The following is a 54,474-nucleotide window of genomic DNA, read 5'->3' on the forward strand; positions in this document are numbered from 1 at the left end:
GCCGAATCCATCCCCCGCTCCTCCGCGAGGACCGCCAACTCCACCAACTCCCGCGGCCCGAACTGCTCCGCCGACGCCTTGTACCCGAGCTTGAGTGCCACCGTTCCTCCTGGGATCTGGGGTGCTGCCGCCCGACGCGGCGCCTCTCGCGACGCTAAACGAATCGCCGGACCGATGCGGCAGTGGGGCCGACCGGTCGCTCAGGACCCGAGCACGGTGACGACGGCGGCGAAGGCCGCGACCCCGGCGATCGCGACGGCGAACACCCACAGGTCGCGTTCCTCCGGCATCGGCGCACCCGCCTCGAGCGCGCGCCGCACCTGCAGCCACCGGTGTAGCCCGGCGATCGGCGCCGCGACCGCGAGGAGGATCAGGACGAGTCCGAGCAGGGTGCGCACCCAACCGGTGCCGAACTCGGGGACCAGGTGCACCATCGCGATGCCGCCGGCGAGCAGGCCGAGCGAGGTGCGGATCCAGGCCAGGAAGGTGCGCTCGCTGGCGAGGGTGAACCGCTCGTCGGGGCGGTTCGGCGGTGGGTTCGGGGCGTCGGCCACCGGCTCATCGTGTCACGGCGGGAGGTCACGCGCCGGGCCACGCGCGGGCGGCGCTCGGCAGGACGGAGGTGACGATTCGGGCGACAATGGTCGTGATCTGTAACACACCGCCACCCGATCGTGATCCACCTAGTGACCGCTGTCCGTGTCCGACCGAGGAGGACGTGCCCGTGAACTCATCGCATCGACGAACAAGTCACCTGAGGCGTGCAGGGGCCGCGGCTGCCCTGACGCTCTGCGCGGTCACCCTGCCCGCGGCGCCTGCCCTCGCCGTCGGCAGCGCCGGCAGTTCGGGCAGTTCCTCGGGGTCGGTCAGTGCGGGCAGCTCGGCGATTCCGCTGCCGATCTCCTCGCCAGCCGGATTGACCGCCCTCGCCGCCGCGACCACCCAAACCGGGAAGCCGTACCTGTGGGGCGGCGTCGGACCGAACGCCTGGGACTGCTCCGGCCTGGTCCAGTGGGCGTTCCGGCAGGCGGGCGTGCAGTTGCCCCGGGTCAGTCAGGACCAGGCGTGGGCGGGCACCCCGATTCCGTTCGCGGCGCTGGCACCCGGCGACATCATCACCTTCCGGGCCGCGAACGATCACGTCGGCATCTACGCCGGGTTCGGTCAGGTGTTCAACGCGTACGGCGCCGGGGTGCCGGTCGGGTTGATGCCGCTGTCGCAGATGCCGCCGATCAACCAGATCCGCCGGTTCTGACCGGACCCGATGAGTTCGGGCCGCGGTTCCGGTCAGTCCATGTGAGGACACCGACGTCCACGCGACATCGCACCGAGAGGACCGACCGTCATGCAGAAGTTCACGCCCTGCTTGTGGTTCGACTCGCAGGCCGAGGAGGCAGCGGCCTTCTACACCGGAATCTTCGCGAACTCGTCGATCGGCGAGATCAGCCGGTACGGGGAGGGCATGCCCAAACCGGCGGGCACCGCGATGACCGTCGCGTTCACCCTGAACGGTCAGGACTTCACCGCGCTCAACGGCGGGCCGGAGTTCTCGTTCACCGAGGCGATCTCGTTCCAGGTGGACTGCGCCGACCAGGCCGAGGTCGACCGCTACTGGGAGGCGCTCACCGCCGACGGCGGCGAGGAGTCGCAATGCGGCTGGCTCAAGGACAGGTTCGGGTTGTCCTGGCAGATCGTGCCGTCGGCGTTGCCCGCCATCCTCGGCGGCCCCGACGCCGCGGGCGCCCAGCGGGCCGTCGCGGCGATGATGCAGATGCGCAAGCTCGACATCGGCGCGTTGCAGAGGGCGTATGACGGCGAATAGGCGACGTCCCCACGCGCGCGGCGGTGGGCTGGCGCGCACACTGGACGGGTGACCACCGACGTGCAGGCCCCCGGCTGGACGTATCTGATGGACATGGACGGGGTCCTGGTCCACGAGGAGCACCTGGTTCCCGGCGCCGACGCGTTCCTGACCGAACTGCAGGAGTCCGGAACCCCGTTCGTCGTGCTCACCAACAACTCCATCCGCACGCCCCGCGACCTGCATGCCCGACTGCTGCAGTCCGGCCTCGACATCCCGGAGAAGTCGCTCTGGACGTCCGCGCTCGCGACCGCGACCTTCCTGCACAATCAGCGCCCGAACGGCACCGCCTACGTCGTCGGCGAGTCCGGCCTGACCACCGCCCTGCACGACATCGGGTACGTGCTCACCGACAACGACCCCGACTACGTGGTCCTCGGCGAGACCCGCACCTACTCGTTCGAGGCGATCACGACCGCGATCCGGTTGGTCGAGCGCGGGGCGCGGTTCATCGCGACCAACCCGGACGCCACCGGCCCGTCCCGCGACGGGTCCCTGCCCGCCACCGGTTCGGTCGCCGCCCTGATCACCCGGGCCACCGGCCGCGACCCGTACTACGTCGGCAAGCCGAACCCGCTGATGATGCGGTCGGCGCTGCGGGCGATCGGGGCGCACTCCGAGCACACGCTGATGATCGGCGACCGGATGGACACCGACATCGTTTCGGGACTGGAGGCGGGCCTGCAGACGATCCTGGTGCTCACCGGCATCTCCGGAAGGAGCACGGTCGAGGCGTTTCCCTACCGCCCGACGCTGGTGCTCGACTCGGTCGCCGACCTCGTCGGCCGCACCGCCAACCCGTTCCCCTGAGGTTCCGTAATGTCACATTGGCTCACTCAGAGTTACCCAATGTGACATTACGGAACCCGCGGCCGGGGTCAGCGGAGGGGAACCGAACGGCCGGCGACGACCAGGACCACCGACTCCGACGCGGCGGCGACCGCTGCGTTGAGCCTGCCGAGCTCGTCCCGGAAGCGGCGACCGGACGCGGTCGGGGGGACGACGCCGCTGCCGACCTCGTTGCTCACCGCGACGACGGGAACCCGCGCCGCACGCCACGCCGCCAGCAGCGCGTCGACGTCGGCGTGCACTGCGCCCCAGGCCGTCTCGTCCATCCATGCCCCGGCCGCGTCGATGCGCCGGGTCAGCCAGGTGCCGAGGCAGTCGACGAGCACCGGCCCGGTCGCCGCCCGCAGCACCCCGACCACGTCGTCGGTCTCGACGGTCCGCCACGGCGCCGGGCGCGACGCCCGATGCGCGGCGATCCGGGACGCCCACTCGGCGTCGTCGCCCGCTGGTCCGCCGGTCGCCACGAACAGCACGTCGTCGCGGTCGGCGAGCAGCCGCTCGGCGTGCGTGGACTTGCCCGCGCGGGCGCCGCCGAGCACCAGGGTCCGGCGCGCAGGCGCCCCGTCCGGCACCCGATCTCCCACGGTCACCACCGTTCCGTCGTCGACGACGCGAGCCCCCCACGGCCGCAACCTGTCCGGCAGGTCGACCGGATTGTGGTGGCTCAGGTGCACGGCGATCACCTCGGTGCCGTCGACGACGGCTCCGGCCTCGCGAAGCGCGGCGAGCGCGCGCGGGAACGTCCGCAGGTCGAGGTGGTCGGGCGCGTGCTCGGCAAGGTCCCCGAAGGTCTCCTCGAGGAACACCGCGTCGTACCGGGCGCCGCGCACCGCATCGAGTGTCGCCTCGGGCAACGGACCGGTGTCGGTGGCCCACAACAGTTTCCGACCGTCGACGGCCTCGACCTCGTACAGCACCGCGTCGCCGTCCCGGATCACCCGGTGGGCGGCGGGCAGCACCCGCACCCGGTGCTCACCGACCCGCAGCGACGCCCCCGGCGCGACGGGTACCCACCGCACCGGCCCGTCCGGGCCGACCCAGTCCCGGCACAGGTCCAGCGCCTCCGGCGGGCCGATCACCTCCAGCAGTTCCGCGCTCACCCAGGACCGCATCAGCAGCGCCAACGGCCCGGTGTGGTCGGGGTGGGCGTGGGTGAGCAGCAAGTGCCGCACCCGGGCCAGCGAGCGGCCCGCGTGCGCGGCGGCCCGGGGAACCTCCGGTCCGCAGTCGAGCAGCAGCACGTCGTCGACGAGGGCAGCGGTCTGGGCGCGGATCTCGCCGCGCCGCAGCAGGGTCAGGCAGGATGCGCAGCCACAGAACGGGTTGGGCCACCCGTCGGCGGCACCGGTCCCGAGCAGCACGACCTCCATCAGGTTCCCGGCCCGATCGGCAGCACGACGGGGCCGTCCGGCCGGTGCAGGACCTCCACCCGCGCGTCGTACACCGCCCGGATCCGCTCCGCGGTCAGCACCTCGGCGGGGGTGCCGTCCGCGACGACACCGCCGTCGGCGAGCATCACGATCCGACGCCCGTACTGGCCAGCGAGGGTGAGGTCGTGCATGGCCGCGACGACGGTCAGCCCGTCCGCGGCCCGCAGCGTGTGCACCAGGTCGAGCACCTGCTGCTGGTGTCCGATGTCGAGGGCGCTGGTCGGTTCGTCGAGGAGCAGTACCCGCGGCTGCTGTGCGAGCGCGCGGGCCAGCACCACCCGCTGCAACTCCCCGCCCGACAGGTCGGTCGCGGACCGCGCTGCGAGGGCATGCAATTCGAGCCGTTCGAGGAGGTCGTCGACGACGGCGTGGTCGGTCGCGGTCTCGGTGCCGAACCGGGACAGGTGCGGGGTGCGGCCGAGCAGAATCAGCTCGCGCACGCTCACCCCGTCCGGGACGACGGGCCGCTGCGGCATCAGCGCCACGGTCCGGGACATGGTGCGGCGCGGCGCCACCGCCGGGTCGTGCCCGCCGACGCGCACCTCCCCCGTCGCGGGGACCAGCCCAGCCACCGCGTGCAGCAGGGTGGTCTTGCCCGCGCCGTTCGGCCCGACCACGGCGACCCACTCGCCCTGGTCCACCGCCAGGTCGACCCCGTCGAGCACGGTCGCCCTGCCGAGGCGGACCCGCAGCCCGCGGCAGGCGATCACGTCGCCCGCCCCCGCCGCAGCACCAGCAGGAAGAACGGGGCCCCGATCGCGGCGGTGACCACCCCGATCGGCAGTTCCGCTGGCGACATGACCGTCCGGGCCAGCACGTCCGCGAGGACGAGGAACGCGGCACCGAGCAGCAGCGACAGCGGCAGCAGCAGCCGGTGACCGGGCCCGACGACGAGCCGGATCGCGTGCGGCACCACGATTCCCACGAAACCGATCAGGCCGCTGACCGACACGACCGCCGCGGTGCCGAGGGTCGCGGCGGCGACCAGGGTCAGCCGGACCCGCGCCGGATGCACCCCCAGCGAGGCGGCCTCGGTGTCCCCGACCGCCATCACATCCAGGACGCGCCGGTGCAGGCCGATCACGACCACCGCGACCAGAACGTACGGCAGCACCATCACGACCTGCGTCCACCCGTCGGTGCTCAGCCTGCCGAGCAGCCAGTTGTACACCTGACGCAGGGTGTCGTCGTGCTGCTGCTGCAGGAACGTCTGCGCCGCATTGGCGAACGCGGCGACCGCGACCCCGGCGAGGATGATGACGACCTCGCTGCGCGCTCCCCCCATCCCGCGGCCGAGCAGGTAGGTTGCGGCAACCGCGACGACCCCACCGAGAAAGGCGGCGGCCGGAATCCCGAAGGAGCCCATCGCGATTCCGGACACGATCGCCACGGTCGCACCGAGCCCGGCGCCACTGGAGACGCCGAGCAGAAACGGGTCGGCGAGCGGATTGCGGAACACCCCCTGGTAGGCGGCGCCCGCGAGCGCGAGGGTCGCGCCGACCACCGCGCCCAACACCACCCGCGGCAACCGGATCTGCCACAGGATCGCGTGCTGCTGCGCGGTGAGACCGGAGTCGACGTCCACCCCGGGGAGCGCGTCGAGCAGGCCGAGCAGCACCGCGCGCACGGTCAACCCGGCCGGACCGACCGTGACCCCGACGGCCAGCGCGGCGAGCAGCAGCACCACCGCGACGGCGAGGATCGGGCCCCGCCCGGTCCTGGTCACTCCGACGAGGGCCACCGCGGGGTCACCGCGCCGCGACCGGTTGCGCGGACACCACCGCGCCGATCGCGCGGACCAGGTCCACCACCCGGGGCCCCCATCGGCTGGCGAGGTCCTCGTCGAGGACGTGCACCTGCCCGGTGGTGACGGCCCGCATCCCCGCCCAGCCCGGTCGCGCCGCGACCGTCGTCGGGGTGACGCCGCAGCACTGGCCGTCGGCGAGGAAGACCAGGTCGGGGTCCGCGGCGACCACGAACTCGGTAGATAGCTGCGGGTACTGGTCGCCGGCCGTGCCGTCGGCGATGGACTCGAGCCCGAACCGGCCGTAGACCTGACCGAGGAAGGTGTCGCCGGTGACGGTGTAGAGGGTGTCGTCGAGTTCATGGAAGTACCGCAGCGGCGCGTCCCGCCGCGGGGTCGCGGCGACGACCGCGTCGATCTGCTCCCGCATCGACGCGGCCAGGTCCCGCCCCTCATCGGCATGGCCGGTGGCGACACCGACGCGTTCCACCTGCTCGTACGCGTCGTCGAGGGTCCGCGCGGCGGGCAGCAGCAGCGTCGGCACCCCCGCCGCGGCAAGGCCGGACACCAGGCCGCCGAGGTCGTCCGACGCGATCACCAGGTCCGGGTTGCGGCCGAGGATGGCCTCCACGTTCGGCGAGAACCCGGACAGGTCGGTGGTGGGAACCCCGGCGGGGTGGTCGGACCGGTCGTCGACGGCCACCACCTGCTCCCCCGCCCCGACCGCCCACAGGGTCTCGGTCGCGGACGGGCTGAGCGAGATGATCGCGTCGGGCCGCTCGGCGAGGGTCACGTCGCCGTCCCCCGACCGCACCGTCACCGGGAACGCGCCGCCCGAGGTCGGCGCCGGGTCGCCTGCGCCGTCACCGGTGCTGGCGCAGCCGGACACCACCGCGACGACGGCGGCCAGCGCGACCACCGACCGCCGGGGCCACGACACCCGCTGCACCACCGCCGACGTCCGCACGGTCAGCGCAACGCCTGCGCGAGGTCCTCGAGCAGGTCCTCGGGGTCCTCCAGGCCGACCGAGAGCCGGACGACACCGTCGGACAGGCCGATCGCGGCCCGGCCCTCCGGCCCCATCGCGCGGTGCGTCGTCGTCGCCGGGTGGGTGATCAGCGACTTGGAGTCGCCGAGATTGTTCGAGATGTCCACGATGCGCAGCTTGTTCAGCAGCTCGAACGCCTTCTTCTTGCCCTCCCCCTCGCCCGCGGCCAGCTCGAACGTGACGACGGTGCCGCCGCCGCTCATCTGCGATCGGGCAAGGTCGTACTGCGGGTGCGACTCGAGGTACGGGTACTTCACCCAGCTGATCGCGTCGTCCGCCTCGAGGAACCGGGCGATCCGCAGCGCGGTGTCGGTGGAGTGCTGCACCCGCAACGGCATCGTCTCGAGCCCCTTGAGCAGGGTGTGCGCGTTGAACGGGCTCAGCGACGGGCCGGTGTGCCGGATCAGGTTCTTGACCGGGCCGTCGATGTAGTCCGTTGGGCCGAGGATCGCACCGCCGAGGACGCGGCCCTGACCGTCGATGTGCTTGGTGCCCGAGTACACGACGACGTCGGCGCCGAGGTCGAGGCTGCGCTGCAGCAGCGGCGTCGCGAACACGTTGTCGAGGACGACGGTCGCGCCCGCGGCGTGCGCCATCTCCGACACCCGGCGGACGTCGACGAGGGTCTGCATCGGGTTCGACGGCGTCTCGAAGAAGACCGCGGTGGTCGGCACCGACAGCGCCTGTTCCCACTGGTCGAGGTCCTCGCCGTCGACGAACACCGTCTCGACCCCCCACCGGGGCAGGATCTCGTTGCAGACCACAAAGCACGACCCGAACAGGCTGCGGGCCGCGACGAGGCGGTCCCCCTTGCCGAGCAGCGCCGCCAGCGCGGTGAACACCGCGGACATGCCGGACGCGGTCGCGAAGGCGCCCTCGGCCCCGTCGAGCAGGCGCAGCCGCTCCTCGAACATGGTGACGGTCGGGTTGCCGTACCGGGAGTAGACGAAGTGGTCGACCTCGCCGGTGAAGGCCTGCTCGGCGGCCTCCGCCGACTCGTACACGAACCCGGAATTCAGGTAGATGGCCTCGGAGGTCTCCTCGAAGCCGGAGCGGAGCACACCGGCGCGGACGCCGAGCGTCGCCGGACGGACGGTGTCCGGCAACGCCCTCGAAAACGCGCCACCACGGGGGATTCCACTCACGACTGCCTCCACGAGAGTCCGACGGCACGCCACCCGGCACCGCCACGATGACCGTGCTCGTCGAGACCGCCTTCGAACCCGTCGAGCACGTTGTAGGACGGGCCGATCCCGGCGGCGGTCGCGGCCTCCGCGGCTCCGATGGACCGCTGCCCCGACCGGCACAGGAAGATCACCTCGGCGTCCTCGCCGCCGGCGATTCCGGCGCCCCTGAGCTGGCCGACGAAGTCGTCGTTGCGCGCTCCGGCGACCGACACCCACTCGATCAGGATCGGCGGGCGGCCGAGTTCGGCGGTGTCGGGAAGACCGACGAACCGCCACTCCGCATCGGTGCGGACGTCGACCAGGACCGCCTTGGGATGCTCGCGCAGCAGGTCCCATGCCTGCTGCGGAGTCAGGTCGCCTGCATAGCTCATGGCCTCAGTTTTTCACAGCCCCGGAAACCGGTTCACGCCACGACCCCCGCGGCGGTCGGGACCGCGGAATCTGCGGGGACCGGACCCGCCACAAACCCGGGTTGTGGCCCCTCAAGACGCGCTGCCCTAGCGAAGGGGGCCGCGGCGGCGGAGTATCGACAGTTGAGGGGTCGACCCAGGCCGCCCACACAAGTTAGGTACGGCTCAGTAAGCTGGGGACCGCGGCGGTACGCCCGAGGCACGGCCCCTGCGATCCGGTCCGCACACCGAACCGTCCGTCCGCTAGTCGCAAAGGTAGTTCGTTCGAGATGACTGACCAGAATCGTCCGCTCCGAGTGGCCATCGTCGGCGCCGGCCCCGCAGGCATCTACGCCGCCGACGCCCTCATGAAGTCCGACACCGCCGCCGACCGCGGCATCAGCATCGACCTCTTCGAACGCATGCCCGCCCCCTTCGGACTGATCCGCTACGGCGTCGCCCCCGACCACCCCCGCATCAAGGGCATCATCACCGCCCTGCACAAGGTGCTCGACAAGCCCCAGGTCCGCCTGCTCGGCAACCTCGACTACGGCACCGACATCACCCTCGACGACCTGCGCACCTTCTACGACGCGGTGATCTTCTCCACCGGCGCCAACGCGGACCGCGCCCTGAACATCCCCGGCATCGACCTCGACGGCAGCTACGGCGCCGCCGACTTCGTGTCCTGGTACGACGGCCACCCCGACGTGCCGCGCGAGTGGCCGCTCGAGGCCGAGAAGGTCGCCGTCCTCGGTGTCGGCAACGTCGCCCTCGACATCGCCCGGGTGCTCGCCAAGACCGGCGACGAACTGCTGCCCACCGAGATCCCCGCGAACGTCTACGAGGGACTCAAGGGCAACAAGGCCGTCGAGGTGCACGTCTTCGGCCGCCGCGGACCGGCCCAGGCCAAGTTCACGCCGCTCGAGCTGCGCGAACTCGACCACTCCCCGACCATCGAGGTGATCGTCGACCCCGAGGACATCGACTACGACGAGGGCTCCGAGCAGGCGCGCCGCAACTCGAAGCAGGTCGACATGGTCGCCAACACCCTGCAGGACTGGGCGATCCGCGACGCGGGCGACCGCCCGCACAAGCTGTTCCTGCACTTCTTCGAGTCGCCCACCGAGGTGCTCGGCGAGGACGGTAAGGTCGTCGGCCTGCGCACCGAGCGCACCGAACTCGACGGCACCGGCAACGTCCGCGGCACCGGCAGGTTCAACGACTGGGACGTGACGGCCGTGTACCGCGCCGTCGGCTACCTGTCGCAGAACATCGCGAAGCTGCCGTTCGACGATCAGGCGGGGACCGTCCCCAATGAGGCGGGCCGCGTCATCGGCGAGGACGGCACGCACATCGCCGGCACCTACGTCACCGGCTGGATCAAGCGCGGCCCCGTCGGCCTGATCGGGCACACCAAGGGCGACGCCAACGAGACCGTCGCGAACCTGCTCGCGGACGCCCCGACCTTCGCGGGCGCCGCCTCCCCCGACGAGAACGCGATCATCGAATTCCTGGAGGCGAAGAACCTGCCGTACACCACCTGGGACGGCTGGTACCGGCTCGACGCCCACGAGCGCAGCCTCGGCGAGCCGCACGGCCGCGAACGCATCAAGGTCGTCGAACGCGAGGACATGCTGCGCGCGTCGCAGCAGTAGACAACCATGCGCGAGCGTGGCCTCCCGGAGGCCACGCTCGCGTCATCGACAGGGCATGCTTCATCTGTGTTTGACGCGCACGTTCACATCATCGATCCGCGATTTCCGCTGGTCGAGAATCACGGCTACCTGCCGGAGCCGTTCACCATCGCCGACTACCGGGCCCGGGCGGCCGACCTCGGGGTGAGCGTCGACGGCGGCGCCGTCGTGACCGCGTCGTATCAGGGCACCGACCAGGACTATCTGGTCGCGGCGCTCGCCGAGCTCGGGGCGGGCTGGGTGGGGGTCGCCCAGCTCGACCCGGACGCCACCGACGAGGACATTCTCGCCCTCGACGGTGCGGGGGTCCGGGCCGTCCGCTTCAACCTCAGGCGCAGCGCCACCGACCTGAAACTGCTGACCACGCAGGCGCTGCGCGCCTGGGACCTGGCCGGCTGGCACGCCGAGTTCTATGTGGACGCGACGCTGCTGCTCTCGCTCGAGCCGGTGTTCAAGAAGTTGCCCGCCGTCAGCATCGACCACCTCGGGATGTCCACCCGCGGCCTGCCCTACCTGCTCGACCTCGTCGACCGCGGCGCGAAGGTCAAGGCGACCGGTTTCGGGCGGGCCACGATGGACAACGTCGGCGACGCCCTGCGCCGCATCCACACCGTCAACCCCACCGCGCTGATGTTCGGCACCGACCTGCCCGGCACCCGCGCGCGCCGCGCCTACCAGCAGCGCGACCTCGAGACCGTCGCGGACGCGGTCGGTGCCGACCTCGACGCCGTGCTCGGCGGCAACGCCCGCGCCTTCTACCGCATCTGACCACCCACCCGGCCCGCCAGACCACCCCACCCCCTGACCGTGTCGCCCGGCCCGCCAGACCGCCCACCCGCCTGACCGAATGTGGGATTCGGTCACTTCATGTGACCGAATCCCACATTCGGTCAGGCCGGGGTGACGCGGTCAGGTCAGTGCGACGCGGTCAGGCCGGGGTGACGCGGTCAGACCAGTGCGACGGCGGCCAGCCAGACGCCGGACGCCAGCAGCGCGCCGAGCAACTCCACCAGGATCGACAGGCCCACCGCTTTGGTCGCGTGCACGGTCGACCGCCACGCGTCGGCGTGGGTGCGGTGCCGCTGCGCCTCCGACAGGTAGGTGCCGAGCAGGAACCCGAGCAGCAGGCCGATCACCGGGATCACGAAGAACCCAACGATGCCGAGCAGGGCCCCGATCACCAGCGACCGGTTCGGGACCCCGGCGTCCCGCATCCGCCTGCCCGGCCAGGTGTACTTGACGACCCCCGAGATCACCAGCAGCGCGGCGGCGACACCGAACACCGCCCAGGCCGTTGCGGTTCCCTCCACGACCGCCCACACCCCGATCGCCCCGAGGATCAGGAGCGCACCGGGCAGGATCGGCAGCACGACGCCGACCAATCCGACCAGGATCGCCAGCCCGACCAGTACCTCCGCACCCGCACTCACGGGCGTCACTGTGCCAGAGGGCAGGATGGTCGGCCATGGAACTGGGCATCGACACCACCATGACACTGCTGGCGGCCGGGTTGATCTTCCTGTTGGCGCTCGGCCTCGGCGTCTGGAAGTACCGGCAGATGGCGACCTCGGAGAACCACCTGGCGCACCCGTACGTCGACATCGCGCACCGCGCCGCGCTGATGTACGCGTTCGCGACCGCGTTGATCGCGGTGTTCGTCGAGCTCAGCGCCTGGCCGACGGGCGTGAACCTGACCGCCGCCGCGGTGGTGGTGTTCTTCTTCGTCGCCGCGATCGGCAGCTACATCCTGCACGGCGCCCGCCGCGACACCGACAATCAGTTCGCGCACGCAGGCGTCCCGCTGCACCTGTCGATGGCGGCGCTGATCGTCGGCGAAATCGGCGGTTTCGCGGTACTCTTCGCCGGATTCGTCGCGGGCCTGCTGTAGCGGCGGCCGGTCGTGATAGGTTGCCCCGCAATGTTGCCCGGATTCCCGGGCGGCAGTCACGAGGGGGCACCGTGAGAGTTCGGGGACGATTCGGTTTGGGCGCGCTCACGACGGCACTGGTCGTCGCGGCGGGGATCGCGGTCGGTGCGGGGACCGCGTCGGCGGATCCGGTGAAGTTCGGGCCGTTGCCCGTTCCGTTCGATCTGGGGGCGGCGTTTGGGGTCGGCATGCTGCCGGAGGCGTCACCGCCCGGCGCGAACGACCCGAACTGCACGCCGTCGGAGGAACATCCCAACCCGGTCATTCTGGTGAATCCGACCGGCACCAACCAGTCGCTGGCCTGGCAGGCCGGCGCCCCACTGTTGAAGAACAACGGCTACTGCGTGTTCTCGTTCAACTACGGAAACCCGGTGTGGCTGTCGGAGATTCCGTTCCAGGGCCTCGACGACATCCGGTCCGGATCCCGGAAACTGGCCGCCAAGGTCGACGAGGTGCGGGCCCTCACCGGCGCCGCGAAGGTCGACCTCGTCGGGCATTCTCAGGGCGGCGGGATCATGCCGCTGTACTACCTCAACGTGCTCGGCGGCGACCGGTACGTGGACAAGATGGTCGGCATCTCGCCGTCCAATCATGGCACCTCGCTCAACGGGATCGTGTTCATGCGCACCATGTTCCCGCCGCTGGGGCCCGCGGTGTACCGCGGCCTGGAGGCGATCACCCCCGCCCTCATCCAGCAGGCGCTGGACAGTCCGGTGCAGCGGGAGGTCTACGGCAACGGCGACACCCGCCCCGGGGTCACCTACACGACGATCGTGACCGAGTACGACGAGGTGGTCACCCCGTACACGAACCAGTACCTGGACGGGCCGAACGTCACCAACATTCTGCTCCAGGACGGCTGCCCGCAGGACCGCAGCGACCACGTCTCGACGCTGTACAACGAGCGGTCGTGGCGTTTCGTGCTTGGCGCCCTCGACCCGGACAACGCGGCCCCCGTTCCGTGCATGCCGCAGGGGTTCCTCTTCCCCGGGAACTGGTGAGCGGTCCGATCGTGACCCACGGCACACCGGCGCCCCGTCTCGGGTTACGGTCAGTCGATCGGGCCGCACCGCGCCCCAGAAACGAGGAGAGTCGTGACCGCTGAAGCTGTGTCAGGGAAGGGCCCGCTCGCGGGCATCCGCGTCGTCGAACTGGCCGGGATCGGCCCCGGCCCGCACGCCGCGGTGCTGCTCGCCGACCTCGGCGCCGACGTCGTGCGGGTGCAGCGGGCCGGGCAGATTCCGGGCCCCGACGCCCGCCACGACCAGACCCAGCGTGGCCGCCGGGTCGTCGAGGCGAACCTCAAGGATCCCGCCGACATCGAGAAGGTGCTCGGCCTCCTCGAGCGTGCCGACGTGCTGATCGAGGGCTTTCGCCCCGGCGTCACCGAGCGGATGGGCCTGGGCCCCGATGTCGCACTTGAGCGCAACCCGCGGCTGGTGTACGGCAGGATGACCGGCTGGGGCCAGGAGGGACCGCTCGCGCAGTCCGCGGGTCATGACATCAACTACATCTCGCTGACCGGTGTGCTGCACGCGATCGGCCGTGAAGGGGAGCGCCCCGTCCCGCCGCTGAACATGGTCGGCGACTTCGGTGGCGGCTCGATGTTCCTGGTGTTCGGCATCCTCGCCGCCCTCGTCGAGCGGCAGACCTCCGGCAAGGGCCAGGTCATTGACGCGGCGATGGTCGACGGCACTCTTGCCCTCTCGCACATGATCTGGAGCTTCCGCGGCACCGGCCTGTGGTCCGACGAGCGCGGCGTGAACATGCTCGACACCGGCGCCCCCTACTACGACACCTACGAGACCGCCGACGGCAAGTACATGGCGGTCGGGGCGATCGAGCCGCAGTTCTACGCCGAGCTGCTGCGCCTGCTTGAGCTGGATCCGGCGGCGCTGCCCGGCCAGAACGACCGGAACGGCTGGCCGGATCTGCGCAAGATCCTCACCGAGACGTTCCTGTCGAAGACCCGCGACGAGTGGGCGGTGATCTTCGACGGCACCGACGCCTGCACCACCCCGGTGCTGACCTTCGCCGAGGCCCCGGACAACGCGCACATCGCGGCCCGCGGCTCGCTCGTCGAGCTCGACCGGGTCGTCCAGCACCGGCCAGCGCCGCGGTTCTCCCGCACCCAGCCGGACCTGCCGACCCCGCCGGCGACCGAGGCCACCGACATCGACGGCCTCTGGCGCTGACCGGAATCACCCGCGATGGTCGTGCCGGGTCCCGCGGCACGACCATCGCCGGTGTCATCGGGCACTTCCGACGGTCGCGGTGGCGCCCCCGCGTGTGAAGGAGACACCTCCGATGGTCAGCGCACTCGTTCACACCCCGAAGGCGCGTGAGTACTTGTCCGCCGCAGCCGAATCGGTGCGCGGAAGCCTGCGACCCCGGCGACCAGACCGGCGACTGCTTGAGTCCATCGTCGATGTTGGTTTGCCGACCGGGATCCGCACAGTCAGAGTCCGACCGCTGCCCCAAATTCCCCGGCTCGTACCGGAAATCGGCATCGTCGAAGGCCGGCGCACCGTGCACAGAGTCGCCAATTCCCTCACGGCCTTCGTCGTCGAGCACCCCGACGCGACGTTCATCGTCGACCCCGGGTTGTGCCGCAACCCCGAGACACGAGCCCTCCATGAGCTTCCTGGTGGCCCCCTACGCATGGCCATGAGACCGACAAGCAGGGCAATCGCCACCGCCGACGCGCTGCGCATGGAGCCATACCCCCTCGATTTCGCGTTGCCGACGCACGCCCACTGGGATCACGTGTCGGGCTTGCTGGACATGCCAGGCCTCCCTGTCCACCTGCGGGAGAGCGAACGGGCTTGGATCATGGACGGCGCCATAGCACCCCACGGCGGAGTCCGGGACTCGTTGTCTGCGCCCCGCACGATCGTGACCTACGACCTCGACGGGCCACCCATCTCGACCTTCACGGCAAGCCACGACGTCTTTGGCGACGGTTCCGTCGTCCTGGTCGAGCTGGCTGGGCACACCCCCGGAAGCGTCGGTGTCCTTGCCCGCACGACACGAGGGTGGGTCCTGCTTGCTGGAGACGCCGCGTGGCACTACGAGCAAGTCGATCGCCTGCGCCAAAAGACCGGCTTTCCAGGACGGTTCGCCGACAACGACCGCGACGCCGCCTTCTCGACACTGCATCGCCTCCATGTGGCGCGGCACCGCGTGCGTGTCATACCCACTCACGATCACCACGCTGCACAGCAGCTCATCGAGTGACAGAGGACAACGCAGACCCAGCTCGTCACAGTACGGTCGCCAGCCGACTTCGCCATCGAGGTCGAGATCCGTGGCCCACGCGGATAGTCAAGCCTGCAAGCCGCGCCCGCCATCGCCCAAAACCGCCCGGTGGGCGGGAAGCACGGTGCTCACGCGAGCTGCCCAGTCATAGCGTGAGCATATCGCCGTGAACCGCGGAGGCCGGAAGATGCCGGTCCGATTCACGCAGATTCGTTCTTGTGGAGGGACATTCAGTGAACGACCAGGATTCCGCACCCACCCTCACCGGCCGCGTCGACGTCGTCATACTCGGTGCAGGCATCGCCGGGATGTACGCCGTGCACCGCTTCCGTCAGCAGGGCCTGACCGTCCAGGCGTTCGAGGCCGCATCCGGGGTCGGCGGTGTCTGGTATTGGAACCGCTACCCGGGCGCCCGCTGCGATGTCGAGTCCGTCGACTACTCCTACTCGTTCTCCCCTGAACTTGAGCAGGAGTGGAACTGGAGCGAGAAGTACGCGACGCAGCCGGAGATCCTGGCCTACCTCAATCACGTCGCAGACCGCTTCGACCTGCGCCGCGACATCCGATTCGACACCCGCATCACCTCCGCGACCCTCGACGAGGAAACCCTGCGTTGGACGGTGCGAACAGATCGCGGCGATGTCGTCTCGGCTCGCTTCTTCGTGGTGGCCGCCGGACCGCTCTCGCATGCGAACACCCCCGCCTTCGACGGCCTGGACTCCTTCGCCGGGGACGTGCACCACACGGCGCACTGGCCGCACGCGGGCGTCGACTTCACCGGCAAACGCGTCGGAGTGATCGGCACCGGTTCGTCCGGCATCCAGTCGATCCCACACATGGCCGAGCAGGCCGACCGCCTGTTCGTCTTCCAACGATCGGCGAACTACAGCGTGCCCGCGGGCAATACCGCGCTCGACGACGCGACCCGCGCGGAGCAGAAGGCTGGCTACGCCGAGCGGCGCCAGCTGTCGCGGGAGAGCGGCGGCGGATCGCCGCACCGCGCGCACCCGAAGAATGCCCTCGACGCGTCCGCGGAGGAACGCCGCGTCGCCTACGAGGAGCGCTGGAAGCTCGGTGGTGTGCTGTTCTCCAAGACCTTCCCGGACCAGCTAACCGACCGGGCCGCGAACGACACCGCCCGCGAGTTCTGGGAGGACAAGGTCCGGTCCGTCATCGACGATCCCGCGATCGCCGACCTGCTCGTGCCGTCCGATCACGCGATCGGCGCCAAGCGCATCGTCACCGACAGCGGCTACTACGAGGCCTTCAACCGCAACAACGTCGAACTGGTGAACCTCAAGGCGGCACCGATCGTCGGCATGACCGAAACCGGAATCGACACCACCGCAGCGCACTACGACCTCGACGTGATCGTGCTCGCCACCGGCTTCGACGCGATGACCGGGTCGCTCGACAAGTTCGAGATCGTCGGACGCGGCGGCCGCAGCCTGAAGCAGGCGTGGGCCGCGGGACCGCGCACCTACCTCGGTCTCGGTGTCGCCGGGTTCCCCAACTTCTTCAACCTCACCGGCCCGGGAAGCCCCTCGGTGCTGGCGAACATGGTCCTGCACTCCGAGCTGCACGTCGACTGGGTCGCCGACGCCATCGCCCACCTCGACGCGCGCGGCGCCCTCGGCATCGAGGGGACCGAGGACGCGGTCGGCGAGTGGGTCGACGAATGCCGCACCCGCGCCGAGGCATCGCTGCTGAACACCGCGAACTCCTGGTACCTCGGCGCGAACATTCCCGGCCGGCCGCGGGTGTTCATGCCGTTCCTCGGCGGCTTCTCGGCGTATCGGGAGATCATCACCGAGGTCGCCGAATCCGGGTACAAGGGCTTCGCGATCCTCGCGGGGTGACCGGGCCCGATCGGTGTCCCGCAACCGATCCGACGACGATCGCCCCCTCCGTCTCGTTCGACGGAAGGGGCGATTGCTGTCCGGTGCCTACTTCGCGGCGGCGTGACGTGCGCCGATGTAGCCGAACACCATGGCCGGTCCGATGGTCGCGCCGGCTCCCGCATAGTCGTTGCCCATCACTGCGGCGGAGGCGTTGCCGACCGCGTACAGCCCGTCGATGACCGTCCCGTCGCCGCGGAGCACCTGGGCGTGTTCGTTGTAGACGAGCCCGCCCTTGGTCCCGAGGTCACCGGCCCGCATGCGCAACGCGTAGTAGGGCGCGTGGTTCAGCTCGTCGAGCACCGGCCGCGGCAGGGTCGGGTCGCCGTAGTAGTTGTCGTACGCGCTCACCCCGCGGTGGAAGTCCTCGTCGCGACCGTGCCGGGCGAACTCGTTGAACCGGTCCACGGTCCCGGTGAGGGCCGCCGCCGGAACCCCGATCTTCCCGGCGAGCTCCGCGATGGTGGGGGCGGTGACGATCAGCCCGGAGTCCAGCCAGGCCTGCGGGAACTTCATGCCCGGCATGATCCCGCCCACCGGGTACCGCTTCTTGGCTCGCTCGTCGAACAGGAACCAGGCCGGACCGTGTCCACCTGCCAACTGATCGTGCACGAACGTCACGTACGGCGCGGCCTCGTTGGTGAACCGCTTACCGTGCTGGTCGACGATGATCGCCTGCGGGATCGACCGCTCGGCCACCATCACCGTGACCTGCCCGTTCGGCAGCTGGAAGGACGGCATCCACCAGGCGTCGTCCATGAGATCGACTGCCGCGCCAATGGCCTCACCGGCAATGATGCCGTCGCCGGTGTTGTCCTTGGATCCGGCGCTGAAGTTGTCCCGGCCGCCCTCGGGCAGGTACCGCTTGCGCATGTCCTCGTTCCACTCGAATCCGCCGGTGGCCAGCAGCACTCCCCTGCGGGCCCCGATCCGGGTGGTCCGGCCGTTGCGTTCGGCGACCACCCCGCGCACGGCCCCGGACTCGTCGACGACGAGGGAGGTCATCGGGGTGCTCAGCCACAGCGGCACCCCCGCGTCCCTGAGCGCGAGCCGCAACCGGGCGATCAGCGCGCGGCCGAGGGTGTCCATGCGCCGCCGCAGCAGCAGTGCCCTCACGGCATTGAGCCCGGTCCGCAGCGCGACCCGACGCGCCTTCCAGGTCCGCATGACCATGTTGAGCGAAACGAAGTCCTTCGAGGTGATGTACAACCCCGGCGGGGTCGCGAGCGCCGCCGGGCGGAGCAGGTGTTCGTCCGCACCGAGGCTGCGCAGGTCGACCGGCAACGGCTCGATCGAACGCCCGTCGGGCCGACCGCCCGGCGCCTCGGGATGGTAGTCCGAGTAGCCGGTGCACCACTGGAAACGCATGTGCGGGCTCGAGTTCTCGAGGAACTCGACCATCCTCGGGCCCTCGTCGATGAACGCGTCGAGGTTCTTCGTCGGCACCCGGTCCCCGACGACCGCGTCGAGGTAGGCCCGCACGTCGTCTCGGGTGTCCCCGAGTCCCTCGCGCAGCAGCGTGGGGTTGTTGGGCACCCAGATCCCGCCGCCGGAGAGCGCGGTGGATCCCCCGTAGACGGCGGACTTCTCGATGATCAGGGTCTCGAGGCCGCCTGCCGCGGCGGCGAGTGCGGCGCTGAAGCCACCGGCCCCGCTGCCGACCACGAGGAAGTCGACCTCGTGATCCCAGTCCCGGTTGAGTTCGGTCATGGCTGACTCCTCTGTGCTCACTTGTGGATGGCGCCCGCGTCGATGGGCAGGGCGGCGGCGGTGATGTAGCGGGCCTCGTCGGACGCCAGGAACAGGGTGGCGTTGGCGACGTCGACAGGGTCGACCCACGGAATCGGCAGCAGGTTCATGGTCCTTGCCGCCTCGGCGAACTCCTCCCGGGTGGGATCGTCGAGGTCCGGCCGAAACGCCCGCCGCACCCGGTCGTGCTGGATCATCGGTGTGTCGACATTGGTCGGATGCAGGGTGTTCACCCGGATGCCGCTGTCCGCCAGTTCCTTTGCCAGTGTCCGCATCAGACCGACGACGCCGTGCTTGGCCGCAACGTAGTGCCCGACGTTGCGCAGACCACGCAGCCCCGCAATCGAACTGGTGAGCACGATCGAACCGCGGCCGGTGCGCAGCAGGTGCGGGACGGCCGCCGTGCAGGTGTGCCAGACGCCGGTGAGGTTGACGTCGAGCATGCTCTGCCAGACCTCCTCCCCCATCTCCAGTACCGGAGCCGATCCGCCGATACCCGCCGTGGCACACACGGTGTCGAGCCGGCCGAGGGTGTCGACACCGCGCTGCACGGCGGCCTCGAGCCCGGGCAGGTCACGGACATCGGCGACCTCCGCGACGATCCTGCGGCCGAGTCGGGTGACCTGCCGCGCCGTCTCGTCGAGATCCTGTGCGGTGGCGTGCGGACCATCGTGGGTCGGCACCGGACCGCACAGGTCGATCGCGATAATGTCGGCGCCCTCCTCCGCCAGGCGCACCGCCTGGGCCCGCCCGACACCGCGTGCGGCACCGGTGACCAGTGCGACGGTGCCCTCGACCCGCCCTGAGTTCTCGCGTCGCTCACTCATCAGGACACCTTCTGGGTCAGGCCCGCGTCGACCACGATTTCCGTTCCGGTGACGTACCTCGCCTCGTCCGAGGCCAGGTACAACACCGCGTTGCTGATGTCCACCGGGTCCACCCACGGCACCGGCAGCAGGTGGTTGGCCCGGAACCGGTCGGCCAGGTCCTCGTCCGTTGGGTTCTCCACGTCGGGGCACATCCGCGCAAAGGTCTCCTCGTTCATGATCATCGACGTCGACACCGACCCGGGAAGCACGGTGTTCACCCGGATCGACCGGGGGCCGAGTTCGTTGGCCAGGTTGCGCGCGAGGCCGATGACCGCGTGCTTGCTCGCGCTGTAGTGACCGGCACCGGGTACCGCCCGGATCGCAGCGGTCGAGGCGATAACGACGATCGCGCCGCCGTCGCGCATGTGCGGCGCCGCGGCCTTGACGCTGTGCCACACGCCGGTGACGTTGACGTCCAGCATCGTCCGCCACGCGGTGGGGTCGAGAGTCCAGGTCGGTCCGGTGTTGGCGTAGATCCCGGCGTTGGCGACCAGCACGTCCAGCCTGCCGAGTTCCTCCACGCCCCGCTCGACGACCGCACAAAGCGCGTCGGGATCGGTCACGTCGGCGGTCGACTCGACCGCGCGGCGCCCCAGCGAGCGGACCGTCTCCGCCGTCTCGGCAAGGTCGGCGTTCGTCTCGCCGGCACGGCCGGGCAGGTCGAGGCAGAGGAGGTCGGCGCCCTCCTGCGCCAGGCGGATCGCGTGACTGCGGCCCATCCCGCGCGCGGCGCCGGTGATCAGCGCGACCCGGCCCGCCATGCGGGTGCCGGTGACCTGCGGGAGCGCGGCCATGTCAGCCGACCACCATGTCGGCCTGCGACCAGAAGGCGCGCATGCTGGTGATCTTCAGCTCGGCGTCGAAGGTCATGACGTCGATCGGCTCGACGACGACGGTCCGGTCACCGACCGTCGTCGTCACCCGGAAGTGGAAGGCGACGCTGGCCCCGGCCACCCGGATCGTCAGCAGTTCGGTACTGCGTTCGGTCTGCTCGATCGCCGCATAGAACGCCGCGATCGCCTCGACCCCGCGGTGCGGGTCGCTGCCCACCGGGTCCTCGACGGTCGCCTCGGCCGCGTACAGCGCCGCGATGCTGCTCCCGGTGCCCGAGGCCACCTCCGCGAGGTAGCGCCGCACTGCAGTGGTGACGTCGTCGGAAGTGGTCATCGCAATCTCCTGTGGGTCGGCGCGGGTGCGCGGCGGCCGCCCGGTGCGGGTCGGCTCGCCTGGTACCCCCGAAGCTAGGAAGCGCGTCGACGATCCGAAATCGTTTCTCCCGGCGAGCGGGAGAACGGGGTTCCTTCCGCGCCCACGCTTACCTAGCGTCCGAGTCCGTTCGCCTCACCCCCTCCGGAAGGATCGACCGTGACCCGACATCGCTCCAGGATTGCCGCCGCCGCACTGTCCGGAAGCCTGCTGTGGACGGGCCTCGGGACCGCCACGGCCGGAGCCACACCCACCCCGGACACGGAACACCCTTCCGCTGCCACACTTTTCGGAACCGGTTCGCTCGACTTCGGCAGCCTGGGCACCGGGGCACCCGACGCCCCCCGGCTGCCGAGTGTGGCGAACTTCCGCGACGTGGCGGGCACCGGCGCGGGCTATGTCGGCGCCGGAGGCGCCCACCTGAACGAGGGCCTGTTCTACCGCTCCGACGCGGTCGTGCCGAACGACGCGGACCTGGCCGTGCTCGAGGAGTTGGGACTGTCGACGATCTACGACCTTCGCAGCGACGAGGAGGCCGCGGACAAGCCGAACCGGCTGCCCGCCGACGTCGCGTACGTCCGGATCCCGATCCTGTCCGGCAACGTGAGCGAGATGGTCGATCAGATCCGCACCCCGGACGACGCGCGCATCATGATGCGCGAGATGAACCGTGACTTCGTCACCGGCTCGGCCGAGCGTGCCGGGTTCGCGACCCTGCTCACCGACATGGCGACCACCGAGGGCGGTCAGGTCTTCCACTGCACGGCGGGCAAGGATCGCACCGGATGGACCGCGATGCTGCTGCAGCACATCGCCGGTGTCGACGACGCCACGATCATGCGGGACTACCTGCTCACCAACGAGTACAACGAGGAGTGGGTGACCGAGACCCGCGCCTACCTCGTGGCCACCCAGGGCGAGGCGGCCGCCGCGCTGCTCGAGCCGCTGTTCGGCGTCGAGGAGAGCTACCTGCAGGCCGGGCTCGACGAACTGGCCGCCACCTACGGCTCGGTCGACGCCTACCTCACAGAGGGGCTCGGGCTGAGCACGAGCACGATCGACACGCTCCGCGGCAAGCTGCTCGGCTGACCGTCCCACCCCACTCCCCACGAAGGCAGGGTCATGTCCCGTACCTATCTCGTCACCGGCAGCGCCTCCGGAATCGGCGCCGCCACCACCTCCTACCTGAGCACCAGGGGCGCACGCGTGATCGGCGCCGACCTGCGCGATGCCGACATCACCGCCGATCTCGCGACCGCGGCAGGACGGGCCGCCCTCGTCGAACAGGCCAGGGACCTGTCCGGCGGCAGCCTCGACGGCGTGATCGCGTGCGCCGGGGTGGCACTGTTCGACCCACTCACCGTCAGGGTCAACTACTTCGGGGCGGTCGCCACCCTGGAGGGGCTGCGCCCACTGCTGGCGGCGGCGGAACGGCCTCGCGCCGTGGTGATCTCATCGGTGGCCTCGCTGCACCCGAGCGACCCGGCAATCGTCGACACCGCCCTCGCCGGCGAGGAGGATGCGGCCGCCGACGCGGCACGGGCAGCGGTCGAACGGGGTGACGGCGCACTGGTGTACGGGTCCTCGAAGGCGGCGATCGCCCGCTGGGTGCGACGGACCGCGATCACCGCCGAGTGGGCGGGTGCAGGTATCCCGCTCAACGCGATCGCTCCCGGCACCATCGTCACCCCGATGATCCAGGCGATGCTCGACACCGAGGAGGGCCGGGCGGCCATCGACGGCGCCGTCCCGATGCCGCTGGCCGGTCACGCCCACCCCGATCAGGTGGCCCCACTGCTGTCCTGGCTGGTGTCCGAGGAGAACTCGCATGTCACCGGGCAGGTCGTCTTCGTCGACGGCGGTGCCGACGCGGTACTGCGCGGCGACGGCACCTGGTAGCGGCTCACGACGCTCGGCCCGATGCGGCATCACCGCATCGGGTCGAGAGGTCAGAGGTGAAAACTACTGTCCCATCACGTACTTGACAGTCGGTCCCGCGGTCCAGCCGCCGTCGACAGCGATCTCCGCTCCGGTGACGTAGGACGCGGTGTCCGAGAGCAGGAAGGTCACCGCACCGGCGATCTCGTCGGCCTCGCCGACCCGCCCCATCGGGGTGTTGGGGTAGTTGCCCTCACCCTGCGCGATGCCGACCTCGGCCGTCATCGGCGTGTACGTCATGCCCGGGTGCACGGAGTTGACCCGGATCCGGTCGGTCCCGAGTTCGACCGCCGCGATCTTGCTCAGTCCGCGCACGCCCCACTTCGAGGCACCGTAGCCTGCGGTGAGCGCCAGACCCATCAGGCCCGCCGCGGACGAGATGTTGACGATCGAGCCACCTCCGGCGGCCCTGATCGGCGCGATCACCGCCTGAATTCCGTTGAAGACACCGACCAGGTTGATGTCGAGGACCCGACGGAAGTGCTCGAGCGGCTCGTGTTCGAGGTACTGGCCGGTCGAGACGCCCGCGTTGTTCACCAGGCCCGTCACCGTGCCGAACTCGGCGACGGTGAACTCGACGGCGGCGCGCCAGGCATCGGCGTCGGTGACGTCGAGATGGGTATATCGCGCGCCGTCACCCAACTCCGCTGCGGTGGCACGCCCCTCCTCGTCGAGGACGTCGGCGATCACCACCCGCCCGCCGTCGGCGACGATCTGGCGGGCGAACTCCGCGCCCAGGCCCCGGGCCCCACCTGTCACGACGACCACCTTGCCGGACAGCAGCTCCGATTGCTCACTCATGGGAAAGCCCCTCCATGTCGGCGAAACAAGCTCATACAGTTTAACTTTCACAGCGATTCTCGGCCTCCGCCCACAGGCTTCGTGCCGACCGTTCCATCCAGCGGGAAAACCGCTTACCGACCGACACGCCGCCGAGTTCCATGATGCGCATCACAGGACAGCCCCCTGATGGCACGGAGGAACACATGTCACTCGCCAATACGTCCCCGCCCGACTCCGCCGAAAGCGAGGTCCGCGAGATCGTGGCCGCGGCCGCGCCAACGCGATTCGCCCGCGGATGGCACTGCCTCGGCCTACTGCGCGACCTCCGGGACGGGAAGCCGCACTCGATCGAGGCATTCGGCACCAAGCTCGTCGCGTTCGCCGATAGCAACGGCAAGGTCAATGTCCTCGACGGGTACTGCCGTCACATGGGCGGCGACCTGAGCCAGGGCGAGATCAAGGGCGACTCGATCGCCTGCCCGTTCCACGACTGGCGCTGGGGCGGCAACGGCAAGTGCACCGACATTCCCTACGCCCGGCGGGTGCCGCCGCTCGCCAGGACCCGTTCCTGGACGACGCTCGAGCGCAACGGTCAGCTGTACGTGTGGCACGACCCGCAGGGCAACCCCCCGCCTGCCGAGGTGACGATCCCGGAGATCGAGGGCTACGGCTCCGACGAGTGGACGGACTGGAGCTGGAAGACGCTGCGCATCAAGGGATCACACTGTCGTGAGATCGTCGACAACGTCGTGGACATGGCACACTTCTTCTACATCCACTACGCGTTCCCCCGCTACTTCAAGAACGTCTTCGAGGGCCACACCGCGTCGCAGTACATGAAGTCGACCGGACGTGAGGACGTCATCTCCGGCACCAACTACGACGATCCGAATGCCGAGATGCGCTCGGAAGCAACCTACTTCGGTCCGTCCTACATGGTCGACTGGCTCGAGTCGGATGCGAACGGCGTCACCATCGAAACCGTCCTGATCAACTGCCACTACCCGGTCAGCAACGACGAGTTCGTGCTGCAGTACGGCGCGATCGTCAAGAAGCTGCCCGGCCTGTCGGACGAGAATGCGGCGGGTATGGCCGCCCAGTTCGCGGAGGGCGTCGAGACCGGATTCGAGCAGGACATCGAGATCTGGAAGAACAAGGCCCCCATCGACAATCCGCTGCTGTCCGAGGAGGACGGCCCGGTCTACCAGCTGCGTCGCTGGTACCAGCAGTTCTATGTCGACATCGAGGACATCACCGACGACATGACCAAGCGTTTCGAGTTCGAGATCGACACCACGCGCGCGGTTACCAGCTGGAAGCAGGAAGTCGCCGACAACCTGGCCCGTCGGGCCGCCGCAGAGTAAGGAAGACACACCCATGAGCTACGAAGTTCTGGCCGCGGTCGAGGCCGCGGCAGACGAGTTCTTCATCGAGGGCGAGGAGGCCGAGCGGATCGGCAAGGTCGCCGACGCCTCCGTCAAGAAGATGAAGGAGTTCGGTTCCATCCGGATGCTGCAGCCCACCGAGCACGGCGGCATGGAGGCACACCCCCGCGAGTTCGCCGAGACCGTCATGCGGACCGCGTCGATCAACCCGTCGGCGGGCTGGATCCACGGCATCGTCGGCGTCCACCCGTGGCAGCTTGCGTTCGCCGACGACCGTGCACAGCAGGAGATCTGGCGCGACGATCCGAACACGTGGATGGCGTCGCCGTATATGCCCGCCGGCCGGTGCGTGCCGGTTGACGGCGGCTACCGGTTCTCCGGTCGGTGGCAGTTCTCGTCCGGCACCGACCACTGCGAGTGGGCGTTCCTCGGTGCGATGGCCTGCAACCCGGACGGCAGCATGGAGATGCCGCCGCGGATGCTGCACGTGATCATCCCGCGCAGCGACTACGAGATCGTCGACGACTCGTGGAATGTCGTTGGGCTGCGCGGCACCGGATCCAAGGACGTCGTGGTCACGGACGCGTTTGTGCCGTCGTATCGGGTCATGGTCGGCGACGAGGTGATCGACGGCACCGCGGTGCGCGACTACGGGCGCGACGAAACGCTGTACCGGATGCCGTGGTCGACCGTCTTCCCGCTCGGCATCACCTCCGCCACCATCGGCATCTGCGAGGGCCTGCTGCACCACGCCAGCGAGTACCAGCGTGAGCGGATCAACCCGCAGGGCACCGCCGTCAAGGACGACCCCTACTCCATGTTCGCGATCGGCGAGGCGAGCGCGAAGCTGCGGTCCGCGCGGGATTCGTTGCTGGCCAACGTCGACCGCATGTGGGATCTGGTCGACGCAGGCACGACGCCGACGTTCGAGCAGCGCGCCCTCGGCCGTGAAACTCAGGTCAACGCGGCCTGGCAGGCCGTCACGGCAATCGACCAGGTGTACGCCCGCTGCGGCGGCAACGCGCTGCGCATGGACAAGCCCATGCAGCGGTTCTGGCGGGACGCGCACGCCGGTCTGCACCACGCCATCCACGTCCCCGGCACCGTGTATCACGCCGCGACGCTGAGCACCCTGGGCGTGAACCCGCAGGGCCCGCTCCGCGCGATGATCTGACCTGACCGCACACTCAACGGAGACAGCACATGACCAACCCCGACCTCGGCGGATTCGGCACCGATATCCGCGGCCTCGGCTACGTGAAGATCCAGACCAACGAGATGGACCGGTGGCGCACCTTCGCGTTCGACGTCCTCGGCTTCGCCCGCGGCACCGGGCCCGACGAGAGCGCCCTCTACCTGCGGATGGACGAGCGGGCCGCCCGCATCATCGTCGTCCCCGGCGACACCGACGAGGTCGTCACCATCGGCTGGGAGGTCCGCGACCACCACGCGCTGGTCCGGGTCACCGAGGCGGTCGAGCGCGCGGGTATCGCCGTCACGCCGCTCTCGGTCGAGGAGGCCGACGCCCGCCGGGTCGAGGAGGTTGTGACCTTCGTCGATCCGTGCGGTGCCACGCTCGAGATCTTCCACGGCGCGGTCCTCGACCACAGCCCCGTCGTCACCCCGTTTGGCGCCCGATTCGTCACGGGCGCACAGGGTCTCGGCCACGTCGTGCTGCCGACGATGGACCCGAACGGCACCTTCGACTTCTACACCGATGTCCTCGGCTTCCTGCCGCGCGGCGCCTTCCGGATCCCGGCGCCGCCGGAGTTCGGCCCGATGCGGGTGCGGTTCCTGGGCGTCAACGAGCGCCACCACAGCCTCGCGCTGTGCCCGGCGCCGCACGGCGGCGCCCCCGGCCTGGTGCACATCATGGTCGAGGTCGACACCCTCGACGCCGTCGGCCAGGCACTCGACCGCGTTGTCGCGGACGGGTTCTCGGTATCGTCGACGCTGGGTCGGCACACCAACGACAAGATGGTGTCCTTCTACGTCCGCGCACCCGGCGGCTGGGACATCGAGTTCGGCACCGAGGGCATGAAGGTCGAGGAGAAGCACTACTCGGCGGAGGAGATCACCGCCGACAGCTACTGGGGCCACGACTGGTCCGGCAGCGAACCGCTCGCCGCGATGTAGCGAGCCCTACCCCCGATTCCTGGATGCCGCATGCAGTCGGCCCTTGCCGAATGAAAGCGGCATTCAGGACGAAGGTGGGACACCCGGCGCCCTCCGTCGCATCCATCTCGAGCATCGAAGGAAAGTTTCGGTGACCTGCTTCACAAAGCAGGAGATCTGTGTGACTATTCCTAATAGAAAGACCCATGTCAGATGGGTCTCGCTCGATGATCGACTGATGCGAGGAGACTTCGATGACCACACCGACGGCCACCGACTCGACCCCGACCGCGGTTCTCGACCGGGTGTCACTCGTCCTGGACGCGTTCGACGGCCCGGGGCGGCTCACCCTCTCCCAGGTCGTGCAGCGAACGGGCCTACCGCGCTCGTCGGCGCACCGGATGCTCGAACGTTTCGTCGCGATGCGCTGGCTCCGACGCGACGGCCGCGTCTACGAGCTGGGCAACCGCCTGGTGGAGCTCGGCTCCATCGCCGTGCATCAGAACCGGCTGCATGCCGCCGCCGCACCGATCCTGCAGGAACTGCACCGGGTCACCGGCTACGTCGTGCACCTCGGCGTCCTCGACGATCCCGACGTGCTCTACCTGGACAAGGTCGGCGGCCGGCTGGCCGCCGACCTGCCGACCCGTGTCGGAAGCCGCTACCCGGCCCGCGGTTCTGCGATCGGCAAGGCACTGCTCGCGTACACCCCGAACGGCAGCGACGAGCTGACCGGATTCACCCCCGAACTGCGCAGGGTCCGGGAACTGGGCGTGGCCTACGAGGTCAGCCAGATCTCGGGCGGGATCGGCATCATCGCCGTTCCGATCGGGCCGGTCGGCGGAGTTCACGCCGCGGTGTCGATCTGCGGGCCCAGCGAGCACATCAAGTTCGACCACCGGCACGCCTCGCCGGTCCGGATGGCTGCGAACGCGATCTTCCATTCCCTCACCGGGCACGACAGCGGCGCCGCCCCCATCGCTCACCGGAACCGCCTCGAGAGCCTGCCCTCCTCGACGGCTCGGCGCCACCTCCAGTACGCCTGACCGCGATCACCGACGAAAGCGACAAGCATGCCGATCGACCCCGAGATCGAGTCGATGCTCGAACTGCTCGACGCCGGATTCCCGCGCGTCGAGCAGATGAGCGGACCGCAGGCGCGGGCCGCGATTCGGGCGCGCCTCCAACCGAGCCGCGGTCCCGAGCCGATCGGCTCGGTCCGCGACGTCGCCATCGACGGGCTGGACGGGCCGGTCCCGGTCCGGATCTACCAACCCGACACGTCGGCCGGGCCCCGGCCGGTGGTGGTATTTGCGCACGGCGGCGGCTTCGTCTTCTGCGACCTCGACACCCACGACGGGTTCTGTCGCGCACTGTCGAACGGGGTCGGCGCGACGGTGGTGTCCGTCGACTACCGGCTCGCACCCGAGCACCCCGCGCCTGCCGCCGCCCTGGACGTGTACGCGGCGCTCGTCTGGTCACACGCGAATTGCGCCGAGCTGAAAGGGGATCCGGACCGACTGGTCGTCGCCGGGGACAGCGCCGGCGGCAACCTCGCCGCGGCGGTGGCGATGGCCGCCCGGGACCGCGGCGGGCCCCCGGTCGCCGGGCAGGCGCTGCTGTACCCGGTCATCGACGACGACTTCGACACCGACTCCTACCGGACCTACGCCAAGGGCCATTTCAACACCCGCGCCGCGATGCAGTGGTACTGGCGGCAGTACGCGCCGGGCGGCGCCGACAGCCCGCTGATCTCCCCCGCCCGCGCCGAGACCCTCGCCGGCCTGCCCCCGGCCGTCGTCGTCACCGCAGGCCGCGACCCGCTGTGTTCGGAGGGGGACGGCTACGCCGCACGACTCGCAGCGGACGGTGTGCCCGTCACGCACCGTCGCTACGCCGACCTGTTTCACGGCTTCCTGACGATCGCCGCGCTGTCTGCGACGCAGTCGGCGCGAAAGCAGCTGTGGGAGGACCTCAGGACCATCCTCGACATCGAAAAACGCTGACCGGAAGCCCTTTTCGGTCAGCTCGGCTCGGCGCTCTCGCCGCCCCCAGCGAAGTCCTCCAGGTCACGCCAGGTGTCGGTGACCTCGGGGATCGGGTTGCCCAGTGCATTGCGGGTCCGCACGTGGGTGAACTGCTCGGCGGCGGCGTCGATGTCGTCAAGCACCTGCCGGGCCAGGTCCACCTCGGCCTGGAAGTAGCGCTCGGCCCAGACCAGGCTCATCGCGGCGAAGGCCCAGGCCGGATCGCGGGACGCATGATGGCGGTGCAGCGTCGCGCGCTCCCGCCGAGATTCCATGTTCTCGATGTGCGACCGGACCAGGGCCTTCAGCTGGTCCGGCTCGTTGAGGTGCCCCATCCACAGCCGCAGCATCAAACCGTGTTTGAGGACTGGTTGCTCCACCTGCGCATCCCGAGACCAGGTTCGCACCGCGTGCGTCCCCGATTCGGTGATCCGGTAGACCCGCCGTCCACGCTCGCCTGGCGCCGACACCAGTTCCGACTCGACCAGACCCAGCTTCTCGAGCTTCTTGAGTTCGGCGTAGACCTGACTGACCGACGGGCTCCAGTAGAAGTAGCCGATGCTCAGATCGGCCCACTTCTTGAGGTCGTAGCCGGTGAGCTCGGACCCCAGGGTCAACATGCCGAGCACGGCCCAGCTGGTCGCGGGCAGCGACGGGTAGCCGTCGCCGACAGCCGAGGCGGCAGAATCGGACTCGGGCATGGTCGAAGACTAACAGCCCTGGTGGGGACGCCAGAACCTCGCCAGGACACCGCGAAACGGGCCTCCCGCTCCGCGGGAACCAGGGCATCCGGCACTCCCGAATTGTGACTACCGTCGCGAAGCAACCAAGGGAGGTCCGACATGGAAAGTGTCCACTGCACCAGCTGCGACAACCGAGTGCTCGTCGAGAAGTACAGCGACGCGCACACCAGCATCCAATGGCTCGACGACGCCGACAGCGCATGCCCCGAGTTCGCCCGCACCCGAACCCCCGACGGCCGCGCCGCGGTACTCACCTGCGGCAAGCTGCAGGAGACCATCGACGACCTGATCGTGTCCGGACAGATCGGTCTGTCCCTGCGCAGCTATCCGATCCCCGGCCACCTCGAGTAGCCCCCGACACGCGGGCGCTGGCGCCACGACCGTCAGATCACCAGCGCGGGACGACGCGGAACCGCACCACCCGACAGCGTCCGGTCGGCCTCGGCCAGCCCGCGCACCGCGGCCCGCAGCGACTGCTCGTCGAGCGCGTACGGCAGCCGCAGGTACCGCTCGAATGCGCCCTCCACCCCGAATCGGGGGCCAGCGGACAGCTGCACCCCGTGCGCGGGTGCGGTCGCGGCGAGCGCCGTCGACAGCGGCTGCGGCAGCTGCACCCACAGCGCCATCCCGCCGGGGCCGGGATCGCAGCGCCACTGCGGCAGGTCGGCGGCCAGCGCGTCGAGCAGCGCCCCGCGCCGGTCCCGGAGCTGCTGCCGCCGGGCCGCGAGCAGCCGGTCGGGGTCGGCGAGCAGCCGGGCCGCGGCGAGCTGCTCGAGCACGGCGGTGCCCATGTCGAGCGCCGACCGCACCGCGAGCAGCGCGTTGATCGTCGCGGTGTCCGCGCGGATCCACCCGACCCGCAGCCCCGACCAGAAGGCCTTCGACATCGAGCCGAGGGTGACGATGTCGGCCCGCGTTCCCCGTGCGAACGCGGCGACCGGGGTCGGGGTCGGGGCGTCGAGCCCGAGGTCGGTCATGGTCTCGTCGATCACCAGGGTCATCCGGGTGTCGGCGGCGATCCGGACCAGTTCGGCGCGGCCCGCGTCGTCGAGGCAGTAGCCGGTCGGGTTGTGGAAGTCGGGCACCAGGTAGGCCAGCTTCGCCGCGGACTGCCGCGCCGCGACGCGCAGACCCTCAAGGTCCCAGCCCCGCGCCTCCAGCCGCAGCGGCACCGGAACGGTGAGCGCCCCGCGCCGCCGGATCGCCTCGATCCCGTTCGTGTAGGTGGGGTGGTCGATCAGGACCCGCTCCCCCGGCGCGGCGAGCAACCCGAGCACCAGCACGAGCGCCTGCTGGGCGCCGGTGGTGATCATGATCTGGTCAGGGTCGGTGGGGACGCCGCGGTCGCGGTACCGCCGCGCAACGGCCTCCCGCAGTTCGGGGGTGCCGAGCGGCGCGAGCCCGTGGCCGCCGAGGTGGGCGGGCAGCGCGTCCAGGGCCGCGGCGTAGACCTCGCGGAGCGCGTCGGCGGGCGCGGGCATGGACGCGCAGGTCAGGTCGAGCAGGCGCCCGGGGATTGGGTCACTCGCCGGGGGCATCCGGCGGGCGGGGACCGCGACGGTGCTGCGCGACCCCTGCCTGCTGACCAGGTATCCGTCCTCCCGCAGCGCGGCGTAGGCGGCGGTGATGGTGGTGCGGCTGAGGCCGAGCGCGGCGGCGAGCTCGCGTTCGCTGGGCAGGGCCACCCCGAGCGGGATCCGGCCGTCGGCGATGAGCAACCGGACCGCGTCGGCGAGGGCCCGGTAGGCGGGGAACCGGCCGTCGCGGCTGCGGACCCCGTCCGGCTGCCACCGGCCGAGGTCGCGGGCAAGGGTGGACGCGCCGATCACCCGCATCGCGGCGTCTCCTGACGATTCATGCAGACCAGTATTGCCAAAGTGGCTATTTCTTTCAATGCCAGTTTCCCTCGACGATGAGGCCATGGCCCCGTTCCTCACCTTCGCCCTCGCCCTCGCCGCGCTGACCGCGGTCGCCCTTGTCGGCCGCCGCCGCGGCACCCCCCTCTTCCGCCTCGACCAGTTTCGACCGGCGGCACCGCTGGCGGGACACCTCCCCGACCAGCGCGACGCCGATCGCACCCTCGCGGACCTGCAGGCGGCCGCCGACCGCAGCGCCCCCGGCATCGCCGCCGGACGCGAACTCACCGCAAAGCAGTCCAGTTGACCACAACTGGACTGTTCCGCCGGGAGGGTTGTCGGCGACTCCGGCCATACTGGAACCCGTGACGACGCGGTACTGGTCCTTCTTCGACACCGCCCTCGGGCGGTGCGGCCTGGTCTGGTCCGAGCGGGGCATCGCTGGCCTGCAGCTGCCGGAGCCGTCGGACGCCGCGACCCTCCTCCGCCTGCGCGCCTGCTTCCCCGACGCCGCGGAGCGTCCCCTCGGCCCCGGTCAGCGTGCCGCCGTCGACCGGATCACGTCGCTGCTCGCAGGCGGGTCCGACGACCTGACCGACCTCGACCTCGACCTGACCGGCATCGGGGACTTCGACCGCCGCGTCTACGCGGTTGCCCGCGCGATCGGCCCCGGCCGGACCCGGACCTACGGGGACGTCGCGGCCGCGCTCGGCAGCCCCGGCGCGGCGCAGGCCGTCGGGCAGGCGTTGGGGCGCAACCCGATCCCGGTCGTCGTCCCCTGCCATCGCGTGCTCGCCGCCAACGGCGCGGTCGGCGGGTTCTCCGCGTCCGGCGGCACCGTCACCAAGCGGGCCCTGCTCGCGGCCGAACACACCCCCGGCTTCGACGACCCGGCGCTGTTCTGACGACCGGGTCAGCCGGTGACGATCGGCAGTCCCGTGGATTCGGCCGCCGCGTCAAGGCCGCCCGCATCGGTGAGACGCGTGAAACCCGCGGCCTCCATCCGGGCGACGGCCTGCGCGGATCGACTGCCCGACCGGCAGTAGACGAGGTAGGCAGCGTCCGGGTCGAGCGCCGCGATCGAGGAGTCGAACGCCGCCGACTGCAGGTCGATGTTGCGGGCACCATCGAGGTGCCCGGCCGCGAACTCGGCCGGGGTTCGCACGTCGATCAGCACGACGGGAGTCGCGGTCCCGGATGCGTCCGCCGCGGACAGGCCGGTGGCGCCGTCGCCCGCGCATCCGGTGACGAGCGCAGCGAGGGTGAGCAGCGCGGCACCAACAAGGAGCAGCAGCCGGAATCGACGGAACACCTGCGGACACTCCCTCGGATCGAAAACCTAGTCCGCCCGACGCTACCGGCCGGGGTGTCACGACGGCGAGGTGGATGACCGGGAAGCGGCGAGCCCGCCCGGTGCGACACCGGGCGGGCTCGTCGGGGCGAACGGATCAGGCGAGCACGTCGTGCCGGACGATCGTCTCGTCGCGGCCAGGGCCGACACCGATGCAGGAGATCCGGGCGCCGGACAGTTCCTCGAGTCGCAGCACGTAGTTCTTGGCGTTGACCGGCAGTTCCTCGAACGTGCGGCAGTGCGAAATGTCCTCCCACCAGCCGGGCATCTCCTCGTAGACCGGCTTGGCGTGGTGGATCTCGGTCTGCGACATCGGCATTTCGTCGTGCCGGACCCCGTCGACGTCGTAGGCAACGCAGATCGGCACCGTGTCGAGGCCGGACAGCACGTCGAGCTTGGTGAGGAAGTAGTCGGTGATGCCGTTAACCCGGGTCGCGTAGCGGGCGATCACCGCGTCGAACCAGCCGGTGCGGCGGGCGCGACCGGTGGTGACGCCGACCTCGCCGCCCTGCTTGGCCAGGTACTCGCCGTGGTTGTCGAACAGTTCGGTCGGGAACGGGCCGGAGCCGACGCGGGTCGTGTACGCCTTGAGGATGCCGAGCACGGTGGTGATCCGGGTCGGTCCGATGCCGGAGCCGACGGCCGCACCGCCCGACGTCGGGTTCGACGACGTCACGTACGGGTAGGTGCCGTGGTCGACGTCGAGCAGCGTGCCCTGCGACCCCTCCAGCAGCACCGTCTCCCCGCGTTCGAGGGCCCGGTTCAGCTCGAGCCGGGTGTCGGTGATGCGGTGCTTGAAGCCCTCCGCCTGACCGAGCACCTCGTCGACGACCTGCTGCGGGTCGAGGGCCTTGCGGTTGTAGATCTTCGCCAGCACCTGGTTCTTGAATTCCAGTGCGGCCTCGACCTTCTGGGTGAGGATCTTCTCGTCCAGCACATCGGCGGCCCGGACGCCGACGCGGGCGATCTTGTCCTGATAGCAGGGGCCGATGCCGCGACCGGTGGTGCCGATCTTCCTGGCCCCCAGGTAGCGCTCGGTGACCTTATCGATGGCCACGTGGTACGGCATGATCAGGTGCGCGTCGGCGGAGAGCAGCAGGTTGGAGGTGTCCACCCCGCGCTCCTCCAGGCCGGCCAGCTCGTCGAGCAGCACACCGGGGTCGACGACGACACCGTTGCCGATCACGTTCTTCACACCCGGGGTGAGGATGCCGGACGGGATCAGGTGCAGCGCAAACTTGTCGCCGTTCGGCAGGACCACGGTGTGGCCTGCATTGTTGCCGCCCTGGTAGCGGACCACCCACTGCAGGCTGCCGCCCAGTAGATCGGTAGCTTTGCCCTTACCCTCGTCGCCCCACTGGGCCCCGATGAGGACGATTGCCGGCATGACGTCTCCTAGAGTCGACAGACATCTGCGCATCTCAGCGCAGAGGCCAGCCGTCCGTGGACAGTGGCCGGGACGACAGTTTAGCCCAGTGCACCCGGGCACCCCGCGGGCACATCACCCCCGGGCCCGCCCGGGACCCCGGTGACCGTCACGCCGCCGGGTGGTCGTGCAGCCACGGAGCCGGGCTGACCTGCACGGCCAGGCCGCCATCGTCGGCGGCCGACCGCACGATGCAGATCGGCGGAGCCCACACCGCCCCGTCGGGTTGCAGGTAGATCGGGCGGTCCGGGTCGCCGCCGAGCAGATAGCTGACACCGGAACTCATCCGGAACCGTCCCGTCCCGTGCGCGGCGATCCGGGGCGGGGCGCCGGGCACACCGCCGGTCCGCCCGGACTCCTCCGGGTCGAGCACCAGTTCCTCGTTCGTCGTGTTGACCATCGTGACACTCACGGTTGGCATCGGAATCCACCTCGGTCGGATCGTCCGGTCAGGTCACACACTGTCGTCGACATCGGGGGATCGGTCATTCGGCGACGAGCGCGAATCCGGGACGCCCGTCGCGCCCGAGCACGATGCCAGCCACCACCACCCCCGGGCCCGCCCGGACCGTCTCGTCCACCCGGTACGTGTCGTCCGGCGCGGGCCGCGTCTCCACGGTCACCATCCCACCGACCAGGGTGAGCATGTTGAACCACACCACCCGCACCGGTCCCGGGGGCGCGTCGGCGGGCAGGTCAGCGGTCACGTGCACCACCTCCGGTTCCATCGTGCTCCGTTCGACGTCGGCGTGCACGACGTGGGCGCCGACCACCGGTTGCACCTGGAACGGGTGGCTGAGAGCGGCGGTGGGCGTGGACATCTGCCCGATGCCGAGGTCGAGTAGGTCCACCGCGGCCCGCAGGTCCACCGAGGTCTCGGCCGCACCCTCCCTCCGCATCTCGCTCACCACGGAGGTGAGTCCGGATCGGCAGAACCGGGTCACCCGGGCCTGACGTCGTCGGGGAGGCTCGTCGGTGGTCAGCATCGGATGCTCCGATTGTCGGCTGAGGTGGCCGGCCGGCCGCCGAGGCGAGGCGCCGACCGCACCTCCAGCCTAGGACCGGAAGGTCTCGAACGGAGCGACAATTCGGCAACCATCGGACCACCGGGTGCCGACGGCGGCGGCGACGTTCGTATCGTCGAGGACGACCATCGCGGACCGACCGGAGCTGACCCTTGACCATTCACGTACTCGCCTGCGGTGGCGCCGCGGTGCCCGCCGCCCTGGCCGCGCTGCCCGTCACCGCCGCCCCCGCGGTGCCCGCGAAGCCCGACTTCGACGCACTCCTCCCGCTTCTCGATGATGGGACGGCGACCCGACTGGTCGTCGTCGGGGACGACGGCGCGCTGGCGGCCACGGTCACCCGGCTGATGCGCGGCGAGCGGCTGCACATCGAGGTCGGGTACGTCGCCGCCGAGCGGACGCCTGCCACCCGGCTCTACGGGCTGCCCGTCGCGGAGCGGGCGGCGCGGCTCGCGCGCGGCGGCGACGCGTCCGCGGTGCCGCTGATCCGGGACGACTCCGGCACCGCCCTGATCGGCGAGGCGACGATCACCGGCCCCGACGGCGGGCCGCTCGTCGGTGAGGCGTACGCGGATTCGGAGCGGGTGTTCTCCGGGGAGATCGCCCGCCTGCGGGTGACGCCGACCGTCGCGCTGCCCGGGGTGCGCGCCACCGCGGGCAGGCGATGGGGGCGCGAGCGCTGGCTGCCCGCGCGCGCGGTGCAGCTCGGCGCGGTCGGGGCGGTGGTCACCCGGGACGGCGTCACCACCGCGCGGGCGTTGAAGCGGTGCAGCTTCTACCGCGACCCCCGCGAGTGGCTGCTGGTCCGCTGAGCCGCGGCGGCGTCGTCGATCGTGCCGGGGCTCACCGGTAGAGCGCGGCGATGCTCCGGCCCGCCGCCTCCAGGTCGGCGAGGCTCGACGCGATGCGGACGTCCGCGAACGCCGGATGGTGCTCGGCGCCGTCGGCGACGGAGCCGACGACCGCGTGCACCGGCCGCCCGGCGGAGCGGCCGAGGATCTCGGACACGATCTTGCCCTGGCCGGTCTGGGCGTCGAGTCGCCCCTCCCCCACGACGACGGCCTGCGCGGCGGCGACCGCGTCGCCGAACGACAGCGCGTCGAGCAGGTAGCCGGCGCCGGAGACGATGCGGGCGCCGAACCTCGCCCACAGCCCGCCAGCGAGGCCCCCGGCCGCGCCGGACCCGATCACCGGCTCCGGGTCGCGGGGCAGCCGGGACCGGGTGTCCCGCAGTCGCCGGGTGAGGAACTCGACGTCGCCGGGGTCGGCCCCCTTCTGTGGACCGAACACGACGGCCGCGTCGGTATAGCGGGTGCGGACGTCGCTCAACACGGTCAGCTGGGCGTCCCCGATCCCGCCCGCGGCCTCGATCGCGGCGATCGCGCCGATCCCGCCGTCGGTGGTGGCGGAACCGCCGACGGCGACGACGATCTCGCGGGCGCCGTGCCGGGCCGCGTCCGCGATCTGCAGCCCGACCCCGGCGGTGTCCGCCGCCCGCGGGTCGCGAATCCCGAGGTGCGGGATCGTCAGCCCGCACGTCCGCGCGACCTCGACGACGGCGAGGCCGTCGGCGGACAGGCCGAATGTCGCGCGCAGGGGCGCATGCCACGGGTTGACGGCGTCCCCCTCGATCAGGCCCAGCCGCAACGGTTCCCGCAGCACATCGAGGGTGCCCTCGCCGCCGTCGGCGACCGGCATCCGCACCGCCGTCACACCCCCCGCCTCAAGCCCGCGCGCGATGGCCGCCGCGACGTCGGACGCGCTGTGCGTGCCCTTGAAGCTGTCGGGCGCCACCACCACCGTCATCCCGCCCACGCCTCCGGATTCACGGGGTGCGGCGGAATCTCCCTGCGCGACATCGCGATCGCGTTCCGTGCACACAGCTGCGACATCTTGGCCCGCACCGTGACGGTGGCACTGCCGAGGTGCGGGAGCAGCACCGTATTGGACAGCTCGGCGAGCCCCGGCGCCAGCCGCGGCTCGTTCTCATACACGTCCAGTCCGGCACCGGCGATCACCCCGCCGCGCAGCGCGTCGACGAGGGCGCTCTCGTCGACGACCGGCCCGCGGGCGGTGTTCACCAGGATCGCGCCCGGCTTCATCCTGGCGAGCACGTCGGCGTCGATGAGGTGCTGCGTCGACGGCGCGAGCGGGACGTGCACGGACACGACGTCCGAGGTCGCGATCAGCTCGTCGAAGGAGATCCGCGGGCCGAGCACCGGGTCGGCCGTCGGCGCCGGGTGGGCGACGTCGTGCGGGCCGCGCGCCGAGCAGTGCCGCACGGTCATCTCGAATCCGGCGGCGCGGCGGGCCGTGGCGGCCGCGATCCGGCCGTGCCCGATCAGGCCGAGGGTGGCGCCGGTGACGTCGCTGCCGAGCAGCAGTTGCGGCTCCCAGCCGTCGAACCTGCCCTGCCGCAGGAACCGGTCCGCCTCCACGCAGCGCCGGGCGGTGGCCAGGATCAGCAGCATCGCGATGTCGGCGGTCGGCGCGGTGAGGACACCGGGGGTGTTGCCGACCATGATGCCGCGGGCGGTGGCCGCCGCGACGTCGATGTTGTCGACACCGACGGCGTAGTTGGATATCCCGTCGATCCGGGCGTCCGCCAACTCGGCAGCACCGAGGCGGTCGGTCAGCTGCGACAGGACGACGGAGTACTCCCCGGAGGAGCAGGCGGCCACCAGCTCTGCGGCGGTGTGCTCGTGCTCCCACACGGTGACCGACCCCGCGCCGCCGAGCAGGCTCAGCGCCGGCTCGGGCAGCGGTGTGGTGACCAGGAACCGTGGAATGCTCACGCTGGTACTTGTACACCGCGGTGCGCGGCCGCGTCGACGACCCGCCGGGGCGGGCCATACTGGCCGCATGCCCTCCGCCCGTACCGTCGTCCGGCCCAGCCCGGTGTTCCTCGCGGTCGTCGCCGTCACGGTCGCGGGCGGGGTGCTCGCATGGCAGGCGCCGCCGCGGTCGACGGCCGCGGGCGTCGGGGTGTTCATCCTCGTCGTCGCCGGCTGGGTGGTCACCGTCTGCCTGCACGAGTTCGCGCACGCCGTCACCGCGTGGCGGTACGGCGACCACGACGCAGCGGCCCGCGGCTACCTGACCCTCAACCCGCTCCGGTACAGCCACCCGCTGCTGTCGATCGGGCTGCCGGTGCTGTTCATCGCGATCGGCGGCATCGGGCTGCCCGGCGGGGCCGTGTACCTGCGCACCGACCTTCGGTCCCCGCGGGAGACCCGCCGGATCGCCCTGGCCGGGCCCGCGGTCAACGCGGCCACCGCCGTCGCCCTGCTGCTCGTGATTCGGCTGTTCGCGGACACCGATTCCCGCCCGGTGTTCTGGTGGGGCCTCAGCTTCCTCGCGTTCCTGCAGGTGATGGCGACCGTCCTGAATCTGCTGCCGGTCCCCGGCCTGGACGGCTACGCCGCCGTCGAACCGTCGCTGCGTCCGAGCACCCGCCGCTCGCTCGACCGGTACAAGGGCCTCGGCATGCTCGCGTTGATCGCGCTGCTGTTCGTCCCGACGATCAACCGGGCGTTCTTCGACGCCATCTACGCGCTGGTCGAACTCTCCGGTGTCCCCGCCGACTGGGCCCGCTACGGCGGCTTCGTGATGCGCTTCTGGACATAGCCCAGCGCCCCGCGACCGTGCGTGATTTTTACCCCGATCGGGGGAAAAATCACGCACAGTCGGCGGAGCCGACCGGTCAGGACCAGGCGGCGAGGACGGTGCGGACGGCGGTGACGACGGCCAGCGGCTGGTCGAAGACCGGGTGGTGTCCGGCCGCGGGCAGCTCCACCACCAGCGCGTCCGGACCGAACATCGGCCGCATCCGGTCGAGCAGCTCCGCGCTGATGATGCCGTTCTCGGAGCGGAAGAAGGCGACCCGGCACCCTGCGGTGGTCCCGTCCAGGCTGCTGCGGCTGCCCCTGCCGATGCGGGTGCCGTCGAACTTCCAGCTCCAGCCGCCGTCGGTGGCGGCGAGCGAGGCCCGCGCGATGTGGTCGAAGACGTACGGCTCCGCGGTGTCCTGCGGCGGCACCAACCGGAACCGGGCGACGGCGTCGTCGATGCTCGGGTAGACCTTCGCCTTCGAGGACAGCCGCTGGTTGCGCAGCTCCTGCTCCTCGGGTGTGAGGTCGCGGATCGGCGAGTCGAGGATGACGATCCCGTCCAGTCGGTCGCCGTGCCGGGTCGACGCGTGGTACGCCACGATCCCGCCCATGCTGTGCCCGACCAGGGTGGGACGACCGGCGATCCCGCCCGCGGCGGCGACCGCCAGCACCTCCTCCGCCCACTGGCCGAGGCCGTAGCCCTGCGCCCGGTGGTCGCTGTCGCCGTGCCCGGACAGGTCCAGCGCGACGACGCGGCGGTCGACCGCGAGTTGCGGGGCGACGTGGTCCCACCAACGCGAATGCGCCATGCCGCCGTGCACGAGCACGACCCCCGGCCGACCGGATTCTCCCCAGGCGCGGTAGGCGATGGACGCGCCATCGACCGTGACGTGGCCGGTCTCGACCGGCGCGGCGAGGGCGTCGACGAACCACTTCGGTGCCGACCCGTTCACACTGCTCATCAATCGACGTTAACGCGCTCCGGTCGGGCCACGGCAGCGAGGGTCATCTGCCCGAGCCAGGCCGGGACGTTCCTGGTGATCGCGGTCGGCCCCGAGATGGTGACCGCCTCGGCCGCCACCGCCTGCTCCCAGGACCGGTCACCCCGCCAGATCTCGACGAGGGTCCGCAGCCGGGTGCGGACGGTGGCGCTCACGACGAATCCGGGGTCCTGGTCGCAGACGTCGGCCTCCCCCTCGGCAACGCAGAGCCACCAGTGACGGTCCGGCACGGCCGCGTCGAACTCGAACGCGACGACGGTGCGCCCGGCGGGCCACGCGCCGACCGGCACCGTCCGGCGCATGTCCCACATCAACAGCCGGGGATCGAGGTCGTCGTCGGCGATCGCACCGATCCAGCGCACCCCCCAGGCACCGAGCGCCTCGACGACCGCACCGAGTTCCTCCCCGCACGCGGTGAGGGTGTACCGGCTGCGTCCCGCGTCGACGGTGCGCCGCACCACCCCCGCCCGTTCGAGGGTGCGCAACCGCTTGGACAGCAGCGCGGGCGACATCTTCGGGTTCCCCCGCCGCAGCTCGTTGAATCGGGTGCTGCCCGACAGCAACTCGCGCACCACGAGCAGGGTCCAGCGTTCGTCGAGGAGTTCCATCGCCTTCGCCACCGGGCAGAACTGTCCGTACTCCGACACGCCGGGCACCTCCTCCGACGGTGCATCGTCCGGTCCCCTGTCCCCCGACCAGTACACGCCGACCAGCGCCGGGACGCCAGGGGTACAGATCTGGAACTGGATCACCGGCCGGTGACGGGGGGACGCTGAGATCGAGCACAGCCCGTCCGCACGACACCGGGAGCAGCCATGAACACCCCGTCCGTCACCCCCGATCTCGCCGCCAAGCACCGCGCCATGTGGGCGCTCGGCGACTACCCGTCGGTCGCCGCCGACGTGATCCCCGCGCTGGGCCCCGTGCTGGTCGACGCGTGCCGGATCGGCGCGGGCGACCGCGTCCTGGACGTCGCGGCGGGCTCCGGCAATGCGTCGATACCGGCCGCCCGAGCCGGCGCGTCGGTCGTCGCGTCGGACCTGACCCCGGAACTGCTCGCGAGCGGGCGCGCGCAGGCCGAGGCGTTGGGGCTCACCCTGCAGTGGCGGCAGGCGAACGCCGAGGATCTGCCGTTCCCGGACGCCGACTTCGACGCGGTCCTCTCCTGCGTCGGCGTGATGTTCGCACCGCACCACCAGGCGAGCGCCGACGAGCTCGTCCGGGTCCTGCGGCCCGGCGGCACCCTCGGGCTGATCAACTGGACCCCGGAGGGCTTCATCGGCCGGATGTTCGCGACCATGAAGCCGTACGCCCCGCCGCCGCCCGCCGGCGCGCAGCCGCCGCCGCTGTGGGGGGACGAGAACCACGTCCGCGACCTGCTCGGCGACCGCGTCACCGGTGTGGTCGCCCGCCGCGAACCGCTCACCGTCGACTGCTTCGACGGCCCCGAGCAGTTCCGCGACTACTTCAAGGCCTGCTACGGACCGACGATCGCGGTGTACCGGGCGATCGCCGACGACCCCGACCGGGTGCGCGCACTCGACCGGGACCTCACCGACCTCGCCGCCGCCCACGACCGCGGCGGCGGGACGATGGAGTGGGAGTACCTCCTGCTGACCGCCGTCCGAACCTAGAAGGTCAGGTCAGCGGGGTGACCCAGCCGTGCAGCGCGTCGCCGCGCAGCGCGGCGGCATGCTTCTTGCGCAGCGCCTCGGTGACCGGCCCGAGTGTCCCGGTGCCGACGACCCGGCCGTCGACCTCGACGACGGGGGCGACCCCGGCGGAGGTGCCGGTGACGAACACCTCGTCGGCGATGTACAGCTCGGTCAGGTCGACGGTGCGTTCGACGACCGGGACGCCGTCCTCGGCGGCGAGCGTGAGCAGGGTGCGCCGGTTGATGCCGTCGAGGATGTCGCAGGACACGTCGGGGGTGATCAGGGTGCCGCCGCGGACCAGGAAGAGGTTCGCGGCGCTGGCCTCGCAGACGTGGCCGTTGCCGTCGAGGAAGACCGCGTCGTCGTAGCCGGCGTCGATGGCGTCCTGCTTCGCGAGGACGGAGTTCACGTACGCGCCGTTGACCTTGGCGCGGGACGGGATCGCCGCGTCGGGGATGCGGCGCCACTGGCTGGTCTTGAGCCGCATGCCGTCCTGCGGGACGATCGGGATCGCGTCGTAGACGAACATGCTGACGGTGGTGTGGCAGCCGCGGACCCGGGTGCCGGGGATGGACTCGTCGACGTGCACGGTCGCGCGGACGAACACGTCCCCGGTCGGCGCGTTCCGCTCGACGAGGTCGCGGGCCGCGGCGACGAACCGGTCGAGGTTCCAGTCGGCGGCGAAGCCGTCCATCCCGATGATCTTGCAGGACTCCACCATTCGCCGATAGTGGTCGGCGAGGCGGAACGCGGTGCGCCGGTCGCCGTCGACGTGGACGGGGAAGACGGTGTAGACGCTCAGCCCGTAGAGGATCGCGGAGGTCGCGACGCCGAGCGACGCCTCCGCGGCGTCGACGATCCGGTCACCGAAGTACACGTGGGGATGGGGAATGGCCATGCCGGGCAATGCTAGCCACCCCGCGCACCCGGTGCACCACGATTTCGGTGCCCCCGCCCGGGTCGCCGCCGCGCCTCCGCTGGCCGACGCGGCGTGGACGGCACACTGACCGGATGCTGCATCTGCGGATCATGACGCCGTTCGATCTGACGGACGACGCCCTCCGGATTCTCGAGGACGAGCCGGGGGTCAGCGGTCTCGCCGTGGTGCGGGCCGCTGCGGTGCGTCCGGTCGGGGACATCGTGTACGCGGACCTGGCCCGGGAGGTCGCCAACGACGTGGTCGAGCGGCTGCGGGCGACCGGCCTGCACCACCGCGGCAGCATCGAACTCGAGCCGGTGCACACCTGGCTGTCCAGGGACGGCCTCGACGCGGAGCTCCGCAGCCCCGGCAGCAGCGCCGACACGGTGGTGTGGGCGGAGGTCGCGCAGCGCTCCTACGAGGACGTCGAACTGAACTGGACGTATCTGAGCTTCATGACGATGGCGACGCTGCTCGCCGGCATCGCGATCATCACCGACTCCCAGATCCTGGTGATCGGCGCGATGGTCCTCGGCCCGGAGTTCGGTGCCATCGCCGCGCTCGGCGTCGCCCTGGTCAAACGCCGGTACGTGCTGTTCGGCACCGCCGTCCGAACCCTGGTCGTCGGGTTCGCGGTCGCGATCGCGGCCACCGCCGCCGCGGCGCTGGCCGGTCGGCTGCTGGGCTGGGTGACGATCGACGACGTCACCGGCCCGCGCCCGGAGACCGCGTTCATCTACCACCCCGACAAGTGGTCGTTCATCGTCGCGGTGATCGCCGCCGCGGCCGGGGTGCTGTCGCTGACGTCGTCGAAGCTCGGTGGCCTGTCCGGGGTGTTCATCTCGGTGACGACGGTGCCGGCGGCGGGCAACGTCGGCCTCGGTCTCGCGTTCGGTGCGGGCCACGAGATCTGGGGCAGCACATTGCAACTGGTGGTGAACCTGGCGGGGATGGCGCTCGCCGGGTGGGCGACCCTGGCGATCCAGCAGGCGGTGTGGTCGAGGGTGTCGGTGCGCCGCGCGCGGGCCCTGGACCGCCGGCGCCGGATGCTGTGACGCGCCTTACCGGTGGCGCCGCACCATCTCCTCGCCGACCGCACGCAACGACGTCCGCAACGACGCGGGTGCGAGCACCTCGACGCCGCCACCGAGCGAGGTCAGCTGATGCACCGCAACGTCTTCCGCTTCGAGTCGCAGGTCGACGTCCACCCAGCCGTCGGCGTCGGCGGGTCCGGGGGTGACGCGGGCGGCCTCCACCCCGACCGCCGCGGGCAGGGACCGCCACGCGACGGGTGAGAGCCGCACCCGGCACGGGTAGCGCAGCAACGACCTGTCGAACGCGGCCACCGACCCCGACCACCACGCGGCCAGGTCGAAACCGTCGGGACGGTCGGCCGGATCGTCGAGAACCGTTGCGCCGGTGATGCGGGAGACCCGATGGGACAGCACCCGGCCGCGATGGGCGGCAACCAGGTACCAGACGGCGGCCTTCGCGACGAGGCCGAGCGGGTCGAGGGTGCGCGTGGTCTCCGCGTCCCCCTTCCGGTAGCCGACCCGCAACCGGCGCCCGCCGAGGACGGCCCGCGCGACCGTCGCGAGGTGCGGGGCGGGCGGTCCGGTGGCGAACCAGCCGGGCGCGTCGACGTGCAGCCGGGACCGCCACAGTTGCGCCCCGGTGCGCAAGGGCAGCGGCATCGCGCCGAGCAGTTTCGCCTCCGCGGACGCGGTCTGCTCACCCACCCCGAGGTCCGCCGCGAGCCCCGGGGATCCCGAGCAGCATCAGCGCGGACGTCTCCGCTTCGGTCATGCCGCTGAGCCGGGACTGCCAGCCGTCGAGCAGCCGGATCCCGCCGCCGGGCCCGCTCTCGGTGTAGAGCGGCACCCCCGCGGACTGCAGCGCGGCGACGTCCCGGTACACCGTCCTGACCGAGACCTCGAGTTGCTCGGCCAGACGGTCCGCGGTCGCCCCCGACGTCCCCTGCAGGCGCAACATCAGGTCGAGCAGCCGACTGGATCGCACGACCCGAAGTCTACGAAAAATCCCTGACAGGAGATGTCAGGGATTGCGGCACACAATGGCAGGCATGACGACCTGGCAGCAGTTCTCCGACGAGGCACCCGACCTGGCGGACGCCGTCCGCGCCCGCCTCACCGCACACAAGCACCACGTCCTCGCAAGCCTGCGGGCCGACGGCTCGCCGCGGGTCAGCGGAACCGAGGTCGAGATCTTCGAGGGGTTGCTCGTGCTCGGCTCGATGCCGAACGCCCGCAAGATCCGGGACCTGCGCCGCGATCCCCGCTACGCGCTGCACTCGAACCCCGGTCACCACACGATGGAGGGCGGGGACGCGAAGATCTCCGGCCGGGCCCGCGAACTCACCGGTGACGAGAAGCGGGCGATCCTGGAGAGCTACCCGGAGAACCCGGGAGACGACGCGCACATCGTCGAACTCGACATCGACGAGGTGGTGCTGACCACCGTGTCGGACGACCAGCTGCACGTGGACCTGTGGCGTCCGGGCGCCGGCGTCACCCGCACCAGCCGGCGACCGTGAGTTGGTTGTTTTCGGGGTGGTGACGGCGGAAACAACCCGAAAACGACCAACTCGCGGAGGTCACCAGGTGAGGTTCTCCTGGCAGTGCGCGCCGTCGGCACCCGACTCGACCTGGACGGTGGCGTGACCGAGGCCGTGCCCGTCGAGCACCACCTTGGCCGCCGCCAGCACCACCCCGGTGTCGGCGTCGGTGGTCAGGTGCACGGTGGCGACGTCCATGCCGGTGGTCAGCGTCCACACGTGCAGGTCGTGCACGCCGGTCACCCCGGGCAGCGCGCCGAGGTCGGCGCGCACCGCGTCGACATCCACGTTCTCGGGGGACGCCTGGGTGAGGATCCGCAGTGACGCCGCGGCGAGGGTGACCGCCCGCGGCACCACCCACAGCGAGATCAGCACGCCGACGACGATGTCCGCGTAGGTCCAGTTGAACGCCAGCACCAGCGCGCCCGCGATCAGGACGCCGACCGAGCCGACCGCGTCGGCGAGGACCTCGAGGTAGGCGCCGCGGACGGCGAGCGAATCCTTCGCGTCGCCGCGCAGCATCCACATGACCACCAGGTTCGCGGCCAGGCCAGCGGCGGCGGTGAGCATCAGCGGCAGGCCGGGGATCTCGGGGGCATCACCGATCCGGCCGATGGCCTCGTACATCACCCACGCGGCGACGGCGAGCAGCAGCACCGCGTTGGCCATCGCGGTGAGCACCTCGGCGCGATGCCAGCCGAAGGTGCGGGCCGCGGCGGCGGACCCCTGGCGGGCCAGCAGCAACGCGACCAGGCCCATGCACATCCCGACGACGTCGGTGAGCATGTGGCCCGCGTCGGCGAGCAGCGCGAGCGAGCCGATGGCCAGCCCGACCACGACCTCGAGCACCAGGAACCCGACGAGGATCCCGACCGCGAGGACCATTCGCCGGATGCGGGTAGCGGAGGGGCCGACCGCTCCCGGCTCGACCCCACCGTGACCGTGTGCATGCCCGTGCCCGACACCCATGGCCCATCTCCTCACTCGCGACTACCGGCAACCGCCGCCATCATATGCACACATTCGCATATATCGAAACCTCGGGTTGCGTCGGAGCCGATCAGCAGCCGCCGACTGTCCGCACACCGACACGGTGACGCCGACGCCCGAGAGCAGGGCAGGCAGCGAGGTGAGTGGGGTGACCGCCTACTCGGGCGGATAGCCGGGGTTCGGCACCGTCGGCGGCAGCGTCGCGATCGCCGAGATCCGGCTCAGCCCCGCCACCTGCAGCAGGTCCACGATCAGGGACCGGATCTGCGCGAACACCACGGTCGCCGAGATGCCCGCGTTCTCCACCAGTTCGGCCTTCGCGCCGACCGCGACGGTCCGCAGCACCCGCGCCGCCTCCGCCCGGTCCGGCTGCTGCCCCGGGTCGGCGAGCACCACCCGCCGCAGCACGTCCACCGCGTGCGAGAGCTTCTCCACCTCGTCCACCAGCCGGGGGTCGAGGATCTCGTCGTCCCGGACCAGCGACAGCGACCGCCGGGCCAGGACACGGATGTTGCGCATCGCGTTGTCGATCGGGTCGGCAGCCGCGGCCAGCCGGTCGAAGCGGGAGCGCGAGTTCCAGTACAGCGGGGAGAGTCTGCTGATCTCCCGCCCGCCGCTCAGGCTCGACCGCAGCCCCTCGATCGCGGCCTGGGAGGTGCGCGCCTTCCGCAGCGCGGACTCGATCGGCTTCGGGTCGTTCGCGACGAGCCCGTCCGCCACCAGCTGCAGCACCTCGGCCGCGGTCCCGAGGATGTCGGCGGCGCTCGTGCGAGCCCGCAACACCGGGTGCACGGGCACCAGGGTGACGACAAGGAAGCCGACGACACCACCGATCAGGGCGTCGATCATCCGGTCGGCGCCGCCGCCCTGCTGCGGGGGGATCAGGGTCGCGACCAGGACCGCGGACGTCCCGGCCTGCATCGAGATGATCGGGCCGCCGTCGAGGAGGATCGCCGTCGACATCGCGAGCGCGACCACCAGGGTGATCTGCCACGGTCCGGTGCCGATGATCGAGATCAGCGTGTCCCCGACCCCGATCCCGACGGTGACACCGACGATCAGTTCGACGGACCTGCGCACCCGCGCCCCGAGGGACAGGCCGAGCGACACGACCGCCGCGATCGGCGCGAAGAACGGGTTGTGGTGGTGGAACACGTCATTGGCGACAAACCAGGCGATCCCCGCCGCCAACGCGCACTGCAGCACCGGGAATGCGGACACCCGCACCCGGTGCACCGACGCCCGTGCCCGCGCACGCGCGCGGTCACGGGTGTAGGGGCGGAAGCTATTCGACGCCAAGTGCCTCGGCGGCCCGCGGGTCGCAGTCCTCAAGCAGGTCCAGGCAGCGCGCGTGCTCGTCGGACTCGCCGATGGCCTTGGCGGCCAGCGCGAGCGAGGCGACGCAGCGCAGGAACCCGCGGTTCGGTTCGTGGCTGTACGGGACCGGCCCGAAGCCCTTCCAGCCGTTGCGTCGCAGCTGGTCGAGTCCGCGGTGGTAGCCGGTGCGCGCGTAGGCGTAGGCGGTGATGGTCTCGCCGTCGGCCAGCGCGGCCTCCGCCAGGTACGCCCACGCGATCGACGCGGTCGGGTGGTCGGCGGCCACCTGCTTGGGGTCGGCCTTGTTCAGAAGCTCCGACTCGGCGTCATCGTCACCGGGGAGCAGGGTGGGCTGGGGTCCGAGCAGGTCACCGAAAGAGGTCATGACGACCATTGTGCGCGCACCGGATCGCGGCCGACGCCCCGACACCCCCGCGCGCGACACCCGGGTCGGGCCGCGGACGCCGTAGTCTGCTGACCGGGACCCGTGGTCCCCGAGGACCGACCCGAGCGCAAGGAGACGGACAGTGCCGGACCGGAGCGAACCGGAGTCGACGCCCGCGTCGGGCACACATTCGACGCCCGCGTCGGATGCACCGACGACCGCGATCCCGCAGGCGGTGCCGCCGCCGCGCCCGGCACCCCCCGCTGCGCCTCCTTCCACGTCACCGCCGCCGTCCGAGGCGCCGACGACGGTGATCCCGCACGCCACCCGCGCCGCCCCGACCCGCGTCGGTGCAGGCGCACCGCAGCCGGGCGCGGCCCCCGGGTCGTTGCCCGCGGCGGCTCCGGTTCGGGTCCCCGACGCTCCGCCCGCGCCGTCCGGGAAACGCCGGTGGCCGCTGGTCGTCGGCGCGGTGGTGGGGCTCGCCGCCATCGCCGCCGGGGGGTACGTCCTCGTCGACCGGTTGACCGGCGACCGCACCGAGGACGAGGTGCGGACGGCGATCACCGGGTTCGTCGACGCCATCGACCGCGGCGACCTCGCGGCACTGCGGGCGGGCAGCTGCGGCGACCTCGCCGCGTACTACGCGGGGATCGGTGACGGCGACTTCGCCGGCGTGTACCAGGCCGCGAACTCGGACCGCGCGGTCCCGGTCCTCGACAGTGTCGACGCCATCTCCGTCACCGACGGGACGGCCCTCGCGCAGGTCACCGTCCACACCGCGAACGATCCGGCGTCGACGTCGGTGCGCTCGTTTGCCCTCGAACAGCAGGACGGGGTGTGGAAGGTCTGCAGCTGACCTGCGTGCAGTCACCAACCCCGCGGGGATGACGGCCACGGGTCGCCCCAGCGCGCGGCAGTGCGATCGCGGAGGTGTTTCGCCGGGAGCACTGGGGTTGTGGGCCGTGGCTGCGGCACCTCCCTGCTGGGTACATGGAGGTTGACATCGCCCCGGCCTGACCTGACCGGCAGCGCTATATCGCGGCTAATCCGGACGATGCCGTCCGCCCTGGTGGCGGACCGATCAGGGCGGATCACCGACCTCGAAACGAGGCGCCGTCACGCCTGCTTGCGGGCTCCTTTCCGGCCGTTGACGGTCACCCCGTTGACGCCGGGCACCGTGGTGCGGCGCCCGTTGCCGGGGAACAGTCGCGCGCTGATCGCTCCCGCCGAGGGCAGGTCGTTGATCGGGCACTAGGCGGAGGGGACGTTTCGGATCTCGTTGATGGTCAGGAAGTTCGCCGTCCTCGAGGCCCGCGAAGGCGTTGACGATGCGCTGTCCGATGTCGCGTCGCCGACGTGGTGCTCAGCCGTATGGATGCCGTCGTCTTCGCTGATTCCGTGTTTGAGTGCGGATCTGTGCGCCTTCACACGACCTGGGTCCAGGCGCGCACCGCTTCCCGGATCGCCTCGGACCGGGACACGTGTTCCTGCTCGGCACGGTCGTTCAACGCCTGCAGCAATGCCGCATCCATCCGCACCGGCACCACTTCTCCGGGGCCGTCACCTAGGGTCGGGCGGCCTCGTTTGCGGAGCTTGTCGACCTCGTAGCCGGTCTCGGCCTCGTCCGCCCACTGCTGGATCATCGCGTCCGTGACGGGTGCTCCGTTGATCGTCTCCTCGGCCATACCGATTATCGTAATACGAAACTCCACTCAAGGTCAGGGCCCTTGACTGGGGTCTCGGGGTGGTCGTCGCGGCCGAGGACCTCCTCGTCTTCGATCCACCAGCCATTCACCCGGTCAAGGCCATAGAGAAGCAGACACAGCCGGAGTCGAAGAACGGCCGATGAGAGATGCGCGTTCGCCTCGGCGAACCAGTACGGGAATCGCCACTAGCTCGGCAGGATCGAAGACCGTGGCGATGGTTGAGGAAACCCTGGGAGCTGGCCGTGAGGACGTCACAGGTCGGCGAGCGGCGGGAACACCGCCGCGATGCCAACCGGGTCGCGGTGCAGCACCCGCCGCACATCGCCGCTCACCCGGCCCAGGTCCCCGTTCGCGATCGCGGCGTAGGAGCTGACCCAGCCGTCCACCTCCCACCGCTCGGCGGCGAGACCGGCGCGGGACGCGTACGCCTCGTCGAGGGTCTCGCGGTGGTAGCCGATCGGACGTCCCAGCGCCGCGGTCAACGCGTCCGCGACGTCGGCGAGGGACAGCGCGGCCGGGCCCGTCAGCTCCAGCGTCCGCCCGTCGTGGCGGTCGGTGCGCAGCACCGCGGCCGCCGCCTCGATCACGTCGGCGCGGGCCACCATCGCGGCGCGCCCATGCCCGGCGGGGCCGCGGATGACGTCGTCGGGCCCGATCATGCCCGGCATCAGGTCCAGGTACATGTTGTCGCGCAGGAACGTGAACGCGAGGCCGCTGTCGCGGATCGCCTGCTCGGTGTCCCAGTGGTCCCGGCCGAACGTGAACGTGCAGTGCGGTCCCGCTGCGACGAACGAGACGTAGACGATGCGTCGCACCCCGGCCGCGACCGCCGCGTCGACGGCCTGCCGCTGCCGAGCGGCGCGGTCGACGCTCTCGGTCGCGGACGCCATGAAGAAGGTGTCCGCGCCGCGCAGCGCGTCGCGCAGGGCCGGGTCACCGAAACTCCCCCGGGCCGCGGTCGCGCCGGGCAGGGCGGGGAGCCGGGACGGATCGCGGCCGATCAGGGTGGTCGGCGTCCCCGCGGCGGCGAGCAGGTCCGCGACTCCCCCACCGATGTGCCCGCTGGCCCCGGAGACGGCGATGCGCATGAGGCCAGCGTAGATCCGCGCGGACGAGGGCGCAGTCCCCGAGCCGCGACCTGCGGGGACCGCGCCCTCATCGGATGCGCTACGCGGAGACGGACCGTCCCGCGGACTTGAGGTCGTTGCACGCCTCGACGACGCGGGCGGTCATGCCCGCCTCGGCCTTCTTCAGGTAACTGCGCGGGTCGTAGACCTTCTTGTTGCCGACCTCGCCGTCAATCTTGAGGACGCCGTCGTAGTTGGCGAAGAGGTGCCCGGCGATCGGCCGGGTGAACGCGTACTGGGTGTCGGTGTCGACGTTCATCTTCACGACACCATTGCGCAGCGACTCCTCGATCTCCGACTTCAGCGAGCCCGAGCCGCCGTGGAAGACGAAGTCGAACGGCTGCGACCCGGCGGCCAGCCCGAGCTTCGCGACGGCCGCGGCCTGTCCCTCTGCGAGGACCTCCGGCTTGAGGACGACGTTGCCCGGCTTGTAGACGCCGTGCACGTTGCCGAAGGTCGCGGCGAGCAGGTACCGGCCGTTCTCGCCGACGCCGAGCGCGTCGACGGTCTTCTCGAAGTCCTCGCGCGAGGTGTACAGCTTGTCGTTGATCTCGGCCTCGACGCCGTCCTCCTCGCCGCCGACCACGCCGATCTCGACCTCGAGGATGATGTTCGCGGCCTTCGACAGCTTCAGCAGGTCCTGCGCGATCTGCAGGTTCTCGTCGATCGGCACGGCCGAGCCATCCCACATGTGCGACTGGAACAGCGGGTTCCGGCCGGCGTTGACGCGCTCCTGCGAGATCGCGAGCAGCGGGCGGACGAAGGTGTCCAGCTTGTCCTTCGGGCAGTGGTCGGTGTGCAGCGCGATCGTGACGTCGTACCGGGCGGCGATCACGTGCGCGAACTCGGCGAGCGCGACGGCGCCGGTGACCATGTCCTTGACACCGAGACCGGAGCCGAACTCGGCGCCGCCGGTGGAGAACTGAATGATTCCGTCACTACCTGCGTCCGCGAAGCCCTTGATGGCCGCGTTGATCGTCTCGGACGAGGTGCAGTTGATGGCAGGGAAGGCGAAGGAGTGTTCCTTGGCCCGACCGAGCATCTCGGCGTAAACCTCGGGAGTTGCGATGGGCACGGCGGCTGACCTCCATGTCGGCGTGTCTGGTGCGCGTCGGCCGGTCGTGGCGGCACACGCGTGGTCCTAGCAGTATGGCAACTTCGACGCGCGACGTCGCGTGCGCGTCCGCGGATCGGGCGCCCGGTGGCCGGCCCGCCGGGCGTCGGTACCCTGGTCCGCGTGAATATGCAGGCAGCAGCTGACCTCGTGACCGATGGCCGGGATTCCGTGACGAACCTGGCGCTGCTGCCGGGCTTCCTCGACCCGGTCAACCTGTTGAACTCGTTCGGCACCTGGATGCTGGTGGGTCTGCTGCTGGTGGTGTTCATCGAGTCGGGTCTGCTGTTCCCGCTGCTGCCCGGCGACTCGCTGCTGTTCACCGCTGGCCTGATCGCGGCGTCGAAGTCCACCGAGGTCGAGCCGTTCGCGCCGCTGTGGGTGCTGCTGGTGACGATCCCGATCGCCGCGTTCCTCGGCGACCAGGTCGGCTACTGGATCGGCGCGAAGGGCGGCGCCGCCCTGTTCAAGTCGAACGACGCGAAGTTCTTCAAGAAGAGCTACATCGACGAGTCGCACGCGTTCTTCGAGAAGCACGGGCCGATCACCATCTTCCTGGCCCGGTTCGTCCCGATCGTGCGCACCTTCGCCCCGCTGGTGGCAGGCGCGTCGAAGATGAAGTACTCGGTGTTCCTCACCTACAACGTCGTCGGCGCCATCGCCTGGGGTGCCGGCGTCACCCTGCTCGGCTACCTGCTCGGCCAGATCGGGTTCATCCGCGACAACGTCGACCTGATCTTCCTGCTGATCGTGTTCGTCTCCGTCGTGCCGATCATCATCGAGGTCGGCAAGCGGATCCTGGCGTCGCGTCGCGGGGAGCAGGCCGCCGCCGGGGCCTCCGCCTCGGACGAACACACGCCCTGACCGTGCTGCTCGCCGCCGCCGATCCGGGGCCCTTCGAGAACGTGGGGCCGGTGGTGGTGTGGGTACTGGTCCTCACGTTCGTCTTCCTGGAGTGCGCGTTCATCGTCGGGCTGTTCCTGCCGGGGGATTCGATGCTGCTGACCGCCGGGATCGTGCTCGCCGGTCACGCGTCCGGCGCCGGCAACGTGTGGGCGCTGTCGGCGGGTGCCGCGATCGCCGCGATCGCCGGGAACCAGGTCGGGTACGCGATCGGGCATCGCGGCGGGCACCACCTCGCCGCCCGCCGCGACGGCCGCTACGTGAACACCGAGAACCTGCACAAGGTCAACGCGCTGCTCGACCGCCACGGATTCTGGTCGGTCCTGATCGCGCGGTGGATCCCGTGGGTGCGGACGCTGTGCCCGCTGGTCGCGGGCGCGGCCCGGATGAACCACCGCCGGTTCACCGTCGCCAGCACGCTCGGCGCGCTGGCGTGGGCGCCGGTGCTGCTGCTGCTCGGCTACTACGCGGGCGAATACCTGGAACGGGTGCCGTGGCTGATGCCCGCGGTGCTGACGGTCCTGGTGACCGCGCTGGTCGTCGGCACCGTGGTCGGCGTCCGGCAGTACCGGCGGGAACTCGCGAAACCGCTCGTGGACTACGAGGTGGACTGACGCCGCGCGTTCGCGACGATCGCGTCGTGCACGTACCGGGCGTAGCCGGGGGCGACCGCGTCCCACTCGGCGATGGCCCGCGGATCGGCGACGTACTGCTCGGCCACCGTGACATGCCGCTCCGGGTCGCAGTCGTGGAACCAGCGTTCCAGGTGCCTGCGGTGCGCCTCGGCGGCCGCGGTGGCGCGGTCGCCGGTGGCGGGCTCCCCGGCGGCGATCGCCTCGGCGAACTCGGCGATCAGCCGCTCGGCCTCGGCCTTGATCTCCCGCCAGTCCGCGCTGCCGTACACGGAGATGGCCCGCCAGTCGTCGCCTGCGCCGCGGGCCGCCGCGACCAGGTCCGCGAACCGCTCGGTGCCGAAGATCTCCAGCTGCTCGGCGGCGGAGAGGGCGACGCCGCGGCCGCGGGCCTCGATCTCCCGCTCCAGTTCGGTGAGTAGGGCCGCGATCCGGGCCCGCCGCTGCCGCAGCAGCCGGTGCTGGCGGCGCAGGTGCGCGTCCGGGTCCGGGTCGTCGAGCAGCGCGGCGATCTCGTCGAGCGGGAAGTCGAGCGCCCGGTAGTACAGGATGCGGCGCAGCCGGGCCAGGTCGGTGTCGGTGTACCGGCGGTGGCCCGCTGCGGTCCGGGCGTGCGGTGTCAGCAGTCCGATCCGGTCGTAGTGGTGCAGGGTGCGCACCGATGTCCCGGACATCGCCGCGACCCGCCCGACCGGATGCTCAGCCACGGCGGACGTTCCGCTCGCGGGCCTCGCCGATCAGGTCGATCGCGAGCGCGCCGCACCGCGGTCCCGGA

60 protein-coding genes and 2 pseudogenes (1 of these 62 only partly in view) are annotated in these 54,474 nt (G+C 70.9%); 28 read left to right on the forward strand and 34 right to left on the reverse strand.

Annotated elements, in window-relative coordinates:
• Window positions 1-101, reverse strand: a pseudogene (locus tag ACFWQG_RS17260) (glucose-6-phosphate dehydrogenase (coenzyme-F420)); the annotation flags it as partial.
• Window positions 102-200: 99 nt separating this feature from the next.
• Entirely contained in the window at window positions 201-554 is a 354-nt protein-coding gene (locus ACFWQG_RS17265) for a YidH family protein (RefSeq protein WP_378508865.1), read from the reverse strand.
• A gap of 170 nt (window positions 555-724) precedes the next feature.
• Here ACFWQG_RS17265 and ACFWQG_RS17270 point away from each other — a divergent pair, with 170 nt between their 5' ends.
• The 3 genes from ACFWQG_RS17270 (at window position 725) to ACFWQG_RS17280 (ending at window position 2,671) form a co-directional block, all read left to right on the forward strand.
• Complete coding sequence (locus tag ACFWQG_RS17270; RefSeq protein WP_378508866.1) at window positions 725-1,255, forward strand: C40 family peptidase; 531 nt, start codon at window positions 725-727, stop codon at window positions 1,253-1,255.
• 90 nt (window positions 1,256-1,345) lie between these two features.
• Entirely contained in the window at window positions 1,346-1,822 is a 477-nt protein-coding gene (locus ACFWQG_RS17275) for a VOC family protein (RefSeq protein WP_378508867.1), read from the forward strand.
• Window positions 1,823-1,909: 87 nt separating this feature from the next.
• Complete coding sequence (locus tag ACFWQG_RS17280) at window positions 1,910-2,671, forward strand: HAD-IIA family hydrolase (protein ID WP_378508981.1); 762 nt, start codon at window positions 1,910-1,912, stop codon at window positions 2,669-2,671.
• Window positions 2,672-2,739: 68 nt separating this feature from the next.
• Here the strand turns inward: ACFWQG_RS17280 and ACFWQG_RS17285 are convergent, their stop codons facing one another.
• Genes ACFWQG_RS17285 through ACFWQG_RS17310 form a run of 6 tightly spaced genes read right to left on the reverse strand, consistent with a single transcriptional unit; the run spans window position 2,740 to window position 8,490 of the window.
• Window positions 2,740-4,080 carry a bifunctional adenosylcobinamide kinase/adenosylcobinamide-phosphate guanylyltransferase gene (locus ACFWQG_RS17285; protein WP_378508868.1) on the reverse strand — a complete coding sequence of 447 codons (1,341 nt, stop codon included), beginning with the start codon at window positions 4,078-4,080 and terminating at the stop codon, window positions 2,740-2,742.
• Window positions 4,080-4,850 (reverse strand): ABC transporter ATP-binding protein, encoded by a 771-nt coding sequence (locus ACFWQG_RS17290; RefSeq protein WP_378508869.1) that lies wholly within the window; start codon window positions 4,848-4,850, stop codon window positions 4,080-4,082. The genes ACFWQG_RS17285 and ACFWQG_RS17290 overlap by 1 nt, the downstream gene beginning before the upstream one ends.
• Window positions 4,847-5,842 carry a FecCD family ABC transporter permease gene (locus tag ACFWQG_RS17295; RefSeq protein WP_378508982.1) on the reverse strand — a complete coding sequence of 332 codons (996 nt, stop codon included), beginning with the start codon at window positions 5,840-5,842 and terminating at the stop codon, window positions 4,847-4,849. Before ACFWQG_RS17295 ends, ACFWQG_RS17290 begins: the two co-directional genes overlap by 4 nt.
• A 46-nt stretch (window positions 5,843-5,888) precedes the next feature.
• Window positions 5,889-6,824, reverse strand: coding sequence for an ABC transporter substrate-binding protein (locus ACFWQG_RS17300; RefSeq protein WP_378508870.1), 936 nt, complete (start codon window positions 6,822-6,824; stop codon window positions 5,889-5,891).
• 29 nt (window positions 6,825-6,853) lie between these two features.
• On the reverse strand, window positions 6,854-8,077 hold the full coding sequence (locus tag ACFWQG_RS17305) for an O-succinylhomoserine sulfhydrylase (RefSeq protein ID WP_378508871.1): 1,224 nt from the start codon (window positions 8,075-8,077) through the stop codon (window positions 6,854-6,856).
• Window positions 8,074-8,490 (reverse strand): rhodanese-like domain-containing protein, encoded by a 417-nt coding sequence (locus tag ACFWQG_RS17310; RefSeq protein ID WP_378508872.1) that lies wholly within the window; start codon window positions 8,488-8,490, stop codon window positions 8,074-8,076. Before ACFWQG_RS17310 ends, ACFWQG_RS17305 begins: the two co-directional genes overlap by 4 nt.
• A gap of 308 nt (window positions 8,491-8,798) precedes the next feature.
• Between ACFWQG_RS17310 and ACFWQG_RS17315 the strand changes: the two genes are divergently transcribed.
• Both ACFWQG_RS17315 and ACFWQG_RS17320 read left to right on the forward strand, forming a co-directional pair.
• Window positions 8,799-10,166 carry an FAD-dependent oxidoreductase gene (locus tag ACFWQG_RS17315; RefSeq protein WP_378508873.1) on the forward strand — a complete coding sequence of 456 codons (1,368 nt, stop codon included), beginning with the start codon at window positions 8,799-8,801 and terminating at the stop codon, window positions 10,164-10,166.
• A gap of 66 nt (window positions 10,167-10,232) precedes the next feature.
• Complete coding sequence (locus tag ACFWQG_RS17320) at window positions 10,233-10,973, forward strand: amidohydrolase family protein (protein WP_378508874.1); 741 nt, start codon at window positions 10,233-10,235, stop codon at window positions 10,971-10,973.
• A 179-nt stretch (window positions 10,974-11,152) separates the two neighbouring features.
• Here the strand turns inward: ACFWQG_RS17320 and ACFWQG_RS17325 are convergent, their stop codons facing one another.
• Window positions 11,153-11,635: a DUF456 domain-containing protein gene (locus ACFWQG_RS17325; RefSeq protein WP_378508875.1), complete on the reverse strand. Its 483-nt coding sequence runs from the start codon at window positions 11,633-11,635 to the stop codon at window positions 11,153-11,155.
• Window positions 11,636-11,670: 35 nt separating this feature from the next.
• Here ACFWQG_RS17325 and ACFWQG_RS17330 point away from each other — a divergent pair, with 35 nt between their 5' ends.
• From ACFWQG_RS17330 to ACFWQG_RS17350, 5 genes are all read left to right on the forward strand, one after another.
• A complete protein-coding gene (locus tag ACFWQG_RS17330) occupies window positions 11,671-12,093 on the forward strand; it encodes a hypothetical protein (RefSeq protein ID WP_378508876.1) in 423 nt (140 codons plus the stop codon).
• 95 nt (window positions 12,094-12,188) lie between these two features.
• Window positions 12,189-13,133, forward strand: coding sequence for an esterase/lipase family protein (locus ACFWQG_RS17335; RefSeq protein WP_378508877.1), 945 nt, complete (start codon window positions 12,189-12,191; stop codon window positions 13,131-13,133).
• Window positions 13,134-13,226: 93 nt separating this feature from the next.
• A complete protein-coding gene (locus ACFWQG_RS17340; RefSeq protein ID WP_378508878.1) occupies window positions 13,227-14,327 on the forward strand; it encodes a CaiB/BaiF CoA transferase family protein in 1,101 nt (366 codons plus the stop codon).
• Between the two features lie 112 nt (window positions 14,328-14,439).
• On the forward strand, window positions 14,440-15,369 hold the full coding sequence (locus ACFWQG_RS17345) for an MBL fold metallo-hydrolase (protein ID WP_378508879.1): 930 nt from the start codon (window positions 14,440-14,442) through the stop codon (window positions 15,367-15,369).
• Between the two features lie 254 nt (window positions 15,370-15,623).
• Window positions 15,624-17,249, forward strand: coding sequence for a flavin-containing monooxygenase (locus tag ACFWQG_RS17350; protein WP_378508880.1), 1,626 nt, complete (start codon window positions 15,624-15,626; stop codon window positions 17,247-17,249).
• Window positions 17,250-17,336: 87 nt separating this feature from the next.
• Here ACFWQG_RS17350 and ACFWQG_RS17355 read toward each other — a convergent pair whose 3' ends face one another.
• The 4 genes from ACFWQG_RS17355 to ACFWQG_RS17370 are packed head-to-tail and all read right to left on the reverse strand — an operon-like array spanning window position 17,337 to window position 21,073.
• Entirely contained in the window at window positions 17,337-18,998 is a 1,662-nt protein-coding gene (locus ACFWQG_RS17355; RefSeq protein WP_378508881.1) for an FAD-binding protein, read from the reverse strand.
• Window positions 18,999-19,015: 17 nt separating this feature from the next.
• A complete protein-coding gene (locus ACFWQG_RS17360; protein WP_378508882.1) occupies window positions 19,016-19,864 on the reverse strand; it encodes a mycofactocin-coupled SDR family oxidoreductase in 849 nt (282 codons plus the stop codon).
• Entirely contained in the window at window positions 19,864-20,700 is an 837-nt protein-coding gene (locus ACFWQG_RS17365) for a mycofactocin-coupled SDR family oxidoreductase (protein WP_378508883.1), read from the reverse strand. Before ACFWQG_RS17365 ends, ACFWQG_RS17360 begins: the two co-directional genes overlap by 1 nt.
• 1 nt (window position 20,701) lies before the next feature.
• Window positions 20,702-21,073, reverse strand: coding sequence for a nuclear transport factor 2 family protein (locus tag ACFWQG_RS17370; protein WP_378508884.1), 372 nt, complete (start codon window positions 21,071-21,073; stop codon window positions 20,702-20,704).
• 198 nt (window positions 21,074-21,271) lie between these two features.
• Between ACFWQG_RS17370 and ACFWQG_RS17375 the strand changes: the two genes are divergently transcribed.
• Entirely contained in the window at window positions 21,272-22,201 is a 930-nt protein-coding gene (locus ACFWQG_RS17375) for a tyrosine-protein phosphatase (protein WP_378508885.1), read from the forward strand.
• A gap of 33 nt (window positions 22,202-22,234) precedes the next feature.
• Window positions 22,235-23,011: an SDR family oxidoreductase gene (locus ACFWQG_RS17380; protein ID WP_378508886.1), complete on the forward strand. Its 777-nt coding sequence runs from the start codon at window positions 22,235-22,237 to the stop codon at window positions 23,009-23,011.
• A gap of 63 nt (window positions 23,012-23,074) precedes the next feature.
• Here ACFWQG_RS17380 and ACFWQG_RS17385 read toward each other — a convergent pair whose 3' ends face one another.
• Window positions 23,075-23,851 (reverse strand): glucose 1-dehydrogenase, encoded by a 777-nt coding sequence (locus ACFWQG_RS17385; protein ID WP_378508887.1) that lies wholly within the window; start codon window positions 23,849-23,851, stop codon window positions 23,075-23,077.
• A gap of 185 nt (window positions 23,852-24,036) precedes the next feature.
• Here ACFWQG_RS17385 and ACFWQG_RS17390 point away from each other — a divergent pair, with 185 nt between their 5' ends.
• From ACFWQG_RS17390 to ACFWQG_RS17410, 5 genes are all read left to right on the forward strand, one after another.
• A complete protein-coding gene (locus ACFWQG_RS17390; protein ID WP_378508888.1) occupies window positions 24,037-25,197 on the forward strand; it encodes a Rieske 2Fe-2S domain-containing protein in 1,161 nt (386 codons plus the stop codon).
• A gap of 13 nt (window positions 25,198-25,210) precedes the next feature.
• Window positions 25,211-26,392 carry a hydroxylase gene (locus ACFWQG_RS17395; protein WP_378508889.1) on the forward strand — a complete coding sequence of 394 codons (1,182 nt, stop codon included), beginning with the start codon at window positions 25,211-25,213 and terminating at the stop codon, window positions 26,390-26,392.
• A gap of 29 nt (window positions 26,393-26,421) precedes the next feature.
• A complete protein-coding gene (gene bphC / locus ACFWQG_RS17400) occupies window positions 26,422-27,354 on the forward strand; it encodes a biphenyl-2,3-diol 1,2-dioxygenase (protein ID WP_378508890.1) in 933 nt (310 codons plus the stop codon).
• 233 nt (window positions 27,355-27,587) lie between these two features.
• Window positions 27,588-28,379 carry an IclR family transcriptional regulator gene (locus ACFWQG_RS17405; RefSeq protein WP_378508891.1) on the forward strand — a complete coding sequence of 264 codons (792 nt, stop codon included), beginning with the start codon at window positions 27,588-27,590 and terminating at the stop codon, window positions 28,377-28,379.
• 27 nt (window positions 28,380-28,406) lie between these two features.
• Window positions 28,407-29,339: an alpha/beta hydrolase gene (locus ACFWQG_RS17410; protein ID WP_378508892.1), complete on the forward strand. Its 933-nt coding sequence runs from the start codon at window positions 28,407-28,409 to the stop codon at window positions 29,337-29,339.
• Between the two features lie 17 nt (window positions 29,340-29,356).
• Here the strand turns inward: ACFWQG_RS17410 and ACFWQG_RS17415 are convergent, their stop codons facing one another.
• The gene (locus ACFWQG_RS17415; protein WP_378508893.1) at window positions 29,357-30,061 is read right to left on the reverse strand and encodes a PadR family transcriptional regulator; all 705 of its coding nucleotides are present in this window, start codon (window positions 30,059-30,061) and stop codon (window positions 29,357-29,359) included.
• Window positions 30,062-30,202: 141 nt separating this feature from the next.
• Here ACFWQG_RS17415 and ACFWQG_RS17420 point away from each other — a divergent pair, with 141 nt between their 5' ends.
• Window positions 30,203-30,454: a hypothetical protein gene (locus tag ACFWQG_RS17420; protein ID WP_378508894.1), complete on the forward strand. Its 252-nt coding sequence runs from the start codon at window positions 30,203-30,205 to the stop codon at window positions 30,452-30,454.
• A 32-nt stretch (window positions 30,455-30,486) separates the two neighbouring features.
• On the opposite strand, the gene ACFWQG_RS17425 is transcribed toward ACFWQG_RS17420, so the two are convergent.
• Window positions 30,487-31,938 (reverse strand): PLP-dependent aminotransferase family protein, encoded by a 1,452-nt coding sequence (locus ACFWQG_RS17425; RefSeq protein ID WP_378508895.1) that lies wholly within the window; start codon window positions 31,936-31,938, stop codon window positions 30,487-30,489.
• A gap of 85 nt (window positions 31,939-32,023) precedes the next feature.
• Between ACFWQG_RS17425 and ACFWQG_RS17430 the strand changes: the two genes are divergently transcribed.
• Window positions 32,024-32,266, forward strand: coding sequence for a hypothetical protein (locus ACFWQG_RS17430; protein ID WP_378508896.1), 243 nt, complete (start codon window positions 32,024-32,026; stop codon window positions 32,264-32,266).
• A gap of 58 nt (window positions 32,267-32,324) precedes the next feature.
• Window positions 32,325-32,864 carry a methylated-DNA--[protein]-cysteine S-methyltransferase gene (locus ACFWQG_RS17435; RefSeq protein WP_378508897.1) on the forward strand — a complete coding sequence of 180 codons (540 nt, stop codon included), beginning with the start codon at window positions 32,325-32,327 and terminating at the stop codon, window positions 32,862-32,864.
• Between the two features lie 8 nt (window positions 32,865-32,872).
• On the opposite strand, the gene ACFWQG_RS17440 is transcribed toward ACFWQG_RS17435, so the two are convergent.
• The 4 genes from ACFWQG_RS17440 to ACFWQG_RS17455 form a co-directional block, all read right to left on the reverse strand.
• Window positions 32,873-33,271, reverse strand: a complete 399-nt coding sequence (locus ACFWQG_RS17440) for a rhodanese-like domain-containing protein (protein WP_378508898.1) — start codon at window positions 33,269-33,271, stop codon at window positions 32,873-32,875.
• A 136-nt stretch (window positions 33,272-33,407) separates the two neighbouring features.
• Window positions 33,408-34,697 carry an adenylosuccinate synthase gene (locus ACFWQG_RS17445; protein ID WP_378508899.1) on the reverse strand — a complete coding sequence of 430 codons (1,290 nt, stop codon included), beginning with the start codon at window positions 34,695-34,697 and terminating at the stop codon, window positions 33,408-33,410.
• 148 nt (window positions 34,698-34,845) lie between these two features.
• On the reverse strand, window positions 34,846-35,157 hold the full coding sequence (locus ACFWQG_RS17450; protein ID WP_378508900.1) for a hypothetical protein: 312 nt from the start codon (window positions 35,155-35,157) through the stop codon (window positions 34,846-34,848).
• 64 nt (window positions 35,158-35,221) lie between these two features.
• The gene (locus ACFWQG_RS17455; RefSeq protein WP_378508901.1) at window positions 35,222-35,722 is read right to left on the reverse strand and encodes a hypothetical protein; all 501 of its coding nucleotides are present in this window, start codon (window positions 35,720-35,722) and stop codon (window positions 35,222-35,224) included.
• Between the two features lie 191 nt (window positions 35,723-35,913).
• Here ACFWQG_RS17455 and ACFWQG_RS17460 point away from each other — a divergent pair, with 191 nt between their 5' ends.
• Complete coding sequence (locus ACFWQG_RS17460) at window positions 35,914-36,573, forward strand: hypothetical protein (protein WP_378508902.1); 660 nt, start codon at window positions 35,914-35,916, stop codon at window positions 36,571-36,573.
• Window positions 36,574-36,604: 31 nt separating this feature from the next.
• On the opposite strand, the gene ACFWQG_RS17465 is transcribed toward ACFWQG_RS17460, so the two are convergent.
• On the reverse strand, window positions 36,605-37,567 hold the full coding sequence (locus ACFWQG_RS17465; RefSeq protein WP_378508903.1) for a glycerate kinase: 963 nt from the start codon (window positions 37,565-37,567) through the stop codon (window positions 36,605-36,607).
• A complete protein-coding gene (locus ACFWQG_RS17470) occupies window positions 37,564-38,556 on the reverse strand; it encodes a 2-hydroxyacid dehydrogenase (protein WP_378508904.1) in 993 nt (330 codons plus the stop codon). Before ACFWQG_RS17470 ends, ACFWQG_RS17465 begins: the two co-directional genes overlap by 4 nt.
• A 67-nt stretch (window positions 38,557-38,623) precedes the next feature.
• On the opposite strand from ACFWQG_RS17470, the gene ACFWQG_RS17475 reads away from it, so the two are divergent.
• The gene (locus ACFWQG_RS17475; RefSeq protein ID WP_378508905.1) at window positions 38,624-39,388 is read left to right on the forward strand and encodes a site-2 protease family protein; all 765 of its coding nucleotides are present in this window, start codon (window positions 38,624-38,626) and stop codon (window positions 39,386-39,388) included.
• A gap of 76 nt (window positions 39,389-39,464) precedes the next feature.
• On the opposite strand, the gene ACFWQG_RS17480 is transcribed toward ACFWQG_RS17475, so the two are convergent.
• Window positions 39,465-40,334, reverse strand: coding sequence for an alpha/beta fold hydrolase (locus ACFWQG_RS17480; RefSeq protein WP_378508906.1), 870 nt, complete (start codon window positions 40,332-40,334; stop codon window positions 39,465-39,467).
• On the reverse strand, window positions 40,334-41,020 hold the full coding sequence (locus ACFWQG_RS17485) for a winged helix-turn-helix transcriptional regulator (protein ID WP_378508907.1): 687 nt from the start codon (window positions 41,018-41,020) through the stop codon (window positions 40,334-40,336). Before ACFWQG_RS17485 ends, ACFWQG_RS17480 begins: the two co-directional genes overlap by 1 nt.
• A gap of 168 nt (window positions 41,021-41,188) precedes the next feature.
• On the opposite strand from ACFWQG_RS17485, the gene ACFWQG_RS17490 reads away from it, so the two are divergent.
• Window positions 41,189-42,007: a class I SAM-dependent methyltransferase gene (locus ACFWQG_RS17490; protein ID WP_378508908.1), complete on the forward strand. Its 819-nt coding sequence runs from the start codon at window positions 41,189-41,191 to the stop codon at window positions 42,005-42,007.
• 4 nt (window positions 42,008-42,011) lie between these two features.
• Here ACFWQG_RS17490 and ACFWQG_RS17495 read toward each other — a convergent pair whose 3' ends face one another.
• Window positions 42,012-42,926 (reverse strand): aminotransferase class IV, encoded by a 915-nt coding sequence (locus tag ACFWQG_RS17495; protein WP_378508909.1) that lies wholly within the window; start codon window positions 42,924-42,926, stop codon window positions 42,012-42,014.
• 113 nt (window positions 42,927-43,039) lie between these two features.
• On the opposite strand from ACFWQG_RS17495, the gene ACFWQG_RS17500 reads away from it, so the two are divergent.
• On the forward strand, window positions 43,040-44,002 hold the full coding sequence (locus ACFWQG_RS17500) for a DUF389 domain-containing protein (protein WP_378508910.1): 963 nt from the start codon (window positions 43,040-43,042) through the stop codon (window positions 44,000-44,002).
• Between the two features lie 6 nt (window positions 44,003-44,008).
• On the opposite strand, the pseudogene ACFWQG_RS17505 reads toward ACFWQG_RS17500, so the two are convergent.
• Window positions 44,009-44,966: pseudogene (locus ACFWQG_RS17505) on the reverse strand (helix-turn-helix transcriptional regulator).
• Between the two features lie 64 nt (window positions 44,967-45,030).
• On the opposite strand from ACFWQG_RS17505, the gene ACFWQG_RS17510 reads away from it, so the two are divergent.
• Complete coding sequence (locus tag ACFWQG_RS17510; protein ID WP_378508911.1) at window positions 45,031-45,501, forward strand: pyridoxamine 5'-phosphate oxidase family protein; 471 nt, start codon at window positions 45,031-45,033, stop codon at window positions 45,499-45,501.
• A gap of 60 nt (window positions 45,502-45,561) precedes the next feature.
• On the opposite strand, the gene ACFWQG_RS17515 is transcribed toward ACFWQG_RS17510, so the two are convergent.
• From ACFWQG_RS17515 to ACFWQG_RS17525, 3 genes are all read right to left on the reverse strand, one after another.
• Window positions 45,562-46,491 carry a cation diffusion facilitator family transporter gene (locus tag ACFWQG_RS17515; protein WP_378508912.1) on the reverse strand — a complete coding sequence of 310 codons (930 nt, stop codon included), beginning with the start codon at window positions 46,489-46,491 and terminating at the stop codon, window positions 45,562-45,564.
• Between the two features lie 177 nt (window positions 46,492-46,668).
• Window positions 46,669-47,733, reverse strand: a complete 1,065-nt coding sequence (locus ACFWQG_RS17520) for an aromatic acid exporter family protein (RefSeq protein WP_378508983.1) — start codon at window positions 47,731-47,733, stop codon at window positions 46,669-46,671.
• Between the two features lie 64 nt (window positions 47,734-47,797).
• Window positions 47,798-48,214 carry a DUF3151 domain-containing protein gene (locus ACFWQG_RS17525; protein WP_378508913.1) on the reverse strand — a complete coding sequence of 139 codons (417 nt, stop codon included), beginning with the start codon at window positions 48,212-48,214 and terminating at the stop codon, window positions 47,798-47,800.
• A 142-nt stretch (window positions 48,215-48,356) separates the two neighbouring features.
• Here ACFWQG_RS17525 and ACFWQG_RS17530 point away from each other — a divergent pair, with 142 nt between their 5' ends.
• Window positions 48,357-49,073, forward strand: coding sequence for a hypothetical protein (locus ACFWQG_RS17530; protein WP_378508914.1), 717 nt, complete (start codon window positions 48,357-48,359; stop codon window positions 49,071-49,073).
• 568 nt (window positions 49,074-49,641) lie between these two features.
• Here ACFWQG_RS17530 and ACFWQG_RS17535 read toward each other — a convergent pair.
• From ACFWQG_RS17535 to fbaA, 3 genes are all read right to left on the reverse strand, one after another.
• Window positions 49,642-49,902 (reverse strand): ribbon-helix-helix domain-containing protein, encoded by a 261-nt coding sequence (locus ACFWQG_RS17535; RefSeq protein ID WP_378508915.1) that lies wholly within the window; start codon window positions 49,900-49,902, stop codon window positions 49,642-49,644.
• A gap of 272 nt (window positions 49,903-50,174) precedes the next feature.
• Window positions 50,175-51,011 carry an NAD(P)H-binding protein gene (locus ACFWQG_RS17540; protein ID WP_378508916.1) on the reverse strand — a complete coding sequence of 279 codons (837 nt, stop codon included), beginning with the start codon at window positions 51,009-51,011 and terminating at the stop codon, window positions 50,175-50,177.
• 79 nt (window positions 51,012-51,090) lie between these two features.
• Window positions 51,091-52,125, reverse strand: coding sequence for a class II fructose-bisphosphate aldolase (gene fbaA / locus ACFWQG_RS17545; RefSeq protein WP_378508917.1), 1,035 nt, complete (start codon window positions 52,123-52,125; stop codon window positions 51,091-51,093).
• Window positions 52,126-52,293: 168 nt separating this feature from the next.
• Here fbaA and ACFWQG_RS17550 point away from each other — a divergent pair, with 168 nt between their 5' ends.
• Both ACFWQG_RS17550 and ACFWQG_RS17555 read left to right on the forward strand, forming a co-directional pair.
• Entirely contained in the window at window positions 52,294-53,028 is a 735-nt protein-coding gene (locus ACFWQG_RS17550) for a VTT domain-containing protein (protein ID WP_378508984.1), read from the forward strand.
• 2 nt (window positions 53,029-53,030) lie between these two features.
• Window positions 53,031-53,681: a DedA family protein gene (locus ACFWQG_RS17555; RefSeq protein ID WP_378508918.1), complete on the forward strand. Its 651-nt coding sequence runs from the start codon at window positions 53,031-53,033 to the stop codon at window positions 53,679-53,681.
• Here ACFWQG_RS17555 and ACFWQG_RS17560 read toward each other — a convergent pair.
• Both ACFWQG_RS17560 and ACFWQG_RS17565 read right to left on the reverse strand, forming a co-directional pair.
• Window positions 53,666-54,406, reverse strand: coding sequence for a MerR family transcriptional regulator (locus ACFWQG_RS17560; protein WP_378508919.1), 741 nt, complete (start codon window positions 54,404-54,406; stop codon window positions 53,666-53,668). The two genes, ACFWQG_RS17555 and ACFWQG_RS17560, sit on opposite strands and share 16 nt — an antisense overlap.
• On the reverse strand, window positions 54,399-54,474 hold the 3' portion of the coding sequence (locus ACFWQG_RS17565) for a DUF6194 family protein (RefSeq protein WP_378508920.1). The gene runs 401 nt beyond the window's last position; the window shows 76 of its 477 coding nt (coding positions 402-477); its start codon lies beyond the right edge, outside the window; the stop codon is at window positions 54,399-54,401. The genes ACFWQG_RS17560 and ACFWQG_RS17565 overlap by 8 nt, the downstream gene beginning before the upstream one ends.

The sequence above is a fragment of the Rhodococcus sp. NPDC058532 genome (genome assembly GCF_042719255.1).
GTDB lineage: Bacteria > Actinomycetota > Actinomycetes > Mycobacteriales > Mycobacteriaceae > Rhodococcus_G.

Excerpts from the sequence above, each read along its gene's own strand:
- ACFWQG_RS17275 (WP_378508867.1), top strand. The coding sequence starts at position 1,346 with ATGCAGAAGTTCACGCCCTGCTTGTGGTTCGACTCGCAGGCCGAGGAG.
- ACFWQG_RS17280 (WP_378508981.1), top strand. The coding sequence starts at position 1,910 with ATGGACATGGACGGGGTCCTGGTCCACGAGGAGCACCTGGTTCCCGGC.
- ACFWQG_RS17285 (WP_378508868.1), bottom strand. The coding sequence starts at position 4,080 with ATGGAGGTCGTGCTGCTCGGGACCGGTGCCGCCGACGGGTGGCCCAAC.
- ACFWQG_RS17310 (WP_378508872.1), bottom strand. The coding sequence starts at position 8,490 with ATGAGCTATGCAGGCGACCTGACTCCGCAGCAGGCATGGGACCTGCTG.
- ACFWQG_RS17315 (WP_378508873.1), top strand. The coding sequence starts at position 8,799 with ATGACTGACCAGAATCGTCCGCTCCGAGTGGCCATCGTCGGCGCCGGC.
- ACFWQG_RS17330 (WP_378508876.1), top strand. The coding sequence starts at position 11,671 with ATGGAACTGGGCATCGACACCACCATGACACTGCTGGCGGCCGGGTTG.
- ACFWQG_RS17345 (WP_378508879.1), top strand. The coding sequence starts at position 14,440 with ATGGTCAGCGCACTCGTTCACACCCCGAAGGCGCGTGAGTACTTGTCC.
- ACFWQG_RS17355 (WP_378508881.1), bottom strand. The coding sequence starts at position 18,998 with ATGACCGAACTCAACCGGGACTGGGATCACGAGGTCGACTTCCTCGTG.
- ACFWQG_RS17360 (WP_378508882.1), bottom strand. The coding sequence starts at position 19,864 with ATGAGTGAGCGACGCGAGAACTCAGGGCGGGTCGAGGGCACCGTCGCA.
- ACFWQG_RS17365 (WP_378508883.1), bottom strand. The coding sequence starts at position 20,700 with ATGGCCGCGCTCCCGCAGGTCACCGGCACCCGCATGGCGGGCCGGGTC.
- ACFWQG_RS17370 (WP_378508884.1), bottom strand. The coding sequence starts at position 21,073 with ATGACCACTTCCGACGACGTCACCACTGCAGTGCGGCGCTACCTCGCG.
- ACFWQG_RS17380 (WP_378508886.1), top strand. The coding sequence starts at position 22,235 with ATGTCCCGTACCTATCTCGTCACCGGCAGCGCCTCCGGAATCGGCGCC.
- ACFWQG_RS17385 (WP_378508887.1), bottom strand. The coding sequence starts at position 23,851 with ATGAGTGAGCAATCGGAGCTGCTGTCCGGCAAGGTGGTCGTCGTGACA.
- ACFWQG_RS17390 (WP_378508888.1), top strand. The coding sequence starts at position 24,037 with ATGTCACTCGCCAATACGTCCCCGCCCGACTCCGCCGAAAGCGAGGTC.
- ACFWQG_RS17395 (WP_378508889.1), top strand. The coding sequence starts at position 25,211 with ATGAGCTACGAAGTTCTGGCCGCGGTCGAGGCCGCGGCAGACGAGTTC.
- bphC (WP_378508890.1), top strand. The coding sequence starts at position 26,422 with ATGACCAACCCCGACCTCGGCGGATTCGGCACCGATATCCGCGGCCTC.
- ACFWQG_RS17405 (WP_378508891.1), top strand. The coding sequence starts at position 27,588 with ATGACCACACCGACGGCCACCGACTCGACCCCGACCGCGGTTCTCGAC.
- ACFWQG_RS17410 (WP_378508892.1), top strand. The coding sequence starts at position 28,407 with ATGCCGATCGACCCCGAGATCGAGTCGATGCTCGAACTGCTCGACGCC.
- ACFWQG_RS17415 (WP_378508893.1), bottom strand. The coding sequence starts at position 30,061 with ATGCCCGAGTCCGATTCTGCCGCCTCGGCTGTCGGCGACGGCTACCCG.
- ACFWQG_RS17420 (WP_378508894.1), top strand. The coding sequence starts at position 30,203 with ATGGAAAGTGTCCACTGCACCAGCTGCGACAACCGAGTGCTCGTCGAG.
- ACFWQG_RS17425 (WP_378508895.1), bottom strand. The coding sequence starts at position 31,938 with ATGCGGGTGATCGGCGCGTCCACCCTTGCCCGCGACCTCGGCCGGTGG.
- ACFWQG_RS17430 (WP_378508896.1), top strand. The coding sequence starts at position 32,024 with ATGGCCCCGTTCCTCACCTTCGCCCTCGCCCTCGCCGCGCTGACCGCG.
- ACFWQG_RS17445 (WP_378508899.1), bottom strand. The coding sequence starts at position 34,697 with ATGCCGGCAATCGTCCTCATCGGGGCCCAGTGGGGCGACGAGGGTAAG.
- ACFWQG_RS17450 (WP_378508900.1), bottom strand. The coding sequence starts at position 35,157 with ATGCCAACCGTGAGTGTCACGATGGTCAACACGACGAACGAGGAACTG.
- ACFWQG_RS17455 (WP_378508901.1), bottom strand. The coding sequence starts at position 35,722 with ATGCTGACCACCGACGAGCCTCCCCGACGACGTCAGGCCCGGGTGACC.
- ACFWQG_RS17465 (WP_378508903.1), bottom strand. The coding sequence starts at position 37,567 with ATGACGGTGGTGGTGGCGCCCGACAGCTTCAAGGGCACGCACAGCGCG.
- ACFWQG_RS17475 (WP_378508905.1), top strand. The coding sequence starts at position 38,624 with ATGCCCTCCGCCCGTACCGTCGTCCGGCCCAGCCCGGTGTTCCTCGCG.
- ACFWQG_RS17480 (WP_378508906.1), bottom strand. The coding sequence starts at position 40,334 with ATGAGCAGTGTGAACGGGTCGGCACCGAAGTGGTTCGTCGACGCCCTC.
- ACFWQG_RS17490 (WP_378508908.1), top strand. The coding sequence starts at position 41,189 with ATGAACACCCCGTCCGTCACCCCCGATCTCGCCGCCAAGCACCGCGCC.
- ACFWQG_RS17495 (WP_378508909.1), bottom strand. The coding sequence starts at position 42,926 with ATGGCCATTCCCCATCCCCACGTGTACTTCGGTGACCGGATCGTCGAC.
- ACFWQG_RS17500 (WP_378508910.1), top strand. The coding sequence starts at position 43,040 with ATGCTGCATCTGCGGATCATGACGCCGTTCGATCTGACGGACGACGCC.
- ACFWQG_RS17510 (WP_378508911.1), top strand. The coding sequence starts at position 45,031 with ATGACGACCTGGCAGCAGTTCTCCGACGAGGCACCCGACCTGGCGGAC.
- ACFWQG_RS17515 (WP_378508912.1), bottom strand. The coding sequence starts at position 46,491 with ATGGGTGTCGGGCACGGGCATGCACACGGTCACGGTGGGGTCGAGCCG.
- ACFWQG_RS17525 (WP_378508913.1), bottom strand. The coding sequence starts at position 48,214 with ATGACCTCTTTCGGTGACCTGCTCGGACCCCAGCCCACCCTGCTCCCC.
- ACFWQG_RS17535 (WP_378508915.1), bottom strand. The coding sequence starts at position 49,902 with ATGGCCGAGGAGACGATCAACGGAGCACCCGTCACGGACGCGATGATC.
- ACFWQG_RS17540 (WP_378508916.1), bottom strand. The coding sequence starts at position 51,011 with ATGCGCATCGCCGTCTCCGGGGCCAGCGGGCACATCGGTGGGGGAGTC.
- ACFWQG_RS17550 (WP_378508984.1), top strand. The coding sequence starts at position 52,294 with ATGCAGGCAGCAGCTGACCTCGTGACCGATGGCCGGGATTCCGTGACG.